The organism is Aeromonas sp. s11 (assembly GCF_040907945.1).
GTDB classification, from domain to species: Bacteria; Pseudomonadota; Gammaproteobacteria; order Enterobacterales; family Aeromonadaceae; genus Aeromonas; species Aeromonas veronii.
Genome location: NZ_JBFOCU010000027.1, coordinates 57545 through 108826 on the forward strand (window position 1 = coordinate 57545; position 51282 = coordinate 108826).

Annotated in this window: 48 protein-coding genes and 1 tRNA gene (1 of these 49 running past the window's edge); 19 read left to right on the top strand and 30 right to left on the bottom strand. The window is 60.1% G+C overall.

Annotated elements, in window-relative coordinates:
* The 3 genes in view from AB5Y84_RS08265 to AB5Y84_RS08275 are tightly spaced (each overlapping or abutting the next) and all read right to left on the bottom strand, a layout consistent with a single transcriptional unit that may run on beyond the window.
* Positions 1 to 51, bottom strand: partial view of an MSHA biogenesis protein MshJ gene (locus tag AB5Y84_RS08265; RefSeq protein WP_368176748.1) — the beginning only. 597 nt of this gene lie to the left of the window's left edge; 51 of the gene's 648 nt are visible here — the first part of the coding sequence; its start codon is at positions 49 to 51; its stop codon lies beyond the left edge, outside the window.
* The gene (locus AB5Y84_RS08270; RefSeq protein ID WP_005348605.1) at positions 51 to 644 is read right to left on the bottom strand and encodes a PilN domain-containing protein; all 594 of its coding nucleotides are present in this window, start codon (positions 642 to 644) and stop codon (positions 51 to 53) included. Before AB5Y84_RS08270 ends, AB5Y84_RS08265 begins: the two co-directional genes overlap by 1 nt.
* On the bottom strand, positions 644 to 1507 hold the full coding sequence (locus AB5Y84_RS08275) for a hypothetical protein (RefSeq protein WP_040069497.1): 864 nt from the start codon (positions 1505 to 1507) through the stop codon (positions 644 to 646). The genes AB5Y84_RS08270 and AB5Y84_RS08275 overlap by 1 nt, the downstream gene beginning before the upstream one ends.
* Before the next feature lie 87 nt (positions 1508 to 1594).
* Here AB5Y84_RS08275 and AB5Y84_RS08280 point away from each other — a divergent pair, with 87 nt between their 5' ends.
* Entirely contained in the window at positions 1595 to 2518 is a 924-nt protein-coding gene (locus AB5Y84_RS08280) for a 1-aminocyclopropane-1-carboxylate deaminase/D-cysteine desulfhydrase (RefSeq protein WP_368176749.1), read from the top strand.
* Between the two features lie 76 nt (positions 2519 to 2594).
* On the opposite strand, the gene AB5Y84_RS08285 is transcribed toward AB5Y84_RS08280, so the two are convergent.
* A complete protein-coding gene (locus AB5Y84_RS08285) occupies positions 2595 to 4523 on the bottom strand; it encodes an EAL domain-containing protein (RefSeq protein WP_368176750.1) in 1929 nt (642 codons plus the stop codon).
* A 504-nt stretch (positions 4524 to 5027) separates the two neighbouring features.
* Here AB5Y84_RS08285 and AB5Y84_RS08290 point away from each other — a divergent pair.
* Positions 5028 to 6554: an EAL domain-containing protein gene (locus AB5Y84_RS08290; RefSeq protein ID WP_368176751.1), complete on the top strand. Its 1527-nt coding sequence runs from the start codon at positions 5028 to 5030 to the stop codon at positions 6552 to 6554.
* Positions 6555 to 6864: 310 nt separating this feature from the next.
* A complete protein-coding gene (locus tag AB5Y84_RS08295; RefSeq protein WP_005340008.1) occupies positions 6865 to 7962 on the top strand; it encodes a calcium:proton antiporter in 1098 nt (365 codons plus the stop codon).
* 145 nt (positions 7963 to 8107) lie between these two features.
* Here AB5Y84_RS08295 and hutH read toward each other — a convergent pair whose 3' ends face one another.
* From hutH to ftsY, 10 genes are all read right to left on the bottom strand, one after another.
* A complete protein-coding gene (gene hutH / locus AB5Y84_RS08300) occupies positions 8108 to 9640 on the bottom strand; it encodes a histidine ammonia-lyase (RefSeq protein ID WP_368176752.1) in 1533 nt (510 codons plus the stop codon).
* Positions 9641 to 9644: 4 nt separating this feature from the next.
* Positions 9645 to 11354 carry a urocanate hydratase gene (hutU, locus tag AB5Y84_RS08305; RefSeq protein WP_368176753.1) on the bottom strand — a complete coding sequence of 570 codons (1710 nt, stop codon included), beginning with the start codon at positions 11352 to 11354 and terminating at the stop codon, positions 9645 to 9647.
* A 53-nt stretch (positions 11355 to 11407) separates the two neighbouring features.
* Complete coding sequence (gene hutG, locus AB5Y84_RS08310) at positions 11408 to 12352, bottom strand: formimidoylglutamase (protein ID WP_368176754.1); 945 nt, start codon at positions 12350 to 12352, stop codon at positions 11408 to 11410.
* The gene (hutI, locus tag AB5Y84_RS08315) at positions 12345 to 13580 is read right to left on the bottom strand and encodes an imidazolonepropionase (RefSeq protein WP_368176755.1); all 1236 of its coding nucleotides are present in this window, start codon (positions 13578 to 13580) and stop codon (positions 12345 to 12347) included. The genes hutG and hutI overlap by 8 nt, the downstream gene beginning before the upstream one ends.
* 154 nt (positions 13581 to 13734) lie before the next feature.
* A complete protein-coding gene (hutC, locus tag AB5Y84_RS08320) occupies positions 13735 to 14439 on the bottom strand; it encodes a histidine utilization repressor (protein ID WP_026035093.1) in 705 nt (234 codons plus the stop codon).
* An 11-nt stretch (positions 14440 to 14450) separates the two neighbouring features.
* Positions 14451 to 15110, bottom strand: coding sequence for a carbonate dehydratase (gene can / locus AB5Y84_RS08325; RefSeq protein ID WP_267518476.1), 660 nt, complete (start codon positions 15108 to 15110; stop codon positions 14451 to 14453).
* 125 nt (positions 15111 to 15235) lie between these two features.
* The gene (gene rpoH / locus AB5Y84_RS08330; RefSeq protein ID WP_033137699.1) at positions 15236 to 16090 is read right to left on the bottom strand and encodes an RNA polymerase sigma factor RpoH; all 855 of its coding nucleotides are present in this window, start codon (positions 16088 to 16090) and stop codon (positions 15236 to 15238) included.
* Positions 16091 to 16541: 451 nt separating this feature from the next.
* Positions 16542 to 17495, bottom strand: coding sequence for a permease-like cell division protein FtsX (gene ftsX, locus AB5Y84_RS08335; protein WP_005339996.1), 954 nt, complete (start codon positions 17493 to 17495; stop codon positions 16542 to 16544).
* Positions 17495 to 18163 carry a cell division ATP-binding protein FtsE gene (gene ftsE, locus AB5Y84_RS08340; protein WP_005339995.1) on the bottom strand — a complete coding sequence of 223 codons (669 nt, stop codon included), beginning with the start codon at positions 18161 to 18163 and terminating at the stop codon, positions 17495 to 17497. The genes ftsX and ftsE overlap by 1 nt, the downstream gene beginning before the upstream one ends.
* Before the next feature lie 89 nt (positions 18164 to 18252).
* Positions 18253 to 20130, bottom strand: a complete 1878-nt coding sequence (gene ftsY / locus AB5Y84_RS08345; RefSeq protein ID WP_005339993.1) for a signal recognition particle-docking protein FtsY — start codon at positions 20128 to 20130, stop codon at positions 18253 to 18255.
* Positions 20131 to 20240: 110 nt separating this feature from the next.
* Between ftsY and rsmD the strand changes: the two genes are divergently transcribed.
* A complete protein-coding gene (rsmD, locus tag AB5Y84_RS08350) occupies positions 20241 to 20870 on the top strand; it encodes a 16S rRNA (guanine(966)-N(2))-methyltransferase RsmD (protein ID WP_005339991.1) in 630 nt (209 codons plus the stop codon).
* Positions 20854 to 21165: a DUF1145 domain-containing protein gene (locus AB5Y84_RS08355; RefSeq protein ID WP_043826220.1), complete on the top strand. Its 312-nt coding sequence runs from the start codon at positions 20854 to 20856 to the stop codon at positions 21163 to 21165. Before rsmD ends, AB5Y84_RS08355 begins: the two co-directional genes overlap by 17 nt.
* 854 nt (positions 21166 to 22019) lie before the next feature.
* Here the strand turns inward: AB5Y84_RS08355 and AB5Y84_RS08360 are convergent.
* The 5 genes from AB5Y84_RS08360 to AB5Y84_RS08380 form a co-directional block, all read right to left on the bottom strand.
* On the bottom strand, positions 22020 to 23006 hold the full coding sequence (locus AB5Y84_RS08360; protein ID WP_005339987.1) for a YafY family protein: 987 nt from the start codon (positions 23004 to 23006) through the stop codon (positions 22020 to 22022).
* Between the two features lie 287 nt (positions 23007 to 23293).
* Positions 23294 to 23680: a SirB2 family protein gene (locus AB5Y84_RS08365; protein WP_111900333.1), complete on the bottom strand. Its 387-nt coding sequence runs from the start codon at positions 23678 to 23680 to the stop codon at positions 23294 to 23296.
* Positions 23677 to 25533: a monovalent cation:proton antiporter-2 (CPA2) family protein gene (locus AB5Y84_RS08370; protein ID WP_368176756.1), complete on the bottom strand. Its 1857-nt coding sequence runs from the start codon at positions 25531 to 25533 to the stop codon at positions 23677 to 23679. Before AB5Y84_RS08370 ends, AB5Y84_RS08365 begins: the two co-directional genes overlap by 4 nt.
* Before the next feature lie 67 nt (positions 25534 to 25600).
* The gene (locus AB5Y84_RS08375; protein ID WP_005339958.1) at positions 25601 to 26197 is read right to left on the bottom strand and encodes an NAD(P)H-dependent oxidoreductase; all 597 of its coding nucleotides are present in this window, start codon (positions 26195 to 26197) and stop codon (positions 25601 to 25603) included.
* A gap of 101 nt (positions 26198 to 26298) precedes the next feature.
* Positions 26299 to 27141 carry a LysR family transcriptional regulator gene (locus AB5Y84_RS08380; RefSeq protein ID WP_005339957.1) on the bottom strand — a complete coding sequence of 281 codons (843 nt, stop codon included), beginning with the start codon at positions 27139 to 27141 and terminating at the stop codon, positions 26299 to 26301.
* Between the two features lie 142 nt (positions 27142 to 27283).
* On the opposite strand from AB5Y84_RS08380, the gene AB5Y84_RS08385 reads away from it, so the two are divergent.
* The 6 genes from AB5Y84_RS08385 (at position 27284) to AB5Y84_RS08410 (ending at position 35330) form a co-directional block, all read left to right on the top strand.
* A complete protein-coding gene (locus AB5Y84_RS08385; protein ID WP_019444689.1) occupies positions 27284 to 28006 on the top strand; it encodes an SDR family oxidoreductase in 723 nt (240 codons plus the stop codon).
* 88 nt (positions 28007 to 28094) lie between these two features.
* Positions 28095 to 28418: a hypothetical protein gene (locus AB5Y84_RS08390; RefSeq protein WP_368176757.1), complete on the top strand. Its 324-nt coding sequence runs from the start codon at positions 28095 to 28097 to the stop codon at positions 28416 to 28418.
* 46 nt (positions 28419 to 28464) lie between these two features.
* The gene (locus tag AB5Y84_RS08395; protein ID WP_005339953.1) at positions 28465 to 28896 is read left to right on the top strand and encodes a DUF411 domain-containing protein; all 432 of its coding nucleotides are present in this window, start codon (positions 28465 to 28467) and stop codon (positions 28894 to 28896) included.
* Positions 28897 to 29130: 234 nt separating this feature from the next.
* A complete protein-coding gene (locus AB5Y84_RS08400) occupies positions 29131 to 31284 on the top strand; it encodes a S9 family peptidase (protein WP_204480767.1) in 2154 nt (717 codons plus the stop codon).
* A gap of 415 nt (positions 31285 to 31699) precedes the next feature.
* Entirely contained in the window at positions 31700 to 32671 is a 972-nt protein-coding gene (locus tag AB5Y84_RS08405; protein WP_005339950.1) for a TAXI family TRAP transporter solute-binding subunit, read from the top strand.
* 103 nt (positions 32672 to 32774) lie between these two features.
* Positions 32775 to 35330, top strand: coding sequence for a TRAP transporter permease (locus AB5Y84_RS08410; RefSeq protein WP_139732151.1), 2556 nt, complete (start codon positions 32775 to 32777; stop codon positions 35328 to 35330).
* Between the two features lie 520 nt (positions 35331 to 35850).
* Here the strand turns inward: AB5Y84_RS08410 and AB5Y84_RS08415 are convergent.
* Positions 35851 to 37104, bottom strand: coding sequence for a phosphatidylserine/phosphatidylglycerophosphate/cardiolipin synthase family protein (locus tag AB5Y84_RS08415; protein ID WP_368176758.1), 1254 nt, complete (start codon positions 37102 to 37104; stop codon positions 35851 to 35853).
* A gap of 73 nt (positions 37105 to 37177) precedes the next feature.
* Here AB5Y84_RS08415 and AB5Y84_RS08420 point away from each other — a divergent pair, with 73 nt between their 5' ends.
* Positions 37178 to 37354: a hypothetical protein gene (locus AB5Y84_RS08420; protein ID WP_005339947.1), complete on the top strand. Its 177-nt coding sequence runs from the start codon at positions 37178 to 37180 to the stop codon at positions 37352 to 37354.
* Here AB5Y84_RS08420 and AB5Y84_RS08425 read toward each other — a convergent pair.
* The 3 genes from AB5Y84_RS08425 to tatA form a co-directional block, all read right to left on the bottom strand.
* Positions 37332 to 38753, bottom strand: coding sequence for a lytic transglycosylase F (locus tag AB5Y84_RS08425; RefSeq protein WP_021231555.1), 1422 nt, complete (start codon positions 38751 to 38753; stop codon positions 37332 to 37334). The genes AB5Y84_RS08420 and AB5Y84_RS08425 overlap by 23 nt on opposite strands.
* 229 nt (positions 38754 to 38982) lie before the next feature.
* Positions 38983 to 39285 (bottom strand): YfcZ/YiiS family protein, encoded by a 303-nt coding sequence (locus AB5Y84_RS08430; protein ID WP_005339945.1) that lies wholly within the window; start codon positions 39283 to 39285, stop codon positions 38983 to 38985.
* 16 nt (positions 39286 to 39301) lie between these two features.
* A complete protein-coding gene (tatA, locus tag AB5Y84_RS08435) occupies positions 39302 to 39463 on the bottom strand; it encodes a twin-arginine translocase TatA/TatE family subunit (RefSeq protein ID WP_005339944.1) in 162 nt (53 codons plus the stop codon).
* A gap of 276 nt (positions 39464 to 39739) precedes the next feature.
* Between tatA and AB5Y84_RS08440 the strand changes: the two genes are divergently transcribed.
* Positions 39740 to 40708 (top strand): LysR family transcriptional regulator, encoded by a 969-nt coding sequence (locus AB5Y84_RS08440; protein ID WP_005357635.1) that lies wholly within the window; start codon positions 39740 to 39742, stop codon positions 40706 to 40708.
* Between the two features lie 75 nt (positions 40709 to 40783).
* Here AB5Y84_RS08440 and AB5Y84_RS08445 read toward each other — a convergent pair whose 3' ends face one another.
* Entirely contained in the window at positions 40784 to 41383 is a 600-nt protein-coding gene (locus tag AB5Y84_RS08445; protein WP_139735873.1) for a YhgN family NAAT transporter, read from the bottom strand.
* 99 nt (positions 41384 to 41482) lie between these two features.
* The gene (locus tag AB5Y84_RS08450) at positions 41483 to 41728 is read right to left on the bottom strand and encodes a YecH family metal-binding protein (RefSeq protein ID WP_164537861.1); all 246 of its coding nucleotides are present in this window, start codon (positions 41726 to 41728) and stop codon (positions 41483 to 41485) included.
* Between the two features lie 209 nt (positions 41729 to 41937).
* On the opposite strand from AB5Y84_RS08450, the gene AB5Y84_RS08455 reads away from it, so the two are divergent.
* A complete protein-coding gene (locus AB5Y84_RS08455; RefSeq protein WP_368176759.1) occupies positions 41938 to 43221 on the top strand; it encodes a dicarboxylate/amino acid:cation symporter in 1284 nt (427 codons plus the stop codon).
* Between the two features lie 11 nt (positions 43222 to 43232).
* On the opposite strand, the gene AB5Y84_RS08460 is transcribed toward AB5Y84_RS08455, so the two are convergent.
* Positions 43233 to 43547, bottom strand: a complete 315-nt coding sequence (locus AB5Y84_RS08460) for a DUF2007 domain-containing protein (protein ID WP_005339933.1) — start codon at positions 43545 to 43547, stop codon at positions 43233 to 43235.
* A 9-nt stretch (positions 43548 to 43556) separates the two neighbouring features.
* On the bottom strand, positions 43557 to 44459 hold the full coding sequence (locus AB5Y84_RS08465; protein WP_019444678.1) for a LysR family transcriptional regulator: 903 nt from the start codon (positions 44457 to 44459) through the stop codon (positions 43557 to 43559).
* Positions 44460 to 44555: 96 nt separating this feature from the next.
* Between AB5Y84_RS08465 and AB5Y84_RS08470 the strand changes: the two genes are divergently transcribed.
* Positions 44556 to 45608, top strand: a complete 1053-nt coding sequence (locus AB5Y84_RS08470; RefSeq protein WP_021231553.1) for an HlyD family secretion protein — start codon at positions 44556 to 44558, stop codon at positions 45606 to 45608.
* Positions 45608 to 47161: a DHA2 family efflux MFS transporter permease subunit gene (locus AB5Y84_RS08475; RefSeq protein WP_201947796.1), complete on the top strand. Its 1554-nt coding sequence runs from the start codon at positions 45608 to 45610 to the stop codon at positions 47159 to 47161. Before AB5Y84_RS08470 ends, AB5Y84_RS08475 begins: the two co-directional genes overlap by 1 nt.
* Positions 47162 to 47239: 78 nt before the next feature.
* Here AB5Y84_RS08475 and AB5Y84_RS08480 read toward each other — a convergent pair whose 3' ends face one another.
* Positions 47240 to 47866: a lysoplasmalogenase gene (locus AB5Y84_RS08480; protein ID WP_005348507.1), complete on the bottom strand. Its 627-nt coding sequence runs from the start codon at positions 47864 to 47866 to the stop codon at positions 47240 to 47242.
* A gap of 175 nt (positions 47867 to 48041) precedes the next feature.
* Between AB5Y84_RS08480 and AB5Y84_RS08485 the strand changes: the two genes are divergently transcribed.
* Positions 48042 to 48197, top strand: coding sequence for a hypothetical protein (locus AB5Y84_RS08485; protein WP_005348505.1), 156 nt, complete (start codon positions 48042 to 48044; stop codon positions 48195 to 48197).
* A gap of 76 nt (positions 48198 to 48273) precedes the next feature.
* On the opposite strand, the gene AB5Y84_RS08490 is transcribed toward AB5Y84_RS08485, so the two are convergent.
* Positions 48274 to 49392, bottom strand: a complete 1119-nt coding sequence (locus tag AB5Y84_RS08490) for a fatty acid desaturase (RefSeq protein WP_368176760.1) — start codon at positions 49390 to 49392, stop codon at positions 48274 to 48276.
* Positions 49393 to 49539: 147 nt separating this feature from the next.
* On the opposite strand from AB5Y84_RS08490, the gene fabR reads away from it, so the two are divergent.
* Positions 49540 to 50160 (top strand): HTH-type transcriptional repressor FabR, encoded by a 621-nt coding sequence (gene fabR, locus AB5Y84_RS08495; RefSeq protein ID WP_005339921.1) that lies wholly within the window; start codon positions 49540 to 49542, stop codon positions 50158 to 50160.
* A gap of 19 nt (positions 50161 to 50179) precedes the next feature.
* Positions 50180 to 50545: a YijD family membrane protein gene (locus AB5Y84_RS08500; protein WP_005348493.1), complete on the top strand. Its 366-nt coding sequence runs from the start codon at positions 50180 to 50182 to the stop codon at positions 50543 to 50545.
* A gap of 480 nt (positions 50546 to 51025) precedes the next feature.
* Here the strand turns inward: AB5Y84_RS08500 and AB5Y84_RS08505 are convergent.
* Positions 51026 to 51102 (bottom strand) — tRNA-Asp (locus tag AB5Y84_RS08505).
* Between the last annotated feature and the right edge of the window lie 180 nt (positions 51103 to 51282).

Genomic DNA, 51282 nt, shown 5'->3' on the forward strand with positions numbered 1-51282 from the left:
CAACAGGGCGATACGCTGGCCCCATGCCTGCCATTGTGCTTTCAGGTTCATCAGGGTTTCTCCCGCGCAATGCCGCTCAACTGGAAGGTCAGGCGACCCTCCTTGTCACGGCCGAGGGTCAGTTCACCAAACTCCTTGCCTACCAGACTCGGGGTCTGCTTGAAGCGGTTGACCCAGGCCGGCACATCCTGACTGCGTCCGGCAAAGCCGGAGAGGTTGATCCGCCCTTCGTTGATCTCGATGCGCTGCAACGACAGGTTGCTGTTGCGAATGCGGGAGAGATCCGCCATCACGCTGGCATAGCCCTGGGATTTTTGCAGGGTTAGGCTGCCCAATTGGCGCATCAGCCCCTGCTTGGCCGTCAGCTCATCCTGCTTGTTGACCAGTTGCTGTTGCAGCCGGGGATCTGCCTGATGGCGCGCCAGCTCGGCATCGAGCCGCTGCGCCTCGCTGCGCTTGAGTTCCAGCTCGGCAGAGCGCTGCGCCAGCGCCCGGCTGACCTGCTGCTGCTGCCAGCTGTAACCAACACCCGTCAACAGGATCAGCAGCAGCGCAAAGCCCCATACCAGCGCCATCTGATTGAGGCTGGCCCACTGCCGCTTGGGGCGAAACTCGGCGCCATAGAGGTTTATCTGACGTTTCATCACGCATCCTCCCCGATGGCGGCTGCGTAAGCCGAGAGGTATTCGACGCCGGCCAGGATCGCCTTGTTGGCCATGGCGGAGACGGCAAAGCCGAAGGTCTGCTCCATGTGGCGCACCAGGGTGCCGATAAAGGGCGAGGCGACGGCAAACTGCATCTGCCCCAGCTCGGGCAATTTCAGCTGGCCCGCCAGATAGTCGAGGGAGCGCTGGATCTCCAGCGCCAGCGAATCGAGCAACATACTGTCCGGTTCATGTTCGCCAGTCAGGCTGGTGAAACCGCGCAGCTGGCGGGAGAAGCAGAGCCCGCCCTGATGGAAGACCAGCAGTTGCAGATCCTGCCCCTTGGGCTGCCACAGCAGCATGCGCACCGTGTCATCCGCGTCATAGAGAGAGGTGAGCGCCAATTCGTCGCTGATGATGGATTGCAGGGTGGCGATGCCATTGATGGCATCGGCCAGCTGTTGCACCCGGCTCTTGGGCAGGCAGATCACATTGATGCGCGGGCGACCGGCAGGCGGGGTGGGCAAGTCCACATAATCCATCGCCAGTTGCAGCACGGGTTCGCTGACATAGTCCTTGATGGCCCAGGGGAGCGCCCCCGCCATCTCGGCGTCAGGCACGGCAGGCTTGTCGATCTGGATCTGTTGATAAAGGCTGGCGGCGAGGGCCACCCGCACCGTAGACTTGGCCAGCCCATGACGGCTGAACAGCTCGTTCATGGCCACTGCCCACTCCTGTGGGCCGTTGATGGTGCGCGTCGCGAAGACGGGGGGATTCCCCACCGCAGCCAGCATGATCCTGTCATTGGCCAGCAAGAGCCCGACCTGGCGGCTTGGCGTCGACCGTCTGAACAGTTGTTTCATGTAAGCCCGCCCATCAATAGTGATTAAATGTATGAAATATTAACATAAACAGCAGATTAGCCTCCAGATTAAAAGACGGACTCACCATTGCAAGCCAACCTTTCCGCCGAGTCAGAGGGTCAAGCCATCCTCCCTTCCCCCCTGCAACGCCTCCACCATCCGTTGCTGACCCGCTATGGCGTCGAGCTGTGGTGCAAGCGGGATGACCTGATCCATCCGGCCATCTCCGGCAACAAGTGGCGCAAGCTCAAGTACCACCTGCTGCATGCCAAAGAGCACGGCAAACGGCATCTGCTCTCGTTTGGCGGCGCCTACTCCAATCATATCCACGCGCTGGCGGCAGCGGGGTGCCAATCTGGTCTTCGTACTACCGGTATCATACGGGGCGAATATGACGCAGTCAGTAACTCTACCCTGCGGGATGCCCGGCACTGGGGCATGGATCTCGTTTTTGTCGACCGCCAGAGTTACCGGCGACGGCAGGATCCCGGCTGGCTGGCCCAATTCGATGCCCCCGATACCCTGATCGTGCCGGAAGGGGGTAGCAGCCCGCTGGCCATCCCCGGGGTGGCGGAACTGGTCGGCGAAGTGCCCTTCTCGCCGGATCTCTGGGTACTGCCCTGCGCCAGCGGCGGCACTCTGGCGGGCCTGATCGCCGGCAAACGGGATCGGGAGCAGATCCTCGCCATTGCGGTACTGAAAGGTGGCGGCTTTATCGCTGACGAGGTGTGTCGCCTCCATCCCGCGGCTGCCAATATCCCCGGCTGGCGCATCGCGCTCGATCACCACGATGGTGGCTATGCCAAGTTCAGCCCGGACCTCTGGCAGTGGGTGCAGAATTTCAGCGCCACGACCGATCTGCCCCTTGAGCCTATCTACAGCGGCAAGGCGATGTGGGGTCTGTTTCGCGAACTGGCGGCGGGCCGTATCGCCCCCGGCAGCAGAATCGTCTTTATCCACACTGGCGGCATGCAAGGGCTCGCCGGGCTGCGGGAGCAGGGCCGACTGTAATCCCTGCCTGACGGCAACCGCAAACAGCATCGCAAACAACAGAGGGTCGCCCCAAGGCGACCCTCTGTTGTTTATCTCAATCACCAGCCGGTTCCAGCACCAGCCGCTGGGGCTCGGCAAACCAGGGCCCCTGCCCGGCATGCACCCCGAGGTGGCGCAGCATCTTCCACTCGTCGCCACTCTCCACCCCCACTGCCAGCACCCGGGTGCGGGTATTGGCGCAGCCGCCTACCAGACTGCGCACCGCCATCTGGTTGACCTGACGGGCATGGATCTCCCGCACCAGGCTGGGGTGCAGCTTGAGGAAATTGATCTCGAACTCCTTGATGTACTGGGTGCTCACCACATCCTGACCGGCATGATCGATGGCCAGCTGGCAGCCCAGCATCCGCAAGGAGCGCAGCGGCCGCTTGAGCGCCTCGAAGTGGCGGGTCACCTGGGATTCGGAGAGTTGCAGGATCAGCCGCTCGTTGGTGCTGCGCGGCAGCTGGAACAGGGCGAAGAAGAGCCAGCGCTGGAACTCGCGGTTGAGCAGGCTCTGTGCACTGAGGGTCAGGCTGATGGGGCAGCTCTGCTCGGAACGCTGGCGCAGCAGGGCTAGGGTCTGCTCCGCCACCAGCCGATCCAGTTGCAGCAACAAGCCCACCTTCTCCGCCATCGGCATGAAGATCCCCGCCTGCAAAGCCCGCCCCTGCTCGTCGTGCAGATAGGTGAGCAACTCCTGCTGCAACACCACCTGCCCCCGATCCTGCTGGATCGGCTGGGTGTAAAATTCGATGCCGTGCTCTTCGAGATGGCGGCTGATCAGGGTACGCCAGCGTACCGTGCCCTTGCTGCTCTGCTCCTCATCCAGCTGCTTCTCGTAGAGGAACCAGCCGTTGTGCCCTTGCAGACGAGCGCTCTTGAGGGCCAGCTCCGCCTCCTCCTGCACCTTGAGCAGGCTGTCTTGTGCCTGATAACAGACGGCGCCGAGATAGACCGCAGTCTCCGGGTTGACCTCCTGCGGCCAATGCAGCCGTTGCAGGCTCTTGAGCAGCTGGCTGGCGCTATCCACCATCTCGCTCTCGGACATATTGGGCAGCAACACCGCAAAAACCTGGCCGGCATAGCGGGCCTGCAGGGCACCGTTATGCTTGCGCACGAAGGCACCTATGGTGGCGCTCGCCTCCATCATCAAATCGTGCCCCAACAGCTCGAACTGATCGGCCTCCAGCTCCTCCAGACAGGCGAGATCGATCAGCAGCACGCCGCCGCTCATCACGCTCGCCTCCATGATGGCGCTCTCCAGCCGATTGTCGAAAAACAGCCGGTTGCCGATGCCGGTCATCTTGTCGACGAAGGCGTTGCTGCGAATGAAGTTGTCGAAGCGGCTGCGCTCCTTGCGGGCATCCGCCAGCTCGGCGAGCAGATGATCGAGAGCCTGACTGGCGGCAACCGGCCACTCTTCGGCGGGGTCATGACTCAGTTTGGAGAGCTTGTCATCGAGGATCAGCTGGGCGCGAATGCCCAGCAGCTCGGCCCCGCGCAGCTGCTGGCGCAGCCAGCGGATGGAGTACCAGAGACCGAACACCACGATAAAGATCCCCAGCGAGATGCCGGACATCGCCTTGATGGAGTATTCCGCCTCCTTGAAGGGGCGCTCCAGTTTGAAGTTCGCCTGCATGCCGGCCTGATGGGGCAGCAGGTGGCTGTATGGCACCAGCAGCTGCTCGTCGACCGGATTGCGCACATCGCGGAACCAGTAGACCCGCTGGTTATTCTGGCGCACCTCCAGCTCGACCACATGAGCAGCCCGCAGCAGGGTAGGCAGCCAGTGGCTCATATCCTCCATGTCGTGAGCAACATCGAGCTGCTTGTCGATCACTTCGACCAGCGCATCGACCTTCTTTTGCTGCAACTCCATGCCCAGCTCGCGAAAGCTGAACACCCCGCCAATCAGCACGGTCGCCATGGCTGCGATCACGCAAAGGGTGATAAATGAGACAAGCTGTGTAGTGAGTTTCATGCGCCTTTCCGTATGCCCAGCATCATCCATGTCGCCTCATGGTAGCAGCGGCGATCGGGCCACAGCTATGGATGAAGATCCCGCTTCTGCAATTTAAGCGGGCAAGCATAACCCAAAGAAGAGGAAGAATACCAAGGATGACGGGCTACAGATGCGGGAAAGGGCGGGATGACAGACAGAAAAATGGTCCCTCAAAGGGGACCAAAAGGAACACTCATATCAAAACTAACACTCTGTGCTACTGACAAAAAACAGATACAGGAGTATTGAACACACGGTGAGTCAAACCGCATGGCTACTCTAATGCAGTTCGGATAAGCTGAGCAATTGTCATTTATGACAGGTCAGCGATTGAATCTAGCCAAAGTTAATAATAAACACATTTAAAATCATGCAGTTAAAAAATCAATCAACAAGTGTGACAACTCGGACTCAAATTGATTGCACTAATGCTCTATGATGGCTAAGTCCATTTGTGTCTCATGAAACTGGCAGGTACTTCCTTTGCGTAAATCACCCGTCTGGATCGCTCTGTTGCTGTTCGTCCTGCCTGTCGTGGGCAGCCAGTTTCTCGGCCTGTGGTTTGCCAAGCCGATGGCCTTTCATCTGCTGGAAGAGAAGGTTGCCGAGCTCAAGGGAGCCATGGCAGTACGCCACCGGGAGCTGGATGCCGCCATCAACAAACAACTGGCACAATTTGAGTTCAACTGCGGCGCCAAAGACATGGAGCTGCTGCGCGATCCTCGCTTCTACAGCGCTCATATCCGCCTGCAAGGACTGGAGCTCGCCTCCGGCAACAGCTGCTCCAGCCTGGGGGTGGAGATCCCGCTGATCAAAGAGCTCCAGAACAGCGGGCAGAAGTTTGGCAAGCTGGGGATCACCGCCACCGTGGCCAAATACAATACCGAGCAGGAGCTGGTGGCCTTTTACCGATCCGGCGACAACCTCGCCTACTGGGTGCTGGATAACAGCTGGAGCCACGACCTGCTGCAACACCCCTGCAGCCACTGCTTCTATCTGGAGTTCAGCCGACAGGATAGCGATGCAAGCACAGTCCACTTTCCCCGTGGTGACAAGGAGATCAAACAGGAAGAGAGCAATATCAGCCTGAGTTTCTTCGATCCCAATGAACTCACCAAACAGACGGTCTGGGCGGGAAAAGCGCTGGAGCAATATGCCCATGACCAACTCAATCACTACGGTCTCTGGTTCGGTATCGCACTCGGCGCCCTGTTAAGCGTCACATACTGGCTGCTGCGCAGCTATCGGCGCTCCCTCAAAGGACTGCTGCAAACAGGATTGATACGCAAGGAATTTATTCCCCTCTACCAGCCGATAGTGGATGCCCGTACCCACCAAGTGGTGGGATTCGAGGCGCTGCTGCGCTGGCAGCGGGGAAACGAGCTGATCCCCCCGGGCACCTTTATCGAATATGCAGAGGAGCAGGGACTGATCCTGCCGATGACCGAACAGTTGCTGGAGCAGGTGATCACTGACCTGCCACAGCTGGCACCGGAGCAGTGGGTCAGCGTCAATCTGGTGGCGGCCCATATCGAGCAGCCCCTGCTGCGCACCCTGCTCGCTCACAGCCAAAACCCCTCACCCGCCCGGCTCACCTTCGAGCTGACGGAGCGCAAGCCGATCCTCGACATCAAGGCGGCCACCGAGGAGATCACCCTGCTGCAACAGATGGGGTATCACTTCAAGCTGGATGATTTCGGTACCGGCTACGGCGGCTTTGCCTACCTGCAGAGCCTGGGGATCCGCCAGATCAAGATCGACAAGATGTTCGTCGATACCATAGGCACCAACGACCTCAAGCGCAGCGTACTGGATGCCATCATCGTCTTCGGTCGGGAATCGGGCATGGAGATGATCGCCGAAGGGGTCGAGAGCCAGTTGCAAGTCGACTATCTGAGCCAACACGGCGTCTATCTGATCCAGGGCTACTTCTTCGGCAAACCCATGCCGCTGAAGATACTGACCCACTGGCAACGGGAGTGGCAGCTGCAACACCAGAAGGCCAGCTAACGCAGAGATGGCAGGATTTGGCCGTGAAACGGTTTGGCCAGCGGCTCGACATCATCAGGTTGATGCTGGCGGTAGCGCCGTAACCCAGCCCGGCCATCAGGCGGGTAAATCCCCCTGCAGACCTGGGCCCGGCTCCATGGAGAAATCGAACCACCTCCTGCCACCCCTTATTTACATTCAGCAACAAAATGATCTGCCCTGACAGGGATAACAACCCTTATCATAAGGAGCCGGTTATTGCGCAACCGATAACCGTGCAGCCTGTTTATGTCATCCGGTCGTCAAGACCCCCAATAGAGAACCATTGCCTATGAAGACAGTTATCCGGCAAGAGATTGCCCTGCCCGTTGGCCTGCTGACCCTGCTCTTTTTCAAGACCCTGGGCAGTGACCTGCTGACAGAGACAACTCCGCTCGGGATCTATCTTCCTGTTTCGGCGGCACTACTGGCCATCGTCACCTGGGCCATCTTCTCGGTGGTGCGCCACTCCGATGCCCTCGCCATCAAGCTGGGCGAGCCCTTCGGCACCCTGATCCTCACCCTCTCGGTCATCTCGCTGGAGGTGGTGATGATCTCTTCGGTGATGCTGACCGGCGAGCCCAACCCCACCATGGCCCGCGATACCATGTTTGCGGTAGTGATGCTGGTGAGTACCGGTCTGGTGGGCTTCACCCTGCTGTTTGGCGGCTGGCGCTACCACACCCAGAGCTTCAATCTGGATGGGGTCAAATCCTATCTGGTGGCCATCATCCCGCTGGCCCTGCTCTGTCTGGTGCTGCCCAACTTCACCGAGGGTGGTGCAATCGGCAGTATGTCGCGCGCCATGTCGTGGATGCTGATCATCATCTCGATCCTGCTCTACGGGGTCTTTCTGCTGATCCAGACCCGCAGCCACAGCCACTTCTTCGTCGACAGCGATCACGAGGATTACGAGGAGCACCACGGCCCGCTGCAGAGCAACGTCTATCACACCATCCTGTTGCTCGCCTACCTGCTGGTGGTAATCCTGCTGGCCAAGACCCTGGCCATCCCCATCAACTACGGGGTGCATGTGATGGACGCGCCCGCCGCACTGGGCGGCTTTATCGTGGCCTGCATCGTGCTGGCCCCCGAAGCAGTCGGCGCCATCAAGGCCGCCTTCAACAACCAGCTGCAGCGGGCAATGAACCTCTACTTCGGCTCTGTGCTGGCCACCATCGCCCTCACCGTCCCTGCCGTGCTCTTTATCGGCTCCATGCTGGATCAGGAGGTGCGCCTCGGCCTCTCCCCCGCCGATATGGTGCTGCTGGTCACGACCTTGATGGTGTGCAAGGTGACCTTCAGCAGCGGCCGCACCAATGTGCTCCATGGTGCGACCCATCTGGTGTTGTTCGTGGTCTATCTGTTCCTGATGTTCGAGCACGAATAACTGCGTTCAACCAACGTCAGACACGCAAAGACCGCCCGATTGGGCGGTCTTTTGTTATCTGCTCCCGGATCTCACCGGCGCCAGTGAAGCGGCTTCCCCCTCATCCCCCACCCTTCTCCCGCCAAGGGAGAAGGATGATCAAGGCTTACAGACTGGGCAGCACCCCGGCCGGGATCAGGTCGTTGTAGCTGGCACGGCCCAGCAGGGCGGCGGCCGCTTCGATGTCCGGCGCGAAGTACCTGTCCTTGTCGTAGAAGCTCACCTCTGCCCGCAGTCGCCCCTTGGCCAGCTCGATCAGCGCGGTACTGCGCAGCGGCGCGCGGAAATCGAGCCCCTGTGCCGCCGCCAGCAGTTCGACCGCCAGAATGCCACGGGTGTTCTCCGCCATGTCTGCCAGCCGGCGGCCAGCGAAGGTCGCCATGGAGACGTGATCCTCCTGATTGGCGGAAGTGGGCAGACTATCCACCGAGGCGGGATGGGCTAGGGTCTTGTTCTCGGAGGCCAGCGCCGCCGAAGTGACCTGAGCGATCATAAAGCCCGAGTTCACCCCGCCATTGTTGACCAGAAATGCCGGCAGACCGGACATCCGAGAGTCAATCAGCAGCGCCATGCGCCGCTCGGACAGCGACCCGATTTCGGCGATGGCCAGCGCCAGATTATCGGCCGCGAAGGCCACCGGCTCGGCATGGAAGTTACCGCCCGAGAGGATCTCTTCATCCTCGGCAAACACCAGCGGGTTGTCGGAGACCGCGTTGGCCTCACACACCAGCACCTCGGCGGCGTGGCGGATCTGGGTCAGGCAAGCCCCCATCACTTGCGGCTGGCAGCGCAATGAGTAGGGATCCTGCACCTTCTCGCAGTTGTGATGGGACATACCGATCTCGCTGCCATCCACCAGCAGGTGGCGATAGCAGGCGGCCGCGTCGATCTGGCCGCGCTGACCTCGCACTTCGTGGATGCGGGCATCAAACGGCCGGCGGCTGCCAAGGGCGGCCTCCACACTCATGGCGCCTATGGTGATGGCACCGGCGTAGAGATCCTCGGCATGGAACAGCCCTTCCAGCGCGAAGGCGGTGCTCGCCTGAGTGCCGTTAAGCAGCGCCAATCCTTCTTTGGGTGCCAGCGCGATGGGCTCGAGCCCGGCAATTTTCAGCGCAGTGGCGGCGTCGATCAGCTCGCCCTTTTGGCGGGCCTTGCCCTCCCCGATCAGCAGGCAGCTCATATGGGCCAGTGGCGCCAGATCGCCGGAGGCACCGACGGATCCCTTCTTCGGCACCACCGGATAGACTTCGGCGTTGATGAGGGTCATCAGGGCCTCAAGCACCTTCAGCCGGATGCCGGAGAAGCCCCGCGCCAACGAGTTGAGCTTGAGCACCATCATCAGCCGCACGGTGGCGTCATCCATGTACTCGCCAATCCCTGCCGCGTGGGAAAGCACGATGGAGCGCTGCAGCTCGTCCAGTTGCTCCACCGGAATGCGGGTGTTGGCCAGCAGGCCAAAACCGGTGTTGATGCCATACACCACCCGGTTCTGCTCGATCACCTTGGTAACCACAGCGGCGGAGGCGTGGATCCCCGGCAGTGCGGCCGGATCCAGTGAAACATGTACCGGCTCGCGGCTGACGCGACGCAGGGTGGCAAGATCCAGCTCGCCCGGGGTAATAATCAATTCAAACATGGTGTTACACCTTTCCTTTGACACCGTTGGCGCCGTCAATCATCGGCAGATCCAGTTTCGCCTCATGGGCACAGTTGATGGCAATCTCGTAGCCGGCATCCGCGTGGCGCATCACCCCGGTGGCCGGATCGTTGCGCAGCACCCGACCGACGCGGCGGGCCGCGTCATCGGAGCCGTCGCAGACGATCACCACGCCGGAGTGCTGGGAGAAGCCCATACCGACCCCGCCGCCGTGGTGCAGGGAGACCCAGGTCGCGCCACCGGCTGTGTTGAGCAGGGCGTTGAGCAGAGGCCAGTCGGAGACGGCATCGGAGCCATCCATCATCGACTCGGTCTCGCGGTTCGGGCTCGCCACCGAGCCGGAATCCAGATGGTCGCGACCGATGACGATGGGGGCTTTCAGCTCGCCGTTTTTCACCATCTCGTTGAAGGCCAGACCGAGGCGTACCCGATCCTTGACCCCGACCCAGCAGATCCGAGCCGGCAGCCCCTGAAACGCGATGCGCTCGCGGGCCATGTCGAGCCAGTTGTGCAAGTGAGGATCATCGGGGATCAGCTCTTTGACCTTCTGATCGGTCTTGTAGATATCTTCCGGATCGCCGGAGAGGGCCACCCAGCGGAACGGGCCTATCCCCTCGCAAAACAGCGGGCGAATGTAGGCGGGGACGAAGCCGGGGAAGTCGAAGGCGTTCGCCACCCCCTCCTCCAGCGCCATCTGGCGAATGTTGTTGCCGTAATCCAGAGTCGCCGCGCCGCGCTCTTGGAGGGTCAGCATCGCCTCCACCTGACGGGCCATGGAGCGACGAGCGGCCAGATTCACCTCCTGCGGGGCACTCTGCTGCAGCTCGCGCCACTTGGCCACGCTCCAACCCTGCGGCAGGTAGCCGTGCACCGGGTCGTGGGCGGAGGTCTGGTCGGTCACCACGTCAGGGGTGATGCCACGGGCCACCAGCTCGGCGAAGACGTCGGCGGCGTTGCCAAGCAGACCGACGGAGACGGCGGCGCCGCTCTGCTTGGCCTCTTCGACCATGGCCAGCGCCTCATCCAGGCTGTGGGCCTTCTTGCCCACATAACGGGTGCGCAGACGAAAATCGATGCGGGTCTCGTCGCACTCCACGGCGATCATCGAGAAGCCAGCCATGGTGGCAGCCAGCGGCTGGGCGCCACCCATACCGCCGAGACCACCGGTCAGGATCCAGCGCCCTTTGGGTTCACCGTTGAAGTGCTGATTGGCCACCGCAAAGAAGGTCTCGTAGGTGCCCTGCACGATCCCCTGAGTACCGATGTAGATCCAGGAACCCGCAGTCATCTGGCCGTACATCATCAACCCCTTCTTATCGAGCTCGTTGAAGTGCTCCCAGTTGGCCCAGTGGGGCACCAGATTGGAGTTGGCGATCAGCACCCGCGGCGCGTCCTTGTGGGTCTGGAACACCCCGACCGGCTTGCCGGATTGCACCAGCAGGGTCTGATCCTCCTCGAGCCGGGTCAGCACCTCGACGATCTTGTCAAAGCAGGCCCAGTTGCGGGCAGCGCGACCGATGCCGCCATAGACCACCAGCGACTGGGGATGCTCAGCCACCTCGGGATCCAGGTTGTTCATCAGCATCCGCAGCGGCGCCTCGGTGAGCCAGCTCTTGGCGGTCAGCTCGGTACCGCGCGGGGCACGGATCACGCGGTTAGGATCATGACGGGGATCCTGCTGTTGCATAGACATACACACTCCTTGTTGTATCAATAGGGTGCCTTTGGCGACGTGCGGCCAAAGGGTTAACGGGTCAACAGATGAACCAGCCGCGCGGCCACGCGGGCACTGCGGTTGTCCTGATCCAGCGTCGGGTTGTACTCGGCCAGATCGGCAAGCCTGAGCTTGCCGCTGGCCCGGATATGGGCAATGAGCGGTTCGATCACCGCCAGCTCCACGCCGCGGGCGGCGGGGGCACTCACTCCCGGCATCAGGTTGCCGGGCAGCACATCGAGATCGATGGTCAAATAGAGGTGATCGCACTGGGCGATAAAGGCGTCCAGTCCGCTTAGCAAGGCTGGCAGCTCGGTCTGGGTCATCGCCTCGTCCAGCACATGCCACACACCCAGCGCCTTGGCACGGGCAAACAGGGCTTGGGTATTGGCGGTCTCGGCTACCCCGAGGCAGGCGTAGTGAAACGGCGAGCCCTGAGCGGCGCACTGCTCGGCGATCTGGAAGAAGGGGGTGCCGGAGCTCGCCTGCTCCTGTTTCATGCGCAGGTCGAAGTGGGCGTCAAAATTGATAATACCGACTCGCCCCTGACCCGCCAGATGCAAGTTGAGGCCGCTCCAGCTGCCGAAGGCCACCTCGTGACCGCCCCCCAGCACCAGCGGGAAGTGGCCCAGATCAAGCGCAGCGGCGACCCGCTCGGCCAGATGGCCGTGGGCGGCGTCGAGATCGCCGTCGGGGCAACTCACATCCCCACCATCGTAGACGGGTCGATTTAGATGCCAGGCAGTGTTGGCCAGCAGCTTGCGCACCGCCAGCGGCGCACCGGCAGCACCAATGCGCCCCTTGTTGCGGCGAACCCCTTCATCGCAGGCAAAACCGAGCAGCACTACACCAGCTGCTTCTTGTGCCCCGGCGGCCCAGGGCTGCACCTTGTCGTGCCAACGCAGGGCCAGTTCGCCATCTTCCGGATCCTGTCGTCCCTGCCAGAGCGACATATCGACCGGGTTGAACTTATCCATGGAGAGTCTCCTCGCCGTTGAAGATGCGGCCTGCCAGCTGATCGACGCCGACCATGTAGCTCAGCTCGGCCGGATGGGCGCAGTGCCAGATCAGAAAATCGGCCGCCATGCCCGCCTTGAGCTGGCCAAGGCGATCCTGCTCGCCGAGCGCTTTAGCGGCGTGACGGGTCACCCCGAGCATGGCCTCCAGCGGGGTCAGGCCAAACAGGGTACAGGCCATGTTCATCGCCATCCGCAGCGAGACGATGGGGGCGGTACCCGGGTTGATGTCGGAGGAGACCGCCATCGCCACCCCCGCCTTGCGCAGGGCGGCAACCGGCGGCAGCTTGGTCTCTTTGAGAAAATAGAAGGCGGTGGGCAGCAGAGTGGCGACCACGCCACGGTGGGCCAGCGCCAGGATCCCTTCCGGATCCAGATACTCCAGATGATCCACCGAGAGGGCGCCAAAGTGGGCAGCGAGGGTGCTGCCACCGAGATTGGAGAGCTGATCCATATGCCCCTTCACCGGCAGGCCGTACTGATCCGCCGCCAGATAGACCTGCTCGGTCTGGGCCAGCGAGAAACCGATATGCTCGCAGAAGACATCCACCGCATCGGCCAGGCCCGCTTTGGCGGCGGCCGGGATAATCTCCTGACAGATGGTCTCGACCCAGCTGTCGGGATCGTCGCGATACTCCGGCGGCACCGCATGGGCCGCCAGCAGAGTGGTCTTGACCCGGATCGGCAACGCCTCTCCCAGTCGACGGGCCACCCGCAGCATCTTGAGTTCATCATCCAGCGTCAGGCCATAGCCGGACTTGATCTCCACCGTGGTGACCCCTTCGCGGATCAGGGATTTCACCCTCGGCAACGCCAGCTCGAACAGCAGCTCTTCGCTGGCGGCACGGGTCGCACGCACCGTGCTGATGATGCCACCGCCCCGACGGGCGATCTCCGCATAGGGCACCCCCTGCTGGCGCAGCTCGAACTCCTCGGCACGGCTGCCGGCGAAGACCAGATGGGTGTGACAATCGATAAGGCCGGGGGTGACCAGCTTGCCCTGCATATCCTGCCAGTGAGCGGGATACGACCCCTTCAGTTCGGCCATCGGCACCAGCGCGTGGATCTTGCCATCCTTCACGCCGATGGCGTGGAGCGGCAGCAGGCCGTAGTCGGCCAGCTCATCATTCAGGGTAGCGGGCGTCACGTTGAGCCAGACCTGCTCGCAGTTCAACAGTTCCTTGTTCATAGTGACCTCAAATGTATATACATATTCTTATAGTCGATCTCTATGACGAAAGGAAGAGCGAAATTCACATCCTGATAACAGCATCAAACTTAGAGTTTAAGCACAAAAAAGCCCACCAGGAGGCGGGCTTTGCAAAATCGAGTTGTATATACATTCACTCCAACTGAGTCTTGGAGCTTAGCTTGTAGCGGGAACCGGGGGAGAGCAAACGGGCATAGGAGACCAGATGCCCCTCCGACCAGGTACGCCGGTGCAACAACAGGCAGGGGGAATCTACGCGGATCTGCAACAATCCCGCCTCACCGGCGCTCGGCAGCACGGCTTCCACCACGTGCTCCATCTCCGAGAGGGGGCAGACATCCATCAGATAACGGTTGGGAGTCTGTTGGGTAAAATCCTGCTCGCCATAGCCCGGCAGGCGCCCGGCATCGACAAAGCGCTCCTCCAGCTGCAACGGCTCGCCATCGGCCTGATGGACGATCAGGCTGTGAAAGATGGGGGCGCCAACCCGTAGCCCCAGTTGTACCGCCACCTTCTCGTCGGCAGCCAGTCGCTGCAGCCGGATCACCCGGGCGCTGTACTCGCTGCCACGCTCGGCGATCTCGTCGGCAATATTGCGAATAGCCAGCAGCGGCGACTCGGTGCGCCTGTCCGCCACGAAGCTACCGGAACCGGCGGTACGCACCAGCCACCCTTCCGCCACCAGCTCCCGCAGCGCCCGGTTGACCGTCATCCGGCTCACGGTGAACTGCTCGCACAGGGCCGCTTCGGTCGGGATCCTGTCCCCCGCCTGATAGTGGCGTTCGCGGATCCCGTCCAGAATGTGCTGCTTGATCTGCAGATAGAGGGCTGGCGCCACCATGAAGCTCCCTAGCGCCGACGGTGGGGCGGACGCATGTCCGGCCAGGCGCGATAGACATCGGGGATCTGATCCGGGCCGCTGATGCAGAGATCGAGATCGTGCAGCAGACCGTCTTTAATTCCGTAGATCCAGCCATGCACCGCCAGCTCCTGCCCCTTGCGCCAGGCGTTCTGGATGATGGTGGTGTGGCAAACGTTGGCAACCTGCTCGGCCACATTCAGCTCGCACAGATAGTCGAAGCGCTCGTGCTCATCCTCGATGGCCTCGAGCTCTTCACTATATTTGAAGTAGACATCCTTGATGTTGCGCAGCCAGTTGTCGATGAGACCCAGCTCCTGGTTCTGCATCGCGGCTTTGACGCCGCCGCAACCGTAGTGACCGCAGACAATGATGTGCTTCACCTTGAGCACTTCCACCGCGTATTGCAGCACGGAGAGGCAGTTGAAATCGGTATGTACCACCAGATTGGCGACATTGCGGTGGACGAAGACATCCCCCGGCAGCAACCCCATCAGCTGGTTGGCGGGGACCCGGCTGTCGGAACAACCAATCCAGAGGTATTCGGGGGCCTGCTGGGCAGAAAGAGTGGCAAAGAAAGCGGGATCTTCGGCCTTGATCCGTTCGGCCCACTCACGGTTGTTGGTAAACAGGTCGTTCAACAGTTTCACTTCTGCTCTCCCTAATGTGGCAGTGGCGGCAACATAACACACTCAAGGGTAACCAAAGCAAGGCCGACCAGATCCCTGCGAAACAAAAACAGGGCCATCAGGCCCTGTTTTTATGAGAGGAAGCATCAGGCTTCCATGGCATCTTTCAGCTTCTTGAGTGCGTTTTTCTCAAGCTGACGCACACGCTCGGCAGAGACGCCGTAGGTATCGGCCAGCTCCTGCAGAGTGGTCTTGCTGTCATCATCGAGCCAGCGGGCGCGGATGATGTGCTGGCTGCGCTCATCCAGGGTGGCGAGGGCCGAGCTCAGGCGACGGGTCGCGTGATCGTCCCAGTTGTCATTCTCGATGGTCGCGGCCAGATCGGAGGATTTGTCCTCCAGATAGTGAACCGGAGCGAAACCGCCCTCTTCTTCATCATCACCCACCAGATCGAACGCCTGATCGTAGTTGGCCATCCGCGCTTCCATCTCGGTCACATCGCTTGCGGAGACGCCGAGATCGGCCGCCACGGCCTGAACCTCTTCGTGGTTCAGCCAGCCCAGACGTTTTTTGGATTTGCGCAGGTTGAAGAAGAGCTTGCGCTGGGCCTTGGTGGTCGCCACCTTGACCATGCGCCAGTTGCGCAGGACATATTCGTGGATTTCGGCCTTGATCCAGTGCACGGCAAAGGAGACCAGACGCACGCCGACCGTCGGGTCGAAGCGCTTGACCGCCTTCATCAGGCCGATGTTGCCTTCCTGAACCAGATCGGCCTGAGGCAGGCCGTAACCGGCATAACTCTTGGCGACATGAACGACAAAGCGCAGGTGCGACATAACCAGCTGACGAGCAGCCTCGAGATCGCCATCCTGCTGCAAACGCTCAGCCAGTTCACGCTCTTCCTCTGCGCTCAGCACAGGAATAGAGTTTACTGCCTGGATATAGCCTTCCAGACTACCTTGCGGAATCAGAGCCATAGTGCGCTGCAATGAAGTTCCCATCTGTTACCTCTTACTTTTCAATCGAATCAGTCTAACACCCTGAGAGGGTCTGTCTACTGACCGGATGCCATTCTGCGGCGTGTATCAAAGAACATGCCCAGTTTTAGACCGGCTTATCTTAAGCCTGCAGGATGAATCATGAATGAACAGTCAAAAAAAGGGGGTCACAATGAAGGACCCCCGAAAAGTAGCATGCTAAGTCCATTGTTGCGGAGCTCGCAACCTTCACATGCTTGCCAAGTCTGACGAGCAAGGCAGAGGGGCCACACCCGTATAAATGCTTCAGCTTTAATAGACTGCTTATAAATCAGAAGGTTCACTGGATCTAGCGAAGATCCGGAAGATCATTGTTATTCAGAATACTCTGACTATGGGGGCCAAGCCAGAAACGGCCCCTCTTTTACTTGATCCGCCTCTCAAAATCCAGCGATTTACTTTGATGACAAAGTAATCAGGATGGTTCGATGTCGCGAATGTGGCGATGGACCGAAAACCAGGAGGCAATCAGCCCCAGCAGGGCGCCCAGCAAGATCAGATTGATCCCGTCTACCGCCCCCATGCCAACCAGCCGGAAGTTACTGTTATACAAGCCCGCCAGCTCCTTCACCACCCCTTCGCTCCAGATCACCATCACTTCGGTCAGCCACCAGGCCAGCATGCCGCCGATGACCCCGAACCAGATACCGGTATAGAGGAAAGGACGATGAATGAAGGAATCGGTCGCCCCCACCAGCTTGAGCACTTCAATCTCGGAACGCTGGTTGAGGATGTTGAGACGCAGGGTATTGCCGACAATCAGCAACACGGCGGAGAGCAGCAGCACCGCGATACCGGTAATGGTGTGGCGCAGCAGGTTCATGATCCCCTGCAACCGGGTCAGCCACTGCAGATCCAGTTTGCCCTGTTCGACCCCCACCTCGTTGTTGAGCTTGCTGAGCAGCTCGGCAGCCCCTTCCGGGTTCTGCCAGCGCGGATCCGGGATCACGCTCAACACAGGCGGCAGCGGGTTGCTGTCCAGATAATCGAGCGCATCACCGAAGCCGGAGATCTCGCGAAACTCCCGCAACGCATCGTCACGGCTCAGGTAGGTGACCGAATCCACCTCGGGATAGAGCAAGATCCTGTGCTGCAGATCGAGAATGCTCTGCTCCGGCAGATCCTTGCGCAGGTAAAGGGAGATCTGGGAACTGCTCTGCCAGCTTCCCTCCACCACCTCGGCGTTTTTCAGCAACACGTGGAAACAAGAGGGCAGCGCCAGACTGACGCCAAGCACCGCCAGCGTCATCAGTGAGGCGAGCGGATTGCGCCACAACTCCCCGAGACTGGCAAACGCCTGCCGCACATGGTCAACCCCGTACATCATCAGACGGCGCAGCGGCGGTTGTTTATGACGAACGATAGCCATCAGAGCTCCTCCCCGGCCGAATACATGCGACCCGCCTTGAGGGTCAGAGTGCGATAGCGCATGCGGGCGATCAGCCCCAGATCGTGGGTGGCAATCAGTACCGAGACCCCAAAATTGTTGAACTCCTGAAATAGCCGCATGATGTCCATGGAGAGCTGGGGGTCCAGGTTGCCGGTCGGTTCATCCGCCAGCAGCAGCGGCGGCTTGTTGACGATGGCGCGGGCGATGCCGACCCGCTGCTGTTCACCACCGGAGAGCATGCGCGGCTGGTAACGCTCCTTGCCGAGCAGCCCCACCTTGTCCAGCGCCGCAGCCACCCGCTTGTTGATGTCCGCATGGCTGTAACCATCGATCACCAGCGGCAGCGCCACGTTGTCGAACACGGTTCTGTCCATCAGCAGGCGGTGATCCTGAAAGATCATCCCGATCTGGCGGCGAACATAGGGGATCTGGCTGCGCTGGATATGGCTGACATCATCGCCATGAAAGAAGACACGACCATCGGTCGGGCGCTCCATCACGCTGATCAGTTTCAGGAGGGTACTCTTGCCCGCCCCCGAGTGCCCGGTCAGAAAGGCCATCTCTCCCTTGCGCAGGTGAAAGCTGACCTTTTGCAGCGCCTGATGGCCGCCGCTGTATACCTTGCTGACCTTGTCAAAACGAATCATAACGGTTCCCTGAAATTGACAAACCCCGACCGGAGTCGGGGCATGGAACACTTACTCATCACGGCTGAGCTGACTCATCACGGCCGGACTTATTCATCGCGGCTGAAGAGCGCCTCGATGAAATCGTTGGCAACGAAGGGACGCAGATCGTCGATCCCCTCGCCCACCCCGATGTAGCGGATCGGGATCTGGAACTTGTCGGCCACCGCAAAGATGACGCCGCCCTTGGCCGTGCCATCCAGCTTGGTGAGAGTGATACCGGTCAGGCCAACCGCCTCACTGAACAGTTTGGCCTGGCTCAGGGCGTTCTGGCCGGTGCCGGCATCCAGCGTCAGCATGATCTCGTGGGGCGCCTCTTCATCCAGCTTCTTCATCACCCGCACCACCTTCTTGAGCTCTTCCATCAGGTTGCTCTTGTTCTGCAGGCGACCGGCGGTGTCGGCGATCAGCACATCAGCCCCGCGGGAACGGGCGGCCTCGATGGCGTCATAAATGACGGAAGCGGAGTCGGCACCGGTATGCTGGGCAATCACCGGAATGTTGTTGCGCTGACCCCAAACCTGCAGCTGTTCGACCGCTGCGGCACGGAAGGTGTCACCCGCCGCCAGCATCACGCTCTTGCCTTCAGCCTGGAACTGCTTGGCCAGCTTGCCGATGGTGGTGGTCTTGCCGACGCCGTTTACGCCGACCATCAGGATCACATAAGGCTTCTTGCTGGTGTCGATCACCAGCGGCTGCTCGACCTTGGCCAGCATCTCGCCCATGTCCTGCTTGAGCAGGCCGTAGAGCGCCTCGGCATCCTTGAGCTGCTTGCGATCCGCGTGCTGCACCAGCCCTTCGATGATGCGGGTGGTGGTGTCGACGCCGAGATCGGCGGTCAGCAGCTGGGTCTCCAGCTCTTCAAACAGCTCATCGTCGATCTTCTTGCCACGGAACAGGCCGAAGAAACCGGAGCCGATATTCTCCTTGGTGCGCACCAGACTGCGTTTGAGGCGCGCAAAGAAGCCCTCCCGCTGCGGTTTGTCCTGGGTGTCGTCGTCTACCTTGGCGGCCAGCGGCAGGGCTGCCAGGGCGGCGGCCTCAGCCTCCATCGCGGCGAGCAGGCGCATATCTTCCGCGCGCTGGGCCTCTTTGGCGATACGGGCTTCTTCCGCAGCCTGAGCTTCGGCGGCAATGCGAGCCTCCTCCGCAGCGCGAGCTTCGGCAGCAATCCGAGCCTCTTCCGCAGCACGGGCTTCGGCGGCAATACGGGCCTCTTCCGCGGCACGGGCTTCGGCAGCAATACGAGCCTCTTCCGCGGCGCGGGCTTCGGCAGCGATTCGAGCCTCTTCCGCAGCGCGGGCTTCGGCGGCAATGCGAGATTCTTCCGCGGCTCGAGCTTCGGCAGCGATACGAGCCTCTTCCGCAGCGCGGGCTTCGTCAGCAATACGAGCCTCTTCCGCAGCACGGGCTTCGGCAGCGATGCGAGCCTCTTCCGCAGCGCGGGCTTCGGCGGCAATGCGAGCATCTTCCGCGGCATGGGCTTCGGCAGCAATGCGAGCCTCTTCTACAGCACGGGCTTCTGCAGCGATACGAGCCTCTTCGGCTGCCTTGACCTCAGCGGCTTGCGCCTCTGCGGCAGTGCGAGCGGCTTCAGCGGCACGCTCCTCTTCGGCGATCAGCGCTTCGTTGACGATCACCGGCTCCAAATCGGAAGCGCACTCCTCCACCACCAGCGGGCCGTGGTCGTCCAGCTCGGTCGGCAGGCAGCAATCATCTTGCAAAACGGGATTCTGTGCGCTGGCAGGCACTTCGGGGGCAACAGCCGGCGTACTATCGGAAACAGTTGTATCGGAAACGGGAGCGGGGGTAGCAGTGACCTCGGGCTCAACGGTAACGGGGGTGGCTTGGGGTGTCTGTGGTTGGACAGCCTCAGCCTCTTCTTTCTTGCGGCCGAAACCCAGCCAGGAAAACAAACCTTTTGCCATCTAAAAATACTCACATCAAAGGCTGACTGCTAAGATAGCCGTCCCTTGGCGGGTCGGCATAAAAATGAACCGCCTTATACTACCACTTTATTTTCTGACGATGAAACGCGATGCCCAGAGTGAAATCCAGCCGTAGCAACCCGAGCAAGAGTCCCGCCCCGCAAGGAAAATCGGGCTTTGTAAGAATCATCAGCGGCCAGTGGCGAGGCCGCAAATTGCCGGTCAAGGATGTGGAGGGGCTCAGACCCACCACGGATCGCGTCAAGGAGACCATCTTCAACTGGCTGGCCCCCCACATTCGCGGCACCCGCTGCCTGGATCTGTTTGCCGGTAGCGGCGGACTCGGACTGGAGGCGCTGTCGCGCTACGCCGAGCAGGTGACCCTGATCGAGATGGACAAAGGGGCTGCTGACCAGATCAAGAAGAACCTGACCGCCCTCGGCAGCAGTCAGGGTCAGGTGATCCAGTCAGATGCTGTGAGCTGGCTGCAAGGCCCGGCCACGCCGTTTGATCTGGTGTTCCTCGATCCGCCGTTTCGCCGCGAGCTGCTGCCGCAAGTGTGCGAACTGCTGGAGCAGCGCGGCTGGCTGGCACCGGACGCCCTCATCTATCTGGAGCGGGAGAAGGAGATGGCCGATCTGGCGCTGCCTGCCAGCTGGCAACTACTCAAGGACAAACAGGCAGGTCAGGTCTGCTACCAACTCTATCTAAGGGAGGTAAACAATGAAGCGAGTCTTTAATCTGTTGGCGATGGGGCTGATATTGTTCTTCTGGTTTGGCGTGCTGATGAGCCTGATTGCCCCGCTGCCCGGCAAACTCAACGGCTTTCTGCCGGTCTGCGGCGTGATCGTCGCCCTGCTGCACTGGCTGCAGGCCAGCATGATCAAGGCAGCTTGCAAACGCTACTTCGAGGTCACCAAGACCGAGTTTGTCACTGTGCTGATATTTGGCGTGTTTGGCATGGTCGACATTCGTCAGCGCCTGCAAGAGATCGTCAACGCCGCCCAGCGCGGCAATCTCTCGGACAAACCATAAAAGAAAAGGGGACGGCGGTAGCCGTCCCCTAGAGTCGTGTCGTCCTGTCCGTAGAACTGCAATGCTCCCTGCAATCCCTGACGTTATCCTAATCCTTTGGAATATCCCCTTTCCAATCCGTTGGCGTGTCCTGCGGCGTTCCTGGCCTGGCAATTCATCCTGAACTGCTTCCCTGTCTCCATCCTGGAGGTGTCCATTACCACGTCCTGTGGGGTTCCTTGCGTCTTCCTGACAGATAACCATCCGGGTTATCTCACTTCATCCTGAAGTATTCCTCTCGCATCCGGCGAGGTCCTGTTCATCCTGAAGAACGAGGTTCCGTTCGTTCTGCTCCCATCCCGAGAGAGTCCTGCCGCATCCCGCGGTGTTCCTTTATTCATCCATGACGATAATCATCCTGATTATCGAGCTCATCCTGAGGTGTCCCTTGTCCACATCCTGCGGACTATTCCATCTTTATGCGCTGCCCTGCATCCTGCCGGACCAGCTCCGTCCTTGTGAGACCCATACTAAGGAAATGCGCACCCCGAACAAGGGCCATCCGATGATAAAGATCCGATGCGGCTCCCATCTCAAAAAACGAACTTAAAAACTAACCCTTTAATATCAGTTAGTTATTTAGTTTCACGGGAAAGCTCGATCATTCTGGCATGGCTTCGCGTACGGCTCAAAGCGCCAGCCTCTTACAGTCGCTATGGCAGATCTCTTACACGGGTTTCGCCCCCAAAAACGGGGCAGGAAAACGGTTCAATCCTGACGTTAAGACTTAAAAATTAGTTGAATAAATATGCTTAAAAAAACCGCAAAAAAAGAGCCGAGACCAGGCTCGACTCTTCAACATTCCAATTTTTTAATCAGCTCAAGCGGTTGGCCGGATTGAGATAGGCCTTGCGCAGCGATTCCGGTGCCAGCACCTCCAGTTCACCGCCGATGTTGTTCAACCAGCTGCGAAACTCCGGGGTGTCCTGCACTTCGGTCTCCACCACCACGCTGCGCTTGTCATAGCGGGTCATGCGCGGATTGTTGCCGGGGATCTGGTTATCCACCAGCGACTGGCTGTTGGCATCGATCCGGCCGACGAAGCGGATCGGGCCGCTCACATCCTGATAGCCCTGATCGCGGATCAGCTTCTGGATATTGAAATCCTTCGGCTGGGTGGCGCTGAAGTTGGTCAGCTCCACGTTCTTGATATGGTCAAACGGAATGCCGTAGACCTTGGGATCCAGCTCGGACAGAGTGCAGAGCAGGATCGGACCGTCCGGCTGATTGAGAATGCCGAGCGGGTTGATACGGTCGTAGCAGAGCCATACGGTGCGCTCTTTGATCACGCGCTGGATCTCGGCACTGAACTTGCGACCACGCCAAAGCGCATCGCGGATCAGGGTGCTGCGGCGGATCTCCGGGTTGCCGGCAAACGGACGCGGTGACTGATGGACACTCTCCAACCAGCGTTCGGCCAGTTCACTCTGGCTGTCGCGGATCACCTGGCTCGCCTTGTCGACCAGCGGATTCAATTCGGTCAGTACGCTCGCCGGCAACAGTTGGCTCGCCTGATCACTCCAGGTTTTCAGGGCCACCGCCAGCGAGAGCGGCATGATATTGGCAAAGTCGTTGAGGCCGTGGCGCTCGAAGCACCAGCCATGGGGTTTGCTGCGCTCGTCCGAGGTGAGGTCGAACAGTCCCATGCCGGACATCTCCTCCAGGTCCCGTTGCACGGTACGCAGACTGACGTGGATACCTTCCTCTTCCAGTTTTACCTGGAGTTGGCTGGCGGTCAGCTTGTAAGGGCGGTGCGGGATGCAACGCGCCAAGGTCAGTTGTCGTAACAGCTTCTTGCTCATGGTGCTTGCCTTCACTGGTTTAGCGTTGACTGTATGCTAGTCGTGACTTGCGACAGTCTATGTCGCAAGTTTTGCTGCGACAACTGTCGCCATTTTCATACAAAACACACTAAACAATTGATTTTCAAAGACAATACACTCAAAAAAGGAGCCGCTAGAGGCTAAAATTAGCCAAAAATCCCTCAAATGAAAGTTCTATGTTGCGATTTATTGTTAGCATAAAACTCCGATTAATTAATTCATCACAGAATATGATTTCAGGGGAGAGCATAGCTCTCCCCTTTTGCTCACATCAGCCACGACCAGGCTGACTTGGTGATGGCCGCACCGACCATGTAGCCAAACACCGCCAGTGCCGCCACACCGGCCACCAGCTTCTGACCGCGGGCCGGGCGCTTGAGCGCCATGACTCCCAGACCGATATAGAGTACCAGTGCCATCAGCTTGGCCATCAGCCAGGGTTGTTGACCCGGGCTCAACTGCAAGGCCACCGCCAGCAACACACCAAACAGCAGCAGGAAGGTGTCGTTGATATGCGGCAGGATCTTCAGCCACTTCTGCTGCAACCGATCGCTGCCGGCCAGCGCCAGACTCCAGCGATAGATAAAGAGCAGCAGACTGACCAGCGCCAGCGTCATATGCAGGTGTTTGAACATGGGATAATAGGCAATCATTTTGCTTCCTTGTCGTCGTCGGGTAGCCCGCTGTTCCAGTTGTGGGCATGGATACGCTCCTGCCCCTCCTCGTCGTCTTGCAACAGATCGGAGAGGATCTCCCGGTATTGCAGGCTCTTGTTGATATAAGTGTGTTCGTCGTCCAGATAGTTGACCTGCTCGCGCAACAGCCAGTTATCGTGCTGCTTGAAGGTCTGCCCCGCCCGCCAGGCCTGGTTGGCCCGAAAACCGAGCTGGGTCAGGGCTTCCACCCCCAGATCGACCGCAGAGCCCAGGGTTTCCCGGTGCACGCTTTCGACCCCGTGGCGCAGGATCTCGTGGGCGTGGGGCCGATCCAGCGCGCGCGCCAGGATCTTCAGGTGCGGGAAGTGCTTCTGCACCATCTCGATCACCGCCAGCGAGGTAGCCGGATCGTTGATGGAGAGCACCAGCAGCTTCGCCTTGTGCGCCCCGGCGGCATGGAGCAGGTCGATCCGGCTGGCATCGCCATAGAAGACCTGATAGCCATACTTGCGCAGGGTCTCTATCTGGCTGGCATCCTGCTCGAGGATGGTGGTACCGATGCCGTGACCGTGCAGAAGACGCCCCACGATCTGACCGAAGCGGCCGAAGCCCGCGATGATCACCGGATGCTCCACCAGCTCAGGTTGCTCATGCTGCGGCGCGTCGCTCTGGTTACGGTAATCGAACCAGGGCTGGATCACCCGATCATTGAGGATCAGCAGCAGCGGGGTGAGCGCCATGGAGAGCGCCACCACCAGCGTAAGCAGCGAGATGGTCTCGCCTGGCAGCACCCGGTTCTGGGCGGCAAACGAGAAGAGCACGAAGGCAAACTCACCCCCCTGTGCGAGCGCCAGCGCGAAGGTCCAGCGTTGGCTCGGCGAGATGCGGATGATGAAACCGAGTGCCATCAACACCAGCCATTTGAGCACCATCAGGCCAACCACCAGAGTGGGTATCAGGAAGGGGTGTTCGGCAAACAGCCCGAAGTCGATCCCCGCCCCCACCGACATGAAGAACAGGCCGAGCAGCAAGCCCTTGAACGGCTCTATGTCGGCCTCCAGCTCATGGCGATATTCGCTGTCGGCCAGCACCACACCGGCTAGGAAGGAGCCGAGTGCGGGTGAGAGCCCCACCGACTCCATCAACACAGCGATGGCGATCACCAGCAGCAGAGCAGCGGCGACGAAGATCTCCCGCATATGGGACTGGGCGATGGCACGAAACACCGGCCGCATCAGGTAGTGGCCACCCAGCACGATGCCGGAGATGGCCGCGACCACCAGCAGACCATGCTGCCACCCCGCCAGCTCGGAGCCACCATTGCTGGCGACCGGCGCCATGGCCAGCAGCGGCAGCAGCGCCAGGATCGGAATGACCGCAATATCCTGAAACAGCAGCACCGCAAAGGCGGAGCGACCGCTCTCGCTCTGCATCAGCTTGCGCTCCTGCAGGCTCTGCAACACGATGGCGGTGGAAGAGAGCGCCAGAATGAGGCCGATGGCCAGCCCCTGTTGCAGCGGCAGACTGATCAGGTGCGCCACGCCGGTCAGCGCCGCCGTGGTGAGCAGCACCTGCAGGCCGCCGGTGCCGAGGATCGGCCCCTTCAGCTGCCACAAGAGGGCCGGACGCAATTCAAGACCGACCAGAAACAACATCAGCACCACGCCAAACTCGGCGAAGTGCATCACATCCTTCTGCTCCCCCACCAGCCCCAGCAGAAAGGGGCCTATGATGATCCCCGCCAGCAGGTAGCCGAGCACCGAGCCCAACCCCCAGCGCTTGGCCAGCGGCACCGCGATGACGGCGGCGGAGAGGTAGATAAAGGCATCAAACAGGATCCCGTGGCCCATCAGTCGGCCCTCCGCATGAACATCTGATCCGGCTCATGAGCTCGGCCAACAAGCTGCCCGTGTGTCATCAGAGCACCTCCAGCAAGTCGCGCAGATAAGGACGCCCGGCCAGCTGCTCCGGAGTCAGCTGATCGTCACGCAAGGCGCAAAGCAGCTGACGGTAGTCCTGCCCACAGCGGCGCAGGGCGGCGGGATCCTTGATCTTGTGAAAGGAGTGCAGCACGAAAGGGGGCAGCCAGTTCATGCCGCACAAGGTGGCCGCCTGCTGAAATGGCAGCAGAAAATCGAGCAGCGGTCGGCTGTTGTACCCCTCGCTGCAGTAGGACTCCGGCGCCCCGCCGGTGGTGATGGCGCTCAACCACTGCTTGCCCTTGAGGGCGTGGGCCTCGGGGCCGTAGGCGTAGCCATACTCCAGCACCAGATCCATCCACTCTTTCATGATGGCCGGGCAGGAGTACCAGTAAAACGGGTGCTGGAAGACGATGATGTCGTGCTCACAGAGCAGCGCCTGCTCCCGCTTCACATCGATAAACATGTCGGGATAGTGCTGATAGAGGTCGTGAACCGTGACCCCCTCCAGCCCCTCAATCGCCTGCAACAGCTGCTTGTTGGCCCGCGAGCTCTGCAGCGCGGGATGGGAAAAAATAACCAGAATGCGTTTCATGACCACATCACCCGAACAAAGCCTTGCGGTGCAAGGCGAGGTAAACAGAAAAGGGGAGTCTGGGGAGCTGCATCGTAAAGGTACACAGGAGAGCGACCTTATCAGGAAGCGCCATAGCCTGCCAACTCGGGGATCAGCTCCCGTAGCGCCGGATTGAGGGTCTGGTGGGCGGGATAGCAGAGCCCAATCCGGCGAAACATCCGCGGCCCGCTCACCGGTAGGGTACAGAGACCCGCCTCATCCTCGACCAGCCCGTCCGGCAGAAAACTGATGCCGACCCCCGCCAGCACCAGCGCCATCACCAGCCCCTTGCTCTCGGCCTTGGCCACCAGATTGAGGGTAAGGCGGTCACAGGCCAGCAGGCCGATAGTCTGCTGATGGGCTTCGCAGGGCGGGCACTCAATAAAATCATAATGTTGCAGCTCGGCCAACTCGATCCTTTCGCGGCTGGCCAGGGGGTGATCGACCGGCACGCAGAGCACGTAATCCTCCTCCCACAGCGGCAGAAAGATCTCGTCCTCCCGGCGCAAGGCATCCAGCGTCAAGCGGCAGTCGGCGGGTGTGGTGTAGTCGGAAAGGGTGAGATCCAGCTGCGGCAACACGCGCTGTACTTGCTGCAACAGCCCGGCCACCCGGCGGCGACTCAAGTCCGGCATGATGGCGATATTGAGCCTCGCACGCGTCGCTTTCTGGCGAAACAGCTCCGGCAGACGGCGCGCCTCCTCCACCAGCTTGACCGCGTGAGGATAGAGATAGTGGGCCGGATCTTTCGCCACCACCCCCTTCTTGCCCCGGACAAACAGGCTGTCACCGAGCGCCTCTTCCAGCTGGCGCAGTCCCGCCGAGAGGGAGGGCTGGCTGACGTGGCAGCGCTCGGCCGCCGCCGTGATGTTCTTCTCTTCATAGATGGCGATGAAGAAACGCAGCAATCTCAAGTCCAGCATAAACCAACCATAGTTTTTTCAGATGATAACCAGCGGAAAACAATATTTATCACTTATAGATACAGTGACTATAGTGATTGGGTTCCGTGCTGGCCAGCCACCTGTTTGCTCAAACCGACTCTTGAATCAGAAGGAAAGACCCATGTCCAAATCTCTCGTCGTGATCACCGGTGCCTCCGCCGGGATCGGTGCCGCCATCGCCCGTGCCTTCTCTGCCGCCGGCCATCCGCTGCTGCTGCTGGCCCGCCGGGTCGAGCCGATGCAGGCGCTGAATCTGCCTGATACCCTCTGCATCGGAGTCGATGTGACCGACACCGCTGCCATGAAAGCCGCCGTCCAGCAGGCAGAAGCCCAATTCGGCCCGGTCGGCTGCATGGTCAACAACGCCGGCGTCATGCTGCTGGGTCAGGCCGATGTGCAGGATCCCGCCGAGTGGCAGCAGATGCTCAACATCAACGTGATGGGGGTACTGAACGGCGTCCACGCGGTGCTGGCAGGCATGAAAGAGCGCCGCAGCGGCACCATCATCAACATCAGCTCCATCGCCGGTCGCAAGACCTTCCCGAACCATGCTGCCTACTGCGCCACCAAGTTCGCCGTGCACGCCCTGACCGAGAACATCCGGGAAGAGGTGGCCGATGTCGGCGTGCGGATGGTGACCATTGCCCCGGGTGCGGTCGAGACCGAGCTGCTCAGCCACACCACTGACGAGAGCATCAAGGCCGGTTACCACGACTGGAAAGATCAGATGGGCGGCGTCATTGCGCCGGAAGTGATCGCCGATGCCGTGCTCTACGCCTGGAACCAGCCTGCCAACGTCTGCGTGCGCGAGATCGTGCTGGCGGCGACCCGTCAGCAACCTTAATCCTGGCTGACTGACACCATGGGGAGGGCTTGACCCTCCCCCGGGGCACAGGGTTACCATGTGCCCCTTGTTTTTTCCGAGTCATTCCATGGTTCTCACCCGTCGCCAACTCGATCACGCCCGTCGCTGGCTCCCCTTGTGGAGTCTGGTGCTGGTGTTGATGTCGTTTGGCAGCCGGGCCGCAACCGACCTCTGTACCCTGACTACCCACTGCAGCCAGAGCGAGCGTACCCTGGAAAAAGCGATGCCCTGCGGCAGCTTTACCACCGCCCTCTCGATGACGCTGGTAGGCAGCGACAGCCTGACGGTCGCCGTGCTGGGACCGGATACCCCCGACTTCGCCTCCCCCTCTCTCTTTATGCCGGACGCCCCGTGCGAGCGGCTCGAACGTCCCCCACGCACCCGGATCTGAAACGCATCCCGTATCGGGCGTCTTTTCTTTCAATCTGAGGTGAGTAATGTACAAACCCCTGTTACTGGCCATGCTGGCCGGTACCGTCAGCTTTTCGGCTCTCGCGGCCGAGAAGATGACCGTCTACAAATCCAAATATTGTGGCTGCTGCCAAAGCTGGAACGAGCACATGGAGCAGAATGGCTTCGAACTGGAGGTCATCGAAACCGAACAGCTCGGCGCAGTGAAGCAGCAATACGGTATCGCGCCGGAACTGGCTTCTTGCCATACCGGTATCGTAAATGGCTATGTGATCGAGGGGCATGTACCGGCCGCCGATGTACAAAAGCTGCTCAGGGAAAAACCGGCGATCCGTGGCCTGACCATTCCGGGCATGCCCCAGAGTGCGCCGGGCATGGATATTCCGGGCCATCCCTATGAGGTACTGAGTATCAGCAACGAGGGCGCGACCAACCGCTGGTCGAGCTACCCCGGCTGACGAAAACTGGCCATGAGAGGGCACTCCCATATCATGTGAGGCACACCTGAGCGGACTCTTGCCGCTCATGGCCAGAAAGAGGGCCGCTATCGCGAGATAGCGGCTTTTTTTGATTACATTTCCTGCAATAACAAGGGATTGCTTGCAACCACCGGCAACAAGGGGCAGATTTAACGCCAATTCATGGAGCCGATGCTCAGGTCTGCCAACCCTTTCCAGCGCCAAGGATGCGACATGTTTACCTTTTCCCGAGGAGTTCTGCTGCTAGCCTTTCTGACAGTTCTCCCCCCCACTTATGCCAATGAAGAGCCCGCCATGCTGACAAGCGAACATCCAATCCAGCCGCCCGTGGCCGCCAAACATCCCCGCACCCTGAAAAAACACGGGGATACCCGCATCGACAACTACTACTGGCTGCGTGACGACGAGCGGCAGAAGCCCGAGGTGTTGGACTATCTCAAGGCCGAGAACGCCTATACCGAGGCCATGCTCAAGCCGACCCAACCCCTGCGCGAGCAGCTTTACAAAGAGATGGTCGCCCGCATCCCCCAGCAGGATGAGTCGGTACCCTATGTGAAGAACGGCTACCGCTACCAGACCCGCTATGAGCCGGGCAAGGAGTACGGGATCTATTCGCGCACCAAGCTCGGTGAAGAGCAGGCGAGTCTGCTGCTCGACAGCAACCTGCGAGCCGAGGGGCACGAGTTCTATGCCCTCGGCGCCCTTGAGGTGAGCCGCAACAACCGCTGGCTGGCGGTGGCGGAAGATTTCCTCTCCCGTCGTCAGTACCAGATCCAGTTCCTCGATCTGGAGAGCGGCCAGTGGGCCACCGACAAACTGGAAAATACCTCCGGCAATCTGGTGTGGGCCAACGACAACAAGACCGTCTTCTATGTGCGCAAGCACCCGCAGACCCTGCTGCCCTATCAGGTCTATCGCCATACGCTAGGGACGGATCCGGCCACGGACAAGCTGGTCTACGAGGAGAAGGATGACTCCTTCTACATCAGCCTCTACGCCACCACCTCGGAAGATTTCATCGTCATCGCTCTCTCCAGCACGACTACCGGCGAAGCACGGCTGATCGATGCCAACCAGCCGGAGCACGCCCCACGCCTGTTCCTGCCCCGTCAGGTGGATCACGAATACAGCCTGGATCACTACCGCGGCCGCTTCTATGTGCGCTCCAACAAGGACGGCAAGAACTTCGGCCTCTACGAGACCAAAGAGAGCCCGGTCGATCGCTGGAAGCCGGTGATTGCCCCCAATCCGGAGGTGCTGCTGGAGAGCTACGCCCTGTTCAAGGATTGGCTGGTACTGGAAGAGCGCAACAAGGGGCTGACCCGACTGCGCCAGATCAACTGGCAGAGCGGTGACGAGAAGGAGATCGCCTTCGACGATCCCGCCTATGTCACCTGGCTCGCCTACAACCCGGAGCCGGATACCAGCGCCCTGCGCTATGGCTACTCCTCCATGACCACCCCCGCCTCCACCTATGAGCTGGATATGGCGAGCGGCAAGCGCACCCTGCTCAAGCAGCAGCCGGTGGCAGGCTTCAAGGCCGACCAGTACGCCAGCGAGCGGCTCTGGGTGACCGCCCGCGACGGTGTATCGGTGCCGGTGTCGCTGGTCTATCGCAAGGACAAGTTCAAAAAAGAGCAGGCTGATGCGCCCAAGAATCCGCTGCTGGTCTATGGCTATGGATCCTACGGCGCCAGCATGGATCCCGACTTCAGCAGCTCGCGCCTGAGCCTGCTGGATCGCGGCTTCGTCTACGCCATCGCCCATATCCGGGGTGGCGAAGAGCTGGGCCGTCACTGGTACGAAGATGGCAAACTGCTGAAAAAGCAGAACACCTTCAATGACTTTATCGATGTCACCAAGGCGTTGGTGGAGCAAGGCTACGGTGCTAAAGATCAGGTCTACGCCATGGGCGGCAGCGCCGGTGGTCTGCTGATGGGGGCCGTCATCAATCAGGCGCCCGAACTCTATCGCGGCGTGGTGGCGCAGGTGCCGTTCGTCGATGTGGTCACCACCATGCTGGACGAGTCGATCCCCCTCACCACCGGGGAGTATGACGAGTGGGGCAACCCGAACCAGAAGCGCTACTACGACTACATGAAGAGCTACAGCCCCTACGATCAGGTGAAGGCGCAAGCCTATCCCAACCTGCTGGTCACCACCGGGCTGCACGACTCGCAAGTGCAGTATTGGGAGCCCGCCAAGTGGGTCGCCAAGCTGCGCGAACTGAAGACAGATGATAACAAGTTGTTACTGAACACCGACATGGACGCCGGCCACGGCGGCAAGTCCGGCCGCTTCAAAGCCTACGAGGATATCGCGCTGGAATACGCCTTTATCCTGGATCTGGCCACCCCGGCCAACTGATCTCTCATGACTCCGGCCCTTGTCATTCAAGGGCCGCATAAGAATCCTCTCGTAGTTTTTCCCTCTTCCATTTCCCTCCATATCAAATTAATCTTCGGCAAGAAAATGAATGATCGAGGTCATGTTTCTCAAGATTTAACTCCGCTATTTTGCCATTTCGTTTGATTTATGTTGGGTGAATGTGCTTAATCGGAGTGCTTGCAACTTTTTATTTGGCCCCTCAGGGGCCAATTTATCTTCGACCGACAGGAGGTCGGTAGCCTCACCACAGGATGAGGGTGACTGCCGGAAAAGGGGGGGAATCAACTCCCCCGCTTTCGCGCAACGAGAAGAGCGGGCAAGCCCGGCGCAGAACGGGACTGCCATCAATTTATCCGGGGATCGGATAAACAAAATCAAAGAAAAGGGAGAAAAAATGAAAGGATTAACTTTGGCATGCGCCCTGTCGGCGGCTCTGGTCGGTGTTTCATTCGGTGGTCCGGTACAAGCGCAGGAGCGCTTCGTGACCATAGGCACCGGCGGTCAGACCGGCGTCTACTATGTCGCTGGCCAGTCCATCTGCCGCTTCCTCAATCGCGGCGCCGCCGATCACCAGATCAAGTGCAACGCCCCGGCCAGTGGCGGCGGTGTTGCCAACGTCAACGGCATCCGCAGCGGTGAATTCAACTTCGGCATCATGCAATCCGACCACCAGTTCAAGGCGATGAAGGGGCTGCCGCCGTTCCAGGCCGAAGGGGCCATGGACGATATGCGCGCCGTCTTCTCCCTGCAGAGCGAGGTGTTCACCATCCTGGCTCGCCGCGATGCCAAGATCGCCAGCTTCGACGATCTGAAGGGCAAGCGCGTCAACATCGGCAACCCGGGCTCCGGCCAGCGTGACACCATGGAAGAGATCATGGCGGTCAAAGGCTGGAAGAAGGGTGACTTCGGTCTGGTCTCCGAGCTGAAACCGGCCGAACAGGCCTCCGCCCTCGGTGACAACAACATCGACGCCATGAGCTACTTCGTCGGTCACCCGAACGGTGCCATTCAGGAAGCCTCCACCACCACAGATGCAGTACTGGTACCTGTGACCGGCGCCGACATCGACAAGCTGCTGGCCGAGAAGAGCTACTACAGCAAGGCCGAGATCCCGGGCGGCATCTACAAGGGCAGCGATAAGCCGACCCCCTCCATCGGTGGCAAAGCGGTGCTCTCCACCAGCGCCAAAACCGATCCGGAAGTGGTCTATCAGCTGGTCAAGTCGGTGTTCGACAACCTGGATCGCTTCAAGCGCCTGCACCCTGCCTTTGCCGACCTGAAAGAGGCCGACATGATCAAGGTGGGTCTCTCTGCACCGCTGCATGAAGGGGCTGCCCGCTACTACAAAGAGCGCGGCTGGCTCTGATTAAAGGCCCCGGGGCCTTTGTCACTCTCTTCGACACCCGTCTGCCGCCTGATTGCGGGGGCGGGTGTCGCTCTTGTTGTACTCGTTGGCACAAGTTAACCCTATGCAAGATAAACAACTCTCTACCGAGGAACTGATCGCCCAGGATGTGGGCGCTCGCCTGCCGCTGGGCATCATGGGCTGGCTCATCACAGCACTGGCGCTGGCCTGGTCCCTGTTCCAGCTCTGGATCGCCTCGCCACTCCCCTTCATGGTGGGGTTTGGCGTACTCAATGACACCGAAACCCGCTCCATTCACCTCACCTTTGCTCTGTTGCTGGCTTTTCTGGTGTTCCCGGCATTTCGCTCCTCGCCACGGGATCGGGTTCCCCTCGGCGATATCGCTCTCGGTCTGATCGCTGCTGGCGCCGCCTCTTACCTGTTTGTGATGTATGAAGCACTGGCGCTGCGCCCCGGCACCCTCACCACCGCAGATCTGGTGACCGCCTGCATCGGCATTCCGCTGCTGCTGGAAGCGGCGCGCCGCGCCCTGGGGCCGGCACTGGCGGTCATCGCCATCGTCTTTCTGGTCTACAGCCTGGCGGGCCCCTGGATGCCGGGACTGCTGGCACACCGCGGAGTAGGCTTTACCGCGCTGGCCAACCATCAGTGGATCACCACCGAAGGGGTGTTCGGCATTGCCCTTGGCGTCTCCACCAGCTTCGTGTTCCTGTTCGTGCTGTTCGGCGCCCTGCTGGAGCGGGCCGGTGCCGGTCACTACTTTATCCAGCTCGCCTTCAGCCTGCTCGGACACCTGCGCGGCGGCCCGGCCAAGGCAGCAGTGGTCGCCTCCGGCCTGACCGGTCTGATTTCCGGCTCGTCGATTGCCAACGTGGTGACCACCGGCACCTTCACCATCCCGATGATGAAGAAAGTGGGCTTCAGTTCAGAGAAAGCGGGGGCGGTGGAAGTGGCCTCCTCGGTCAACGGCCAGATCATGCCGCCGGTGATGGGGGCAGCCGCCTTCCTGATGGTGGAGTATGTGGGCATCCCCTATGTGGAGATCATCAAGCACGCCTTCCTGCCTGCCGCCATCTCCTACATAGCGCTGCTCTACATCGTCCATCTGGAGGCGTTGAAACTGGGCATGCAGCCCATCGGCAACCATCAACCCAAACCCTGGCTGCGTCGCCTGACCGGTTTTGCCTTTGGCGCGGCCCTCATCAGCGGCCTGTCACTGGCGGTCTACTATGGCCTCGGCTGGCTCAAACCTGCACTGGGTGACTACGCCCTGCCGGGGATCTCGGTACTGCTGGCTGCCACCTATGTGGCTCTGTTGAAGATCGCCGCCAGCAATGAACCGCTGCCTGCCGAAGATCCCGACAAGCCGCTCACCGAGCTGCCCAACACCCGCGCCGTGCTGCTCTCCGGCCTGCACTTCCTGCTGCCGGTGGTAGTACTGGTGTGGTGCCTGATGGTGGAACGCCTCTCGCCGGGGCTGTCGGCCTTCTGGGGTACCGTGATGCTGGTGATCATCCTGCTGACCCAGCGCCCGCTGCTCAACTGGCTGCGCAAGGACGGCAAGCACGACTACGGCACCGTCGCTGATGGCGTGGTGGATCTGCGGGAAGGGCTGGTTGCCGGTGCCCGCAACATGATCGGTATCGGCATTGCCACCGCCACCGCGGGGATTATCGTGGGTGCGGTCTCCCAGACCGGGGTCGGTCTGGTGCTGGCGGATCTGGTGGAGTTCCTCTCCATGGGCAACCTGCTGCTGATGCTGCTGCTCACCGCCCTGCTGAGCCTGATCCTCGGCATGGGGCTGCCCACTACTGCCAACTACATCGTCGTCTCCAGCCTGCTGGCGCCAGTGGTGGTGACGCTGGGGCAGCAAAACGGGCTGATCGTGCCGCTGATCGCGGTGCACCTGTTCGTCTTCTACTTCGGCATCATGGCGGATGTGACCCCGCCGGTGGGACTGGCTTCCTTCGCGGCTGCCGCTGTCTCCAAGGGCGATCCCATCAAGACCGGGATCACGGCGTTTTACTACAGCCTGCGTACCGCGGCGCTGCCGTTCCTGTTTATCTTCAACACCGATCTGCTGCTGATCGACGTGGACTTCGCCCACGGGGTGCTGATCTTCATCGTGGCGACCATCGCCATGCTGATCTTCGCCGCCGCCACTCAGGGCTGGTTCCTGGTGAAGAGCCGCTGGTACGAGAACGTGCTGCTGTTGCTGGTCGCCTTTACCCTGTTCCGCCCGGGTTTCTGGATGGACATGGTGCACGACCCCTATCGCGAGACCCCGCCTGCCCAGCTGGCCCAAACCATGGGTGAAGTGGAGGCGGAGAGCACCCTGCGGCTGCGGATCCTCGGTGAAGATGCAGTGGGCAAGCCACGCAAGTTCACCCTGCTGGTCGCCGTACCGGATGGGGCAAATGGCGAAGAGCGGCTGGCCAATCTGGGGCTGAGCCTCTATGAGCAGGATGGCAAGACGCTGATCGACAACGTCGCCTTTGGCAGCCCGGCCGCCACCATGGGACTGGAGTTCGATCAGGAGATCCTCACCGTCAAGGCGCCGACCGAGCGCTGGACCAAGGAGTGGATGTGGATCCCGGGCTTCCTGCTGTTCGGGGCGATCGTCTGGCTGCAGCGTCGCCGCAGCGTCAAGGCTGGTTAATCCACCGGGCAGATGAGACAGAGGGCCGCTATTGCGGCCCTCTTTTTATTGCCTTGCCCTCTGCGGCTCTTGCGATGAGCGACAGTCATGGAAAGGGTAAACGGTAGCGAGCGGCCAAAAAAGTGGGGTGACATGTCCATGTCACCCCCTCGCAAATAGCATGTTCCATATTGGAGTCCGGCCGCGCCGGGTCTCTGTTTCACTTTCCGATAGTTCGCGACCCATCTGAAGTGCGCGCCAATTGCAGCGATGCAACTGGCCAGCTACCCGTTACAACCTTCGTCCACACGGCAGACAAGCCGCCGTGTTTGTCCTTGCAACTGAAATATTACGCATAAAAACAAAATAAAAAACGTTTTTATGCTAATTCCATTCACATCAGAGTACAAAAAACAGCCTTATCATCACCGCTAAATTGTTATAAAACAGTAAGATAGATTCATGCATGGTTATTCACCCGCAAAGGGCATCAGCAATGGCTTACAAGGCTTTGCGAGATCTCGCACAAAAAATGGCCACCTCACAGCCAACGCCGCAGTGGCAACCAGTCGCTCAGGCGGGCCACCAGCCGCCTTGACCACCCCTCGGGTTTGCGCGGCAATCCACCCGCCTGCTCCTGCCAGCGAGCCAGCCACGTTCGCAGCGCCTCGCAGATCGGCGGGCAGTGCAGATGCAACATCAGTTCGGTATTGAGAAACAGCGAGCGGGGATCGAGGTTGAGGCTGCCAAACAGAGCCCGATCCTGCCCCAGCAGGATCAGCTTGGCGTGCAGGCTGCCGTGGCCGTGGTCAAACTCGGCGACCCGGATCCCGCGCCGCAGCAACCAGCCGAGATAGCGTTGGTAGGCGCCATAGACCAGCGGCACATCGGTGCTGGCCAGCGAGTTGGTGAGAATGTCGATGGCGACCCCCTGCTGACGCAGCCGCGCCAGACGGTGCCGAAACCCGCGAGTAAGGATGAGGTAAGGGGTCACCAACCCCAGCGAGCCGGGATTGTCAGCCAGCTGCCGCCAGAGCTGACGGGCAGTGGTGGGACGGGAGATAAGCCCCTTGCCGGGACGGTCGAACCACACCTCGGCCCGCCCCTCATGCCATTGCAGCGGCAAATCGCGCTCGTCAAACAACGCCGCAGGCAGATCGTAGACCGTCGCCACCGCCGGATCCGTCATGGTGCACAAGAAGTCGTTGACCACCTCTATTTCGGCGGGCAGCAGCTCGCGGCGCAGCAGATGGCGGATTGGGTGACTCCAGCGGCTGTGCCAGAACTGCTCGAACCCCTGTGCCATCTGCTGGCACAGCCCCCCCTGACAGGCGAGATCGAGATCCACAAAGGGGGCTTGCGGATCCAGACCGAAGTAACGATCGCCTATGTTGCGCCCGCCGATCAGCGCCAGCTTGCCATCCACCAGCAGCAGTTTGTTATGCATCCGGTGGTTGATGCGGCGAAAGCTGAGCAACCCCTCCAGCAGCAGTGCCAGCGGGCGCCAGCCCCGCAGCCAGAAGGGGTTGAACAGCCGTACCTCGATCCCCGGGTAGTGAGCCACCATCTCCAGAAAGCGGTTATCACCGGCATAGAGATCATCCACCAGCAGCTGCACCTTGACGCCGCGCCGAGCGGCGTGGAGCAGCTCGCTCAGCAGCAGCTTGCCGCTGCTGTCCTCTTCCCAGCTGTAGTACTGCGCCTGGATCCGCTCGCGGGCATGACGGATCCAGTGGCAGCGCACCTTGAGCGCCAGCAGGGGATCGTCGATCAGGGCAAAGGATCCGGGGATCATGGTGTCATCCTGCTGTCATGGCCGGGTGTCATAACGCTGGCGAGCCTCTTCACATATTCAAAAGGAGTTGCTGATGGAACTGCATGATACCCCGATGTTGCGCTATCTGGGCCAGCTCAGCCAGCCAGATCTCATCCCGGCCACCGGCCCTGCTCACTGGTTTTTGCAACACAGGGACGGTGGCTGGCAATTGCCGACCGTGCAGGCGACCCTGCCGGTCAACCGGCTCAGGGCTGAGCCGCTTCGATAGCGGCAGCCTTGCCCTCGATCTGGGGCAGGCTGAAACGATAGGCCACGTAGTACTTGTAGATGGTGCCGACATAGTTGATCGGCCCCTGTCCGACTTCGTTGGCCACCAGCTGATCCACGTTGCCGAACCAGACGTTGGGATCGAGCCCCAGCTTCTCCGCCTTGCCTCGCAGCGCCTGCACCCGGTTCGGCCCGGCGTTGTAGGCGGCGAGGGCAAACAGGTGGCGATTGAGCCGATCCAGCTTGGGATCATTGAAGTAGGTATCGAGGATCAACCGCATGTAGCGACAGGCGGCCTCCACATTTCCCTCCAGCGTGGTGAGTCTGGCGCCGTTGATGCCGACCTCCCGCCCCGTACTGGGCAGCAGCTGCATGAGGCCCACGGCCCCCTTGGGCGAACGCGCCTTGGGATTGAGGCCGGACTCCTTGTAACCAAGCGCCGCCAGCATCAGCCAGTCGAGATCGTATTGATTGGCGTACTTCTCCAGCACCTTGCGAATGGTCGCGAGGCGCCCCATGGGATCCGGCGCCAGGATATTGCTCATCTGATCACTGCGAACCAGCAAGCGGCGCAGGGTCATGTCGCTGTAGAGGCTGTTGCGGCTGACGCTCGCCAGATAGCCATTGACCGCCTTGAGCAGCTCGGGGCTGTTCTTGCGCAGCGCCCAGGCACTGGTGCCGTTGCTGCGCAGGGGGATCAGCTTGTGGGCCTTGAGGCCGGAGATCATGCCACCCAGCCAGATCCGCCCCTTGTAGCTGTCAGTCACCGTCAGGGGAATAATGCCGGCAGCCACCATCTCCAGCAGATCGCCATCCTGCAGGTATTCGGGCACCGTCTCGATATAGACGGGGGGCAGCCCCAGCTCGCGAAACAGCCAGTTGAGCTGGCGCAGACTCTCGTAGTAGCTGGAGCTGGCGCGCACCCAGACCCGCCTGCCGGAGAGCTGGGTAATGCGGCTGAAGGCGGGCAGGCTCTGCTGGCTCACCACCCACTCCTCGATGGATGAAATGAGCGGCCGGGAGAAGGCCACCTGTTCACGCCGGGTCGGGGTCACCGTCATGGTCGCCGCCACCAGATCGCCACGCCCCTCAGTCAGATAGTCCAGCAGCTTGTCTTGGCGCACCGGGATGTAGACCACCTTGAGTTTGACCTTCTCTTTGGCGAGATAGGTCTTGTTCAGCCAGCGTTCGAACCCTTGCAGCTGATTGACCAGAATGCCGTACTGGGCGCCGCGATCGAGAAAGTAGAAGCCGCGCTCATAGACCACCAGAGCCCTGAGTTCGCGCTTTTGCAGAATGCTTTCGAGGTCCCCGGGTTGGGGCAGACGCTGTGGCTTGAGTTCAGCCGCCAGCAGGGGAAAACAGCAGAGGGCCAGCAGCGCCCAGATCCAGCGTCGCATCACGATGGCTGCCCCTGTGCTGACGTCACACCTGCTGCCTGTTGGCAGCACGGATCACGATAGAGGGTGGGATTGGGGGCAGAGATCCATCGCTGCGTCATGATGTTTGCGCCTTCTGTTGGCCGACTCGCGCCGGGCAAAAACGTCTGTGGGATAGAGTAACTATAGAACGCCGACCCACAGCAGAAGGGTCAACACGGCAGGCAAACCTGCCGCGTTATCAGACAACTCAGATAGAGCGGGCCCGCATTTCGAAAATCAGTTTTTCGGCGGTGCAGGTGAATTGCAGGCGGGCTTTCAGGATCACGCCGTTGGCGCCCTGGGTCAGTTCGCTGCTCACTTGAGCTTCGGCAGTGACCTGTTTGGCCAGTGCTTCATAGGCAGCCAGCTTGGCGCGGGCATCAGCCTCGGCAGCGGCTTCAATCACCAGATCCATCACATCGTCGCCTTCGCCGATGATGGTGCCGATCTCGGCAAAACAGCCACAGCTGTCACAGGTTTCGTTCAGTTCAACTTTCTCGTCTACAGACATTTTCTACTCCTACTGCTTATTTCGGATGATTTGCGTCGTCACGCATCGCCTTGCGAAAATCTTTGATGGCGGTACCCAGATCCTCACCTGCACTGGCAAGACGCTTGCTGCCGAAGACCAGCACAACGACCAGCAAGAGGATCAGCATATGCCAGATATGAATTCCACCGAGTCCCATAGGGATACTCCCTCACAAAGAGATATCTGTTACTTGTATCAAAATAGAGCGCAGGGATTGTTGGGCAAAATCAAGGCAGGTGCAAGTGAGCAAATAAATCATAGCCAAAAAATAGGGCGACCCTGAGGTCGCCATATTGATTGTGCTACATGTCCCCTCAACCGCTACATCCTGTACCAGTGGTTCATGCGAACCTGAGACCATTCGAGGATAAGATCGCCAAGATATGAAAACAAATGGTATAAATTCATCTTAGAATTGAAGAGGATTCATATCATGCTGCTGGAACAACTGGGTCGCATCGACCTCAATTTGCTGATTATCCTGCAGGTACTGCTGGAAGAGCGCAACGGCAGCAAGGCGGCACGCCGCCTTCATCTGAGCCAGTCCGCGGTCAGTAAAGCCCTCGGCCGTCTGCGCGATACCTTCAATGATCCCCTCTTCATCCGCTCCGCCTACGGCCTGGAACCCACCGGCCGAGCCCTTGCGCTGCAACAACAGTTGCAACCCATCTTGCTGTCGCTGGATAACCTGATCCAGCCGCCCGAGTTCGACCCCGCCAGCTCGGAGCGGGAGTTCGTTATCGCCAGCATGGACAGCGCCTTCACCCTGTTTGCCCCGCTCTACCTGAGCGAGCTGAAGCGGCAGGCACCACGGATCCGCTTGCGTTACGAGGAGTGGACCGAGAACAGTCTGACCGAGATGAGTCAGGGACAGGTGGACATCGCCTTCGCGGTGCGAGAGAACTGCATCAGCTCCGATTATCGGCTCGATACCCTGCCCGACAGCATCTGTCAGCGAGTGCTGGCGGTCGATGATCTCACCTGTCTGGTGCAGCAGCACCACCCCGCGCTGCGAGAGCCCAACTGGAATCTGGAGCACTACCTCAGTTATCCCCATGTGCAGACTTACTGCGAGGGGCGGGACCGCTGGATGCTGGATCACAAGCTGGCAGAGCAGGATCTCTACCGGCGTATCGAGGCAACCGTGCCCTCCTTCGAGGCGGCGCTGCGGATGGGGATGCACTCCGACATGATAGTGACGCTCTCCAGGCTCTACGCTCGCCACGCCACCCAGGTCTATCCGCTGTTGCAGTTGCCGCTGCCCATCGGGTTGGACAGCATCTCCCATCTGCTCATCTGGCATCAGCGTCACAGCGAGGATCCGGGCCACCGCTGGCTGCGGGAGCTGCTGCTGTCCCTCATCATGAGCAAACTGGAACCTGCAGCGACCACTCACGGGTGACGGCACGCCTTCTCGGCGGCACAAAAAACGGGGCTCTGCGAAGCCCCGTTTCATTCACTTCAAGATGTAAACCGCTCAGCCCTGGCCGGTCACTGCCAGATAGTGATGTACCCCGTCCAGCAACATCTGGACCGAGATCATCACCAGCAGCATGCCCATCAGCCGCTCCACCGCAGTGAGTCCCCGCTCACCCAGCAGCTTGTTGAATACCTCGTAGAACATCAGGATCACCGCACTGGCAGCCCAGGCCAGAAAGAGTGCCAGCGACCAGTCCACCATCCGGGTCGGCTCCTGATTGGCCAGCAGCATCAAAGAGGCGAGGATCGACGGACCGGCGATCATCGGGATCGCCATCGGCACCAGGAAGGGCTCCTCGCCCGCCGCCAGCCCGGTCACGCCACCTTCACTCGGGAAGATCATCTTGATGGCGATCAGGAACAGGATAATGCCCCCCGCAATGCTGACCGCCTCCTGCCGCAGGTTGAGGAAGCCGAGGATCTGCTGACCGACGAACAGGAACAGCATCATGATGGCCAGCGAGAAGAGCAGCTCGCGGATCATCACCTTGCGACGTCGCTTGGGATCGATATGACGCAGGATAGAGAGGAAGACCGGCAGGTTGCCCAGCGGGTCCATGATCAGAAACAGCATGACTGCGGCAGAGAAAGTATCCATACAACGCCCGGGCTACGCCCTGAATAGGGAAAAGAGAGGGGGCGAAATATAGCAAAGGGCGAAGAATTGAGCGAGCGCCATGATGCGCTCGCAGCGGGATTAACCGTGGTTGCAGATCTTGTCGGCGCGGGTCTGGAAACCCTCGGCGGAGTCGATGAATTTGCCGCGGGCAGCCAGAAAGTCGATCAGCGCCTCCGCATCCATCTCGTTGGCACTACAGGTATGAAAACGGGCCTCGGCACCGAACCGCTCGGCCATCGCCTGTTTCAGGCTGGCACGGGTAAATTGCCCCCCTTGTGCCAACATCATTTTCATCACTTCGTGACCATGAACCGATTGCGACATCTCTCACCTCAATAATTAACATATTTAATGCCAATTAAATCTCTCCCCGCCCGGAGGGATCTTGATATAGGCCAATAAATTGCGCATTTCCTGGTCAGGGGAGTGGTCACCGCCACCGCTTTGTCGATAATGTGGCAACCCGCGTCAGGGATCGCTACACTGGCGCCCCTTTTTGGCCATCGCAGACAATGTATAAGGATATTGGCGTCATGCTGTTCCATGGAGAGGCTCTCAAGCCCTGGCAGATCTGGACCCGCCGACCACTCTGGCTCAAGACCCTGATCGGCATGCTGACAGGGGTGGGTCTGGGCGTCGGCTTTGAAGAGCAAGCCCTGCTGCTCAAGCCCCTTGGCGTCCTGTTCGTCAACACCATCCAGATGCTGATGGTGCCCCTCATTTTCTGCTCGGTCATCGCCGGTCTCACCTCGCTGCTCAAGGGCAAGGCTCTCGATCGCATCGGCAGCAAGGCGATCTGCCTATACTTCTGCTCGACCGCCATCGCCATCTGCATCGGCCTGATGATGGGCTGGCTGCTGGAGCCCGGCATGGGTGCCGACATGGGCCCCTATGAGCGGATCGGTATGTCGGAACCACCCACCCTGGCCAGCGTGCTGAGCCATCTGGTGCCGAGCAACCCGGTACAGGCGATGGTGGATGGCAAGATCCTGCAAGTGATCGTCTTTGCGGTGGCGCTGGCGGTCGCCCTCAATGCCAGCGGTCGCAGTGGCCGCCCCGCCATCCTCTTCTTCACCTCGCTGGCAGAGGGGATGTTCAAGCTGACCCAGATGGTGATGGCGCTTGCCCCTTACGGTGTCTGTGCCCTGATGGCCTGGATGACCGGCAAGTACGGTCTCGACCTGCTGCTGCCGCTGCTCAAGGTGATCGGCGCCGTCTACCTCGGCTGTCTGCTGCACGTGCTCGGGGTCTACAGCACCCTGCTGCTCCTGCTGGCACGGCTCAATCCGCTGCACTACTTCAAGAGCATCGTTGACGCCCAGGCGGTTGCGTTTACCAGCAGCTCCAGCAACTCCACCCTGCCCATCAGTCTGGCATGCGCCGAGAAGCGGCTGGGAGTCTCCCCCGCCATCACCGCCAAGGTGCTGCCCATCGGCGCCACCATCAACATGGATGGCACCGCCCTCTATCAGGGAGTGACTGCGCTGTTCGTAGCTCAGGCATTCGGGGTAGAGCTGCACATGGTCGATTATCTGACCATCATCAGCATCGCCACCCTGGCCAGTATCGGCACCGCAGGCACCCCGGGCACCGGGTTGATGCTGCTGACCCTGACCCTGACGGCGGTGGGCTTGCCACTGGAAGGGGTGGCACTGATTGCAGGCATTGACCGGATCCTCGACATGGCGCGCACCACGGTCAACGTATCGGGGGATATTCTGGTGTCGGTGCTGATCGCCCGCAGCGAAAACGAGCTGGATCTGGCGACCTATCACGATGCCAGCGCAGGGGAAGATATCGAGTTCCCGCCGCGCTAGCGGGAGAAAGATCAGCTGTCGTGGGGATCGTGATGACAGCGCCAGCAGACGTCGAAGTTGGCGCCGTTCTCCTCCCCGCACTGGCCGCACAGCCAGCCGTTACCCTGACGCTGCTGGTAACGCTCGATGACCCGTCCTGCCTTGCTGCGATCCTCGGCCCGCACCATCAGGGTCACCTGCAACATGTCGACCGGCAGCTCGCCAAGGGCGCCCGACAGCCCCTCGCCATTGAGGCGCACCAGCACCCCTTCCGCCTCCAGCGCCCCTTTCAACGCGTGCGCCTCCAGGGTGTGTGAGGCGCGATAGAGATTGATCCAGTTATCCATAGCTCCCCCTTACAACAACTTGTCGATGCCAAACTCGGCGCCGTTCTCAATCATGAAATCGATGAATGCCCGCAACTTGCGCGGCATCAGTTGCCGCTCCGGAAACAGCAAATAAATCGGCACCCTGGGTTGCTGCCACTCTGGCAGCAGGATCACCAGCTCGCCGCTGGCCAGCTCATCCTGACAGAGCATAGCGGGTAACGAGGCCAACCCCAGCCCCGCCTTCGCAGCCTCCCGGGCACAGGTAATATTATTGACCCGAAAACGGGATGGGGGGTCAACCAGCACCTCTCTGCCATCCAGTTCGAAGCACCAGTGAGAGGCGAGAAACCCGCTGCTCACCGTCACCCGCTCGTGGTTGGCCAGATCCTCCGGCCGCTCGATGACCGGGCTGCGGGCCAGATAGTCCGGGCTGGCACAGAGCAGCCGCCCGGTGCTCCAGAGTCGGCGCGCCGCCAGATTGGAGTCACTCATGTCGCCAATCCGCACCACCGCATCCAACCCTTCACTGATGGGGTCCACCACCCGGTTGGTCAGCTCCAGCTCCACCTGCAGGGCGGGATAGGCCTGCAAAAACTTGGCGACCAAGCGCCCAACCACCAGTTGCCCCGTCTCGATAGGCACCGCCAGTTTGAGGGTGCCGGTCACCTCCTGCTGGCTGGCGCTCAGCATCAGCTCGGCTTCGGTCAGGGCATCGACCGCCTTGCTGCAGTGCAGGTAGTACTTCTCCCCCTCCTCGGTCAAAGTGAGCTGACGAGTGGAGCGATAGAGCAGACGCACTCCGAGCCGCTGTTCCAGTTCGGCGATGCGGCGGCTGACCATCGCCTTGGTCATCCCCAGCTCGCGGGCAGCCCCCGTAAACGAGCCCTTGTCGACGATACGCACCAGAATTAACGCGGCATTGAGATCCATTGTTGCACCAGTGAAACTGTATATCTCGTGAACCAATACTAATCGAAACAGTTGACCAGTGTTAGCCTGCGCCCCTTAAGTTCAGGAATCACAAAAATGAGTCAACACAAAAAAATTCCCCTGCTGGCAGCCATGATATTGGCGCTGCTCGGTCTGCTGTTCGCCGGTTACTGGTATCTTCACGGCCGCTATTTTGAAAGCACCGACAACGCCTATCTGCAAAGTGAAGTGACCGGGATCAGCTCCAAACTGCCCGGTTATATCCGCGAAGTGCTGGTCACCGACAACCAGCCGGTCAAAGCGGGCCAACTGATCGCCCGTCTCGATGATCGCGAATACAAAACCAGGGTCGCGGAGGCCGAAGCCGACCTGCGCCTCAATCAGGCGACGGCCGAAAATCTGGCCGCCACCCGCACCCAACAACTGAGCCTGATCCAGCAAGCCGAGGCCAAGGTCGCCTCCGCCAATGCCGAACAGCTGCGCGCCAGCCAGCAGGTCAACCGGATCAGTCAGCTCAACCAGCGCCACTACAGCTCGCAAGACAGTCTGGACGAGGTGCGTGCCGGCCTGCAGGTCAATCAGGCGCAAGCCCGGGAGGCCCAAGCAGCCCTGCAGGCGGCCCGTGAGCGACTGCTGGTACTGGATGCCGAACGCAAACAGAATCTGGCCAAGCTGGCATTGAGCGAAGCACAGCTGGAGCAGGCCAAGCTGGAGCTAGGTTATACCGAGCTGCGGGCACCGGCCGATGGCATCATCGGCAAGCGTAGCCTGCGGGAAGGGCTCTACGTCCAGTCCGGTATGCAGGTCGCCAGCCTGGTGCCGCTACAGCAGGTGTGGGTCGAGGCCAACTTCAAGGAGACCCAGCTCGCCCATATGCAGCCGGGCCAGAAGGTCGAAGTGGTGCTCGATGCCTACCCGGATCAACCGGTCGAGGGGATCATCGACAGCCTGGCCCCGGCGACCGGCGCCAAGTTCGCTCTGCTGCCGCCGGAGAATGCCACCGGCAACTTCACCAAAATCGTGCAGCGGGTACCGGTGAAGATCCGCATCCCCGAGCCAGGCCCGCTGGCAGGCAAGCTGCTGCCGGGTCTCTCCACCGAAGTGATCGTGGATACCCGCACTCCTGAGCCCGTGGTGGCTGCCAACTGATGGAACCCATTCCACGTCGCAACTGGATCGCGGTCATGGGGGGGCTTATCGGCGCCTTCATGGCCATCCTCGATATCCAGATCACCAATGCCTCCCTGAAGGATATTCAGGGGGCCCTGTCGGCCACCCTGAGCGAAAGCTCCTGGATCTCCACCTCCTATCTGGTGGCGGAGATGATCGCCATCCCCCTGAGCGGCTGGCTGAGCCGGGGGCTGAGTGTGCGCCGCTACCTGCTCTGGACCACCGGTGCGTTTATCGCTGCCTCCGTGCTCTGCTCGTTCAGCTGGAACCTCACCAGCATGATCGTCTTCCGGGCGCTGCAAGGCTTCACTGGCGGGGCGCTGATCCCGATGGCCTTCTCCCTCATCGTCACCCTGTTGCCGTTACAGAAGCGGGCCACCGGCATGGCGCTGTTTGGCCTTTGCGCCACCTTCGCCCCCGCCATCGGCCCAACCCTCGGCGGCTGGCTCACCGAGCAGATGTCGTGGCACTACATCTTCTATCTCAACGTGCCGCCAGGATTGCTGGTGATGGCCATGCTGGCCCACGGGCTGGATAAAAAACCGGTGGACTGGGCCGTGATCAAGCGGGTGGATCTCATCGGGATTGTCACCATGGCGCTTGGCCTCGGCTTGCTGGAGGTGGTACTGGAAGAGGGCAACCGGGAAGACTGGTTCGGCTCAAGCTTCATCGTGCGACTGGCGGTCATCTCGGCGGTGGCGCTGGTGTTCTTTGTCATCAGCCAGCTGATCCGCCGTCACCCGCTGGTCAATCTGCGACTGCTGCACAACCCGCGCTTCGCGCTGGCCTGCTTCGCCTATCTGATCCTCGGCATGGCGTTGATGGGCTCCATCTATGTGCTGCCGCTCTACATGACCCAGATCCACAACTACAACGCGCTGGAAATCGGCGAAGTCCTGATGTGGATGGGGCTGCCGCAACTGCTGGTGCTGCCACTGGTGCCCAAACTGACCCACAAGATAGACCCGCGCTATCTGGTGAGCTTCGGCTTCCTGATCTTCGCCGTCAGCTGCTTTATGAACGTCAACATGAGTGCCGACTACGCCGGGCCGCAGCTGATCCAGTCGCTTATCGTGCGGGCGCTGGGGCAGCCCTTCATCATGGTGCCGCTCTCCCTGGTCGCCACCGCCAGCCTGAGCCACGACGAGATCCCCTCCTCCTCGACTCTGCTCAACGTGCTGCGCAACCTGGGTGGTGCGTTCGGTATCGCCATCATTGCGACCCTGCTCGACAACGATACCCGCACCCATGTGCTACAGATTGGCAGCACTCTGGCCGCCAGCAGTATCGAGGGGCAAAACTATCTGCTGCAGCTGGCCCAGAGCATGATGGCGCAGGGTTCAGGCCCCGAGATTGCCCAGCAGCAAGCCCACGCCATACTCGCCAACACCATCAACCGGGAAGCGGCCATCATGGCCTATAACCAGGTGTTCTACATCATGGGGATCTTCCTGCTGGTCGCCAGCGGCCTGATGCTGTTGCTCAAATCCCCCGCCCCACGGGCAGCAGATGCCGAACCGCTAGAGGCGTGAAAAACCGCAGGGCATAAAACGAAAAACGGGCAAGCGCCCGTTTTTCGTTATCTGTTGCCTGCACTCAACCAGAAGACGTTATCCCGCCAGCGACCCTGCAATCAGGAATTGCGCTGCGAAGTAGCTGCTCATCACCCAGGCGCGGGCGTGGGGAAAGGGGCGGCGGAAGCGATCGAGCGCCAGCATGCTGTCGGAGAAGAGGAACATCAGCGCCCCCACCAGAGCGGCGGCCGAACCGGCAGTGAGAGAGGCGTGCCAGGCACCGGCGGCCACCCAGGCCATGCCAATGATCACCAGCATGTAGCAGAAGACCGGGATCCGCATCTCCCCCAGCTTGCCCCACAGCAGGCCAAAAACCATGCCAGCGATCAGCAACAGCAGCAAACCATCCACCAGATTGAGCAACAACGGCCCCTGAGCAAAACCGACGATATAGCAGAGATGCGCGACAAGAAATGCCGCCAACCCCTGAATGAAGCGATCGCTTGGCAGCATCAGCAGCACATCGCCCGCCAGCGAGAGACAAAGGCCGAGCAGGATCCAGGCGTGGGAACCATCGTGGTCATAACTCTGGTAGCCGAACGCCAACGCGATGATAAGCAGCATGGTCAGAGGCTTGCTGATATAGAACTGGCGGCTGTCTGAACCGTAGGCCGCACGGATGTGCCACCAACCTGAAGCGATGATCAAGAAACTCAATAACATGCCCTGCTCCTCACCTGTTGCTCGCAGTCATACGGCAACCGTTTTTATCATGGTGCAGGATAACAAATTCCCTCCCCCAGTGGCAGGGGTGCTTATCAAATGGGCAGGCTAAGCCTAAAGTCTAATTGCCGCCCCGAGTGGTTCAGGGCATAAGTGACGGGTCTGGAGGATCACCATGGAAGAAGCTATGAAAAACTATCTGCCCGCCATCGATATCATGATGTGCCATCTGGGGATCAGCTTTGAGCAGGCCTGTGAACAACTGGGTCTTAGCCAGCAGGAGCAACAGGCACTGGATCAGTTGCAGCAACAGCAGAGCCAAGCCAACTAGCTTGAGTTGAATCATAAATAGAGAAGACCGCCAGCAGGCGGTCTTCTCTTTTAGTCTCTGTGATAACCGGACGGCATCATGCAATACCAGCCAGCAAACGACTCCAGTTGCGTTTACCAGCGATGAAGCCGTCACGCAGGGCCCGGTACTCCAGTTGCAGCTTGAGGCGGTCATAGCGCGCCAGCGCCTTGCGCTTGCGCAGCTCCAGCAGCCGCTTGCGACTGGCGTAATAGTGTTGCAACTGCTGGCTCAGCTTGTCGTACTCCTCCTGCAGCAGCGCCTGCCACAGTTCGCGATCTTCCTGCTTGCGCAACTTGGCTTGTGCCCGTTTCAGCTGCATATGCAGTCGAGCTTGTTCGATACGCTCCTCCGGCGAGGATCTGAGATCCCCCGCCAGACCACACCAGGAGGCGAGCCGAATCAACCACTTGGTCGGATCGAACTGCCACCAGTGAATGCCGTTGCGGTAGTCATTCTCGAACAGGTGGTGAAAGTTGTGGTACCCCTCGCCAAAGGTGAAAAAAGCCAGGATGCCGTTATCGCGAGCGGTATTGCGGTCGGTATAGGGCTGACTGCCCCAGATGTGGGCCAGCGAATTGATGAAGAAGGTGGTGTGGTGAGTCATCACCATCCGCAGTACGCCCGCCAACAGCAACATGCCGAGCATATCCCCGTGCCATAGGCCGAGCAGCAGCGGCAGCCCCAGATTGGCAGCCAGCGCCAGCGTCAGATAGTGACGGTGCTGAAACGCGACCACCGGGTTGTTCTGCAGGTCACGCACATTATTGTAATCGCCATAGCGATCTCCTTGATGCTCCCGCAACATCCAGCCGATGTGGGAATACCAGAAGCCGCGCCCCGCGCTGTAGGGGTCTTTATCGTTGTCATCCACATGACGATGGTGACGGCGGTGATCGGCCGACCAGTGCAGGGCAGAATTCTGAAGCGCCAACGCACCGCCGATGGCAAACAACCACTGCAAAGTAGGGTGCGCCTTGTAGGCCTTGTGCGACCAGAGCCGGTGATAGCCTGCGGTGATGGATAGGCCACTCAGGCAGAACAACAACAGGAAACTGGCCCACTGCCAGAGATCGTAACCGTGGCTCATGCCGTACCAGGGCACGACAATCAACGCCACTATCCCGGAGAGGGAGAACAGCAGGGTATTGGTGAAAGTAATGGGGGGTCTGGCCATCTCATTGCATCCTTTCAGCGAACAGCTGTTAGCTATTTTCTATGGTGATTTCCTCACGGTCAATGGTAAAAAAGTAGGATACAAACCTGATCCTGAGGCGCCTTCGGGTTATCATTTGTCCTCGTTAAGCTGAAGGTGACTGATTTCGTGGGTATTCGCGCTCAACAAAAAGAAAAAACCCGGCGTACATTGATCGATGCTGCATTCAGCCAACTGTGCGCCAATCGGAGTTTCTCCAATCTCAGCCTGCGGGAAGTCGCTCGCGAAGCGGGTATCGCTCCTACCTCTTTCTATCGCCACTTTCGCGATATGGAGGAGCTGGGCCTGACCCTGGTTGACGAAGGAGGTCTTACCTTGCGCCAACTGATGCGACAGGCACGCCAGCGCATTGCCGGTGGTGGCAGTGTCATCAGCACCTCGGTGCAGACCTTTATGGAGTTCGTCGAGAACAACCCCAACATCTTCCGGCTACTGCTGCGGGAACGCTCCGGCACCTCGGCCGCCTTTCGTCAGGCGGTGGCTCGCGAAATCCAGCACTTTATCGCAGAGCTGACCGATTATCTGGAAGCCACCACAGAAGCACCACGGGAAGATGCCTACATCCAGGCAGAAGCCATGGTCACCATCGTCTTCAGTGCCGGTGCCGATGCACTCGACATGACCAGCGAAGAGTGCCGTGCACTCTCCGATCGCACTATTCGCCAACTGCGGATGATCGCCATGGGCGCCGAGGTACAAAACCAGAAGCGCCGTGAACCTCACCCATGACCACAGGATGGAGAACGACATGCCTGAACAGCTTATGATCCCGAAAAAACCGCTCGCCATGGCCATGCTGATTGGTATCTGTGGCGATGCCTCTCTGGCCGTGCTGACTAACTCGGTTGTGCCTTTCTCCTTCTTTCCGCTGATTGCCCTCTGGCTGGCGGCCTATCAGCTGTTCCAGCACTATCGTCATGAACCCATGGTGGGTAACACCCCCATCTGCACCCTGCTCTGCTTCTTTATCGGTGTCTTCGGCCACTCCGCGCTGCTCAAGGTGCAATACCCGGAGCTTGGCAGCAACTTCTTCTCCCTGATCATGATGCTGCTGTTACTGGCGGCCCTCTCCATCAAGCTCGGCCTGAGCATTGGCAACAAAGAGAAGCGCTGATAAATCGACCGAGTGATGGTAATCAGTTGATAGATAAAGCAAAGAGGCCTTCCCGTCGGGAAGGCCTCTTTGCTTGAACGGTACCTGATTAATCCGGCAATCTCGGTATTCCCAACCTAGCCAAGCTGCTGGGCTTCAAGATCGATGTGCAAATAGAAGAGAGGATGGTCAATATGGAGCTGCCCTGTAGTCAGAAAGCAGCAGAAGCATGATTTGGCCCCCTGTAGAGTCATTCAGATGGCTGTAAATGAAACTGATAAGACACTGATATAGCCAGAAAATGGTAGAAATAGCCCGCTATCTGGCACTCTTACTTGGCAGAGAAAAGCCAGATATTGGCGGTTTAACGCGCTAAAAATACAAAAGCCCGGTCATGGGGCCGGGCTTTGGCGCACGTTCTGGTGTGCAAATCTGGAGGTCACTGGGTAAAGAACGCCCATAGCAAAAAGGCCTTCCCCATCGGGAAGGCCTTCAAATTAGTGGCGGAGCGGACGGGACTCGAACCCGCGACCCCCGGCGTGACAGGCCGGTATTCTAACCGACTGAACTACCGCTCCGCATTCGGTTAGCTTTCGCTAAATCTTCTGCTGCTTCTTTTGAGGTGTCAACCTCGCAGCCAGTGATGTGATTCTTCACATCACCGTTTAATTGGGTGCCTGGCAGTGTCCTACTCTCGCATGGCGAATGCCACACTACCATCGGCGCTACCGCGTTTCACTTCTGAGTTCGGCATGGGA

Excerpts from the sequence above, each read along its gene's own strand:
- AB5Y84_RS08270 (WP_005348605.1), bottom strand. The coding sequence starts at position 644 with ATGAAACGTCAGATAAACCTCTATGGCGCCGAGTTTCGCCCCAAGCGG.
- AB5Y84_RS08275 (WP_040069497.1), bottom strand. The coding sequence starts at position 1,507 with ATGAAACAACTGTTCAGACGGTCGACGCCAAGCCGCCAGGTCGGGCTC.
- AB5Y84_RS08285 (WP_368176750.1), bottom strand. The coding sequence starts at position 4,523 with ATGAAACTCACTACACAGCTTGTCTCATTTATCACCCTTTGCGTGATC.
- AB5Y84_RS08295 (WP_005340008.1), top strand. The coding sequence starts at position 6,865 with ATGAAGACAGTTATCCGGCAAGAGATTGCCCTGCCCGTTGGCCTGCTG.
- hutH (WP_368176752.1), bottom strand. The coding sequence starts at position 9,640 with ATGTTTGAATTGATTATTACCCCGGGCGAGCTGGATCTTGCCACCCTG.
- hutU (WP_368176753.1), bottom strand. The coding sequence starts at position 11,354 with ATGTCTATGCAACAGCAGGATCCCCGTCATGATCCTAACCGCGTGATC.
- hutG (WP_368176754.1), bottom strand. The coding sequence starts at position 12,352 with ATGGATAAGTTCAACCCGGTCGATATGTCGCTCTGGCAGGGACGACAG.
- hutI (WP_368176755.1), bottom strand. The coding sequence starts at position 13,580 with ATGAACAAGGAACTGTTGAACTGCGAGCAGGTCTGGCTCAACGTGACG.
- rpoH (WP_033137699.1), bottom strand. The coding sequence starts at position 16,090 with ATGGGAACTTCATTGCAGCGCACTATGGCTCTGATTCCGCAAGGTAGT.
- ftsX (WP_005339996.1), bottom strand. The coding sequence starts at position 17,495 with ATGGCTATCGTTCGTCATAAACAACCGCCGCTGCGCCGTCTGATGATG.
- ftsE (WP_005339995.1), bottom strand. The coding sequence starts at position 18,163 with ATGATTCGTTTTGACAAGGTCAGCAAGGTATACAGCGGCGGCCATCAG.
- ftsY (WP_005339993.1), bottom strand. The coding sequence starts at position 20,130 with ATGGCAAAAGGTTTGTTTTCCTGGCTGGGTTTCGGCCGCAAGAAAGAA.
- rsmD (WP_005339991.1), top strand. The coding sequence starts at position 20,241 with ATGCCCAGAGTGAAATCCAGCCGTAGCAACCCGAGCAAGAGTCCCGCC.
- AB5Y84_RS08355 (WP_043826220.1), top strand. The coding sequence starts at position 20,854 with ATGAAGCGAGTCTTTAATCTGTTGGCGATGGGGCTGATATTGTTCTTC.
- AB5Y84_RS08360 (WP_005339987.1), bottom strand. The coding sequence starts at position 23,006 with ATGAGCAAGAAGCTGTTACGACAACTGACCTTGGCGCGTTGCATCCCG.
- AB5Y84_RS08365 (WP_111900333.1), bottom strand. The coding sequence starts at position 23,680 with ATGATTGCCTATTATCCCATGTTCAAACACCTGCATATGACGCTGGCG.
- AB5Y84_RS08370 (WP_368176756.1), bottom strand. The coding sequence starts at position 25,533 with ATGGGCCACGGGATCCTGTTTGATGCCTTTATCTACCTCTCCGCCGCC.
- AB5Y84_RS08375 (WP_005339958.1), bottom strand. The coding sequence starts at position 26,197 with ATGAAACGCATTCTGGTTATTTTTTCCCATCCCGCGCTGCAGAGCTCG.
- AB5Y84_RS08380 (WP_005339957.1), bottom strand. The coding sequence starts at position 27,141 with ATGCTGGACTTGAGATTGCTGCGTTTCTTCATCGCCATCTATGAAGAG.
- AB5Y84_RS08385 (WP_019444689.1), top strand. The coding sequence starts at position 27,284 with ATGTCCAAATCTCTCGTCGTGATCACCGGTGCCTCCGCCGGGATCGGT.
- AB5Y84_RS08390 (WP_368176757.1), top strand. The coding sequence starts at position 28,095 with ATGGTTCTCACCCGTCGCCAACTCGATCACGCCCGTCGCTGGCTCCCC.
- AB5Y84_RS08395 (WP_005339953.1), top strand. The coding sequence starts at position 28,465 with ATGTACAAACCCCTGTTACTGGCCATGCTGGCCGGTACCGTCAGCTTT.
- AB5Y84_RS08400 (WP_204480767.1), top strand. The coding sequence starts at position 29,131 with ATGTTTACCTTTTCCCGAGGAGTTCTGCTGCTAGCCTTTCTGACAGTT.
- AB5Y84_RS08405 (WP_005339950.1), top strand. The coding sequence starts at position 31,700 with ATGAAAGGATTAACTTTGGCATGCGCCCTGTCGGCGGCTCTGGTCGGT.
- AB5Y84_RS08410 (WP_139732151.1), top strand. The coding sequence starts at position 32,775 with ATGCAAGATAAACAACTCTCTACCGAGGAACTGATCGCCCAGGATGTG.
- AB5Y84_RS08415 (WP_368176758.1), bottom strand. The coding sequence starts at position 37,104 with ATGATCCCCGGATCCTTTGCCCTGATCGACGATCCCCTGCTGGCGCTC.
- AB5Y84_RS08420 (WP_005339947.1), top strand. The coding sequence starts at position 37,178 with ATGGAACTGCATGATACCCCGATGTTGCGCTATCTGGGCCAGCTCAGC.
- AB5Y84_RS08425 (WP_021231555.1), bottom strand. The coding sequence starts at position 38,753 with ATGCGACGCTGGATCTGGGCGCTGCTGGCCCTCTGCTGTTTTCCCCTG.
- AB5Y84_RS08430 (WP_005339945.1), bottom strand. The coding sequence starts at position 39,285 with ATGTCTGTAGACGAGAAAGTTGAACTGAACGAAACCTGTGACAGCTGT.
- tatA (WP_005339944.1), bottom strand. The coding sequence starts at position 39,463 with ATGGGACTCGGTGGAATTCATATCTGGCATATGCTGATCCTCTTGCTG.
- AB5Y84_RS08440 (WP_005357635.1), top strand. The coding sequence starts at position 39,740 with ATGCTGCTGGAACAACTGGGTCGCATCGACCTCAATTTGCTGATTATC.
- AB5Y84_RS08445 (WP_139735873.1), bottom strand. The coding sequence starts at position 41,383 with ATGGATACTTTCTCTGCCGCAGTCATGCTGTTTCTGATCATGGACCCG.
- AB5Y84_RS08450 (WP_164537861.1), bottom strand. The coding sequence starts at position 41,728 with ATGTCGCAATCGGTTCATGGTCACGAAGTGATGAAAATGATGTTGGCA.
- AB5Y84_RS08455 (WP_368176759.1), top strand. The coding sequence starts at position 41,938 with ATGCTGTTCCATGGAGAGGCTCTCAAGCCCTGGCAGATCTGGACCCGC.
- AB5Y84_RS08460 (WP_005339933.1), bottom strand. The coding sequence starts at position 43,547 with ATGGATAACTGGATCAATCTCTATCGCGCCTCACACACCCTGGAGGCG.
- AB5Y84_RS08465 (WP_019444678.1), bottom strand. The coding sequence starts at position 44,459 with ATGGATCTCAATGCCGCGTTAATTCTGGTGCGTATCGTCGACAAGGGC.
- AB5Y84_RS08470 (WP_021231553.1), top strand. The coding sequence starts at position 44,556 with ATGAGTCAACACAAAAAAATTCCCCTGCTGGCAGCCATGATATTGGCG.
- AB5Y84_RS08475 (WP_201947796.1), top strand. The coding sequence starts at position 45,608 with ATGGAACCCATTCCACGTCGCAACTGGATCGCGGTCATGGGGGGGCTT.
- AB5Y84_RS08480 (WP_005348507.1), bottom strand. The coding sequence starts at position 47,866 with ATGTTATTGAGTTTCTTGATCATCGCTTCAGGTTGGTGGCACATCCGT.
- AB5Y84_RS08485 (WP_005348505.1), top strand. The coding sequence starts at position 48,042 with ATGGAAGAAGCTATGAAAAACTATCTGCCCGCCATCGATATCATGATG.
- AB5Y84_RS08490 (WP_368176760.1), bottom strand. The coding sequence starts at position 49,392 with ATGGCCAGACCCCCCATTACTTTCACCAATACCCTGCTGTTCTCCCTC.
- AB5Y84_RS08500 (WP_005348493.1), top strand. The coding sequence starts at position 50,180 with ATGCCTGAACAGCTTATGATCCCGAAAAAACCGCTCGCCATGGCCATG.